The following is a 56,687-nucleotide window of genomic DNA, read 5'->3' as shown; positions in this document are numbered from 1 at the left end:
TTAATAAGGCTAAAGATCTTTTAATACAGGCTATTGAACTTAGTCCTAAAGCATTAGATGGTGCAGCATTCGTAACTTTAGGCACGCTATATTATATGGTTCCCGCATGGCCTGTTGCTTATGGTGATAATAATAAGGCGCAGCAGTTATTAGAGAAAGCTTTAGCTATCAATGCTAATGCTATTGATGCTAATTATTATTATGCGGATTTTTTGGTAACACAAGGGCAGTTACAGCTAGCACTTAAGTATTTTAATCGCGCCCTAACTGTTCCGGTTAGGGCGACTCAGGTCTTTGCTGATACACAATTGCAAGTGCAGGCACAATTAGCGATTGATAAGTACGGACAAGAAGAAAGTAAGCCAGGGCTTTCTTTGGCTGCAAATTAGTTTTATCTCTTAAATACAGTAGTAGCATTAGGGTGGTTTATTGCGTTTAAATAGCATGCTGACGTAGTACTTAGTTTGTTATTGCTTTTATCTCGATTTCTTAGCGCTTTCACCTAGTCTCGATTTAAGGGATAATGGGGAGTTTTTTCAAACTCACCCCTACAAGCTAAACGCATGAAACAAAAGTTAGAGTCTCTCTTATTAGACGCTGTTACAGCATTAAAAACACAGGGTCTTTTAGCACAAGAGCTAAATCCAACAATCAATATTGAGCGTGCGCGAGACCAGTTACATGGTGACTTTGCGTCTAATTTATCGTTAATGTTGGCTAAATCAGCCAAAATGAATCCGCGCCAATTAGCGGAAAAAATCGTCGATCTGTTGCCCGCCGATCCAGCTGTTATTAAAGTTGAAATCGCTGGCCCTGGGTTTATCAATTTTTTTATTGATCCAAAAGCACAATATCAAATTATCAGTAAAATTCATGAACAAGGCGAGCAATTTGGCTTAAGTCAGGTAGGGGCAGGTAAAAAAGTTCAGGTTGAATTTGTTTCTGCTAACCCAACAGGGCCATTACATGTAGGACATGGTCGTGGTGCGGCATACGGGTCAGCTGTCGCCGATCTACTTGCTGCTGTTGGTTTTGATGTGCACCGTGAGTATTACGTCAATGATGCTGGCCGTCAAATGGACATTTTAGCCGTAAGTATTTGGTTGCGTTACCTTGAAGAATGCGGTGAAGTCCTTACTTTTCCGAGTAATGCTTATCGTGGCGATTATATTCGCGATATAGCGGCCAACTTACATCGCCAAGCGGGTAATGAATACCGTCACCCCATTGATCTGGTGTTCGAAGATATCCCCGCCGATGAGCCGGAAGGAGGGAATAAAGATGAGCATATTGATGCCTTGATAGAGCGTGCAAAAACTTTGCTAGGCGCCAAGGAGTATCGATCTATTTTTCAATCAGGGTTAAATGAGATTTTAGCAGATATTCGCCAAGATTTAGGTGAATTCGGTATTAATTATCAAGAGTGGTTTTCTGAGCGACAATTAATGGATGATGGCTCTATAGATGAAGCGCTTAAGCGTTTAGATGCAGAGGGGCATTTATACGTAAAAGAGGGGGCAACTTGGTTTGCTTCTAGTCAATTAGGTGATGAGAAAGACCGTGTTGTTGTCCGTGATAACGGCCAAGGCACTTATTTTGCTTCGGATATTGCTTATCATATGAATAAACTGGATCGAGGATTTGATCAGATTATTAATATCTGGGGGGCAGATCACCATGGCTATATTCCGCGTGTTAGAGCGGCAATGCAGGCTTTAGGTGCTGATACTGAGAAGTTAAACGTTTTATTGGTTCAATTTGCTGTGCTGTACCGCGGTGATGAGCAAGTACAAATGTCCACCCGTTCTGGCTCTTTTGTGACTTTGCGCCAGTTACGTAACGAAGTGGGACAAGATGCAGCGCGTTTTTTCTATGTGATGCGTAAATCTGAGCAACATATGGATTTTGACTTAAAGCTGGCGACTTCTAAAACGAATGAAAACCCCGTTTTTTATGTGCAGTATGCGCATGCACGGGTTTGTAGTGTGTTAAGACAACTTGATGAAAAAGGCTTGACGCGTGATATCGCTTTAGGTGATGAGAGTTTAGGTTTATTGCTTGAGCCTCAAGAAATTAACTTAGTGAGCAGCTTAATTCGTTATCCTGAAATTTTAGAAAAGGCTGCCTTACAATATGAACCACACTTGTTGGTCAACTATTTGCGTGAGTTAGCAGCAGAATTTCATAGCTATTATAATGCGCATCAATTTATTGTTGATGATGAGGCCATGCGTAATGCGCGGTTAAATTTAAGTTGTGCGGTGAAACAAGTTTTAGCTAATGGGCTAAACTTACTGAGGATTAATACGCCGGAAGCAATGTAATGGCTCAGGACTATAAGAATCGTGCAGGTTTACCCAGAAAGGGAGGTAAGGCTGTTCCTAAAAAATCAGGCCAGCGTAAGCCGTCAGCTAAAGCCAATAAGCCTAGAGTCAGCACAAGGAAGTCTGTGCCGGTTGGTAAGAGTGAAAAAGTACCGGCGTGGCGTTGGTTTTTAGTTGTCGTACTGGTTGGTATCTTTGCTTATTTTTTATATCTCATTTCTTCAAGTACAGCGCCAGCGCCTAGTGACTCAAGTAAGGTAGTTAAACCGGTCAGGCAGGAAGTTAAAAAAATAGAAGTGCAACGTAAACCGTTAAAAGTGATAGCGCCAGTCGCTAAGAAACCGGTACCCAAGCCTGAAGTTCAGTTTGATTTTTATAAGGTTTTGCCGGAAGCAGAGTTTGTTGTACCAAATTATGAAGTGAAAACCCGAAAAAGAGAGGAGCGAGTTGGTAAAGTAAAGAAAGGCGTGCTGTATTCCGTGCAAGTCGGTTCATTTCGCCGTTATACAGATGCCGATAGCTTAAAAGCTAAACTACTCTTAATGGGATTCTCGCCGCAGATTGAAAAAGCACCTGTTAAGTCAGTTATTTGGTATCGAGTGAAAATGGGGCCTTATAAGCGAATGGCATCAGTGGATGCTATTAAATCTCGTTTAACAGATAATGACATGGATGCTTTAGTCATTGAGGTGAAGGAATAAATAGAGCTTGAGCGTGTATGCGAGAAGAAAGATTGGTGATTAGAAGCATTCTCTGCTAACGAAAGTTAACAGAGAATGCTTTATTTTGAGTTATTCAAAGTTATTGTCGTATTTTTTTATACCTTCAAATAATTGAGCTTCTTGCTGTACTGTTGTATTGTCCTGATAATTTAAGTGCTCTGTTTCCCTGCTTTTTAAGATTGTAACAAGTCCAATCGCAAGAAATGCACATACAGCAACAATTATAATATAAGTATTATCTTTCTTTTGTTCTTCAGCCATTTTAAAAATCCTATTGTTATTATTGTGAAGTAACCATGTAAAAACTATTTAAGATTTTCATGGTAAGCTTTTATTTCAGATTTAATGTTAAGAGTTGAAAGCTAATCAACTTGTAATGTCGAATTTTGTGTTAGTTTTTACTCGACACAGTATTTATAGCATGAAAAAAGTTTTTGTAAAACAAAAGAATAGGATTTTTTGATTAAAAATGAATTATTTTCGCTCCATTCAATTTAATAAATCAATCAATAGTCCACTTAAATTCTGCTGTTGATACTCTATAGTTAAGCGATTGGCTAGAATAATAGATTTTAGCTCAGTGAGTGCATGACTAAAATCATCATTAACGACTAGATAATTATATTCTGCATAATGGCTCATTTCAGTGACAGCATCTTGCATACGTCGATCAATTACTGCTTTGCTATCTTGACCGCGACCTTGTAAGCGTTCACGTAAAACCTCTGTTGAAGGTGGAAGAATAAAAATAGAAATAGTATCTGGTAAGGTACGTCTGATTTGTTCTGCACCTTGCCAGTCTATTTCTAAAATAACATCATTACCTTGTTTTAGGCTGTCTTCTACGGACTTTTGTGACGTGCCATAATAATTATCAAATACTTGAGCATATTCAAGGAAAGCTTGTTTCTCAATCAGTGTTTTAAACTGTTCTTCTGAAGAAAAGAAATAATCAATACCATTGACCTCGCCTGGGCGTTGTGCACGAGTGGTGTGAGATACCGATACCATAAGTTTATCGGTAATAGGGATTAGCTTTTTAATTAAGCTGGTTTTTCCAGCGCCAGAGGGCGCTGAGATAATATATAGTTTGCCTTTTTTCATGCTAGGATCCTTACTCTATGTTCTGGACTTTAATATTTAGTGAGCTATTAAGTTAATGTTTTATAAGATATTTAATTATTGGTTGCAAAATAGTGTGCCCGCCTGTGTGCCCTTTTTTTGTGTGCGTACCCTTGGCGCTCACTGACACGGTATGACACAAGAAAATTAAATAAATGCAATGATAGCCTTTACCAGCGCATAAGGTAACCTAATTAAACATAAAAATACCGTTCAACCTTTATTAGTCACATAAGAAACCGCACCAGCAACGCTAACTTCTCTACCTGCTTTTTTCTCTGCTAATTGGTAAGCATTGGCGGCGGCTATGATTGTTTTAGTTTCGTTAATTACTGGGTTAGGTTCTTTGCTTTTGCCTTTAGTCACATAAGAAACCGCACCAGCAACGCTAACTTCTCTACCTGCTTTTTTCTCTGCTAATTGGTAAGCATTGGCGGCGGCTATGATTGTTTTAGTGTAGACGCGCTAAGAATATAAATAAGTTTTCCTGTTTTTGAATAGTTCTTTTGGAATATCATGCCCCATATTTTCAGCTTGATTGATTTCCCTTGTAATGTTACCGGCTTCCCTGTTTAACTCTGTATGCTCTCTGTATTTTAAATCTATTAAGCTGGTGTTCTTTATGTAAGAGCTTGTTAATTCTGCAATTTTATTTTTTAAGTCTTGGTTTTTTTCTTATATCTTTTGCGGTTATCATTATTTTTTACTCGCTTCTGTTTTTACTGTTTTATAGATTGATTGCACACTAACTTTATATTTGCGGGCTAAGTCAATATGATTACTACCGTTAAAATCATGCCGTATATTTTGTTTTTTGTTTTTGGTATCCAGTGCATCGCCTTTAGGAATATAGACAAGAATACCACCCCATCTATGACGTGTACTTTGTGCTATATCAAGGGCAATATTAGCCGCGTCTTTATCGCTTATTGCTGGGTTGTTTTTTATGGATTCCAAGCTATAGGCGTAAATATCTTGGATGATTTCGGGTAGTTCTTGTATTATTTCGGGTATGTGTTCGATTACTTCTGGTAGTTCTTGAGTAGCCATTAATCACCTTTTTTAATCGTGGCGTAAAACTTGATTAAACTTGATTTATGGCTATCTGTATTTTAATGCGCATTAAAGAAAGACAATAAAAAGCCGCCTTGATATTATCGCGGCGGCTTGGGTATTGGTTGCTTGCTTGTTCGGTTTTTAACCGTTACTTAATTCTTTGTAAATTGCATTTACATCTTCATTTATCGGTATATCAAGCTTTTTTAAGTATCGGTCTATAAAATAACTGGTTGGTACGTGTGCTAATTTACACGCCTCTAAGCCGCGTTCAATAATCTTAATATTGTAATTAAACTCCTCAGCAAGGCTTATTGCCATACTCCAAGTATCGGTGGTTATGTGCTGTATTTTGATGTTTTTGGCGGTGTAGTTATCGGTCATTGTTTTTGTCCTGTCTTGTCACTATTTCGGTTTTTTCTAAATAAAAAAAGTGAAAACGCGGGGGGTAGGCTACCCTCAAAACCCTCATAAGGTAATTTTGTAGATTTATTTCCCAATAAAAAAGCAATATTACTAACTAATTAACTGTGTTTACTTTTTTCATTAAGTATTTGAGTTGGTTATATTTTTTTGATTACAGATAAGGTGGCTTTTTAAAGTCTTTCATTTATGGCTTGCTGGTGGCGTGTTATATAGCGGTTGCATTATTTAGCCCCTCATGACTTTAAAACCTTGCTGCTGGTAAATGGTGACGCGTTTATTCCATGCCGACACACCGAAGCCGCACTTATCAATAATATCTAATACAAAGGCTTTGCTTTTGTTTGGATAAGGTCGCCTACAACGTCCTATGCTTTGTATTAATCTGGTGGCGGCTGGGGTTTCGCGATCTACTGAAGCTGATACAGGTGCGCCAAAAATTAAGGCTGATAAGTGGGGTAAGTCGATACCTTCGGATAATAAGGATAATGTACCTATAATTAATTGTGCATCGGGTGCTTGTGCCATGCGTTCTGCCCGTACCTTTGCGGGTAACTGTCCATGCAATACCAATGCTTTTGCATCTCGATCATGACATAGTGAAGCCAATAACTCACAATGCCTAATCTGAGCGCATAAGATAACCGTACCCATTGCCTTTGATGCTTTTATAGCATGCCCAACAATAATAAGGTTTCGGCTTTCATCATCCACCAATACATTTAAAAAATCTGTCCAGCTTTCCACGTCTGCATTAAATTCATGCTGTATTTTCTGTACGCACACGGGTAAGACTTTACCCTGTAACTGGTCTTGGTTAATTTCCGCGCATACATCACCCAATGCCCCGTGAATCATAAATTCCATGTTATCGCGCCGTTGTGGTGTTGCTGATAATCCATATTTATATTTAGCATTTAAACCATTAATCACGGTAAAAGCTTGGCAGGCGGGTAGGTTATGACATTCATCCGCTATCACTAAGCCATAGTTAAGCTGTGAACAATCGCGCTTACAAAGTGATTGCGTCAAGCCAATGGTAAACTGCTCACCCTCTGAATTTTTACCACCACCAATTAAGCCAGCGTCCAGCCCTGTAAACTGCTTTATGGCATCCATCCATTGTTTAGCAAGGTCTTTGCTTTTAACTAATATCAAGGTGCGCTGTTGAAGTCGTGAAGCCAGTGCAATACCTGAAACGGTTTTCCCTGCACCTGTCGCAGCGATCATTAACCCACCCTTAGCAATAAGGGCATCGTTAACGAATTTAAGCTGATACGGTCTTAATGCTCCTGTGAATGGAATGCTTACCTTTATTGTGCAGCGTTCGTCGTTTACTTCTGGGCTAAAGGTTTGTAGCAAATAATCAAGTATGCCTATTGGGGCAATTAATCGCGCCATAGGTCTGTTTACCTCACGATCAATTAAACAAAGATTACGATCAATATCACGTGTGCTTCTGCCAAAACTTATAGCATCCTGATACTTAGGGTTAGCAAAAGTGAATTGTTTAATAATCTGTTGCTCGTTGTCGGGCGTGGTTCTTATTTTGATGCGGCTGGATAGTGTAATTTTCATAATATTCTTTAAATAAAAAAAGTAAAAACGCGGGGGTAGGCTACCCTCAAAACCCTCAAAAGTGGGTTATGAGGGTTTTGAGGGTTCATAGGTTAGCCGTTTTCAGGTTTTTTTTATGAATTCAGGATTGATTGAATATTTAAAAGTCTGCCTATTTGCGCCTGTTGTTTTTATTCCAACGATATAGTTAAAATCTTCAAGCAACTGCAACGCATCCTTGACGGTATCGTTATCTGTTAATCCTGACCATCCGCTTTGTTTTATATCTCTAGCAGTAAACCCACTAGATAACTTGCCTTGCTCTATCTTCGTTAAAATTAAACGCGCGGCTGTGCGTTCTGAGTTTAAGCCTATGCCGTAAATTCTTTCCGCATGGGTTCGCAGGTACTCGCCCCACTGAATAGCCTTAATAAGTGATTTTTTACTGACTGGCTCAATGGTGTTTTTTTGTTCTGCTGCTAGTTCTGCAATGTGAATGATTAAAGCTAAGCTTGGGATAAGTGAACGGTATTTAGTTAGGTGTGATTCCATAACAGGATGCAAGCTCCCCTCTCGTAGCTCAATCTCAAGCTCGGTTAGCCATTCAATGAATAAAGACTGAGCATCCTCACTAAATCGAATATAAGGTATTTCCTCGTCTTCTGGCTCTGGGAATTCAATCTTGTTGGCAATCGCATCATAAACATTAAAAGCTTCGTCTTTAGCGTCCTTGTTTGGGTAACGGTCTATGTATTTCCATCTTCCGTTTTGCTCTGGATAAACCGCTAACTGTAACCGCTGTATGAAGCCGTCATCATAAGAGCCACCAGCCATATTATTTATAATATAAGGCTGTAATTTTGCTGGCTGAATACCGCCTAATACGCTTGTTGTTATTGCTTGTATATCAATCGTACCCCTACCTATACGGTCATAAGTGTATGAGCCTAAGCCGCCAAATGATTCAATCCAAAACTCCTTATCATTGGCTCGGTCTTCGCGGTCTAAAGTCTTTAACCAGCCGCTAATCTCATCCCTAAAGAGAAGTAAGCCGTTAGGGTTTTCATTCAATAGCTCTCCTAATTTCTCAATAGTGGCATCATAAACAATGTATCTTTTCCTTGTTGGTGCTGGTGTATCTTCATCGGCTGACATGGCTAACATTTCCCTTGCTTTTGCATTTTCTCCTTTTTTAATCGCGCTCTTTGCATCCTTGGTTATTTGTTCCGCTGTTAGCTTTAACATTTCAGCATCAATCTTATACTCGTCTAATTGCTCATTATGTCGGTTGCGTGCTTCGACCTCTAAGCGTTTAAGTGGCTTTAATGCCTCTGATAATGCTGGCGTTTTCATTGCGCTGGGTCTACCTACTGCAAAACCCCATAAATTACCCACCACAAGCCAATCATCATAAGCTTTAGGTTTTATGCCGACCGACCTACCAATGACTGCCGATAAAGTTACCATTGCACCGATAGCAGGGTAGTCAGGTGGGCATTGCATCCGCTCTGATATATCCTGAATCCACATTCTTAATGAGTCAGGTAATAAATTAAAGTTAAATGGCTGTACCGCTTTTAAAGCGTCTGGAATAGGCTTTAATTCTCCCCACTCAATAGGTGGCTGTGTTTCCAGTGCAATAACTCCATTGTCTATAATTTCATCGTTAGGGCTCATGCTCATGCTGTCGCCTCCTTGCTAATAAACTTCATTAGTCGCTTAAACTTTGGAATACACCATAAAACCTTTAGCGCGCCATGTTTTAGCAGTGACCTTGATAGCTCGGTTAGTCGATCATAAGTTTCCAGTGTTCCATTAGAAAATAAAATAACTTCCTTGCAGTAAACAAAGTCCCATCTATAAGCATTTATAGCATCACCTAAAGGTAATAATGTTTTAACAACCTCATTCATCCAGCTAATAGACTGCGCTCTGCTCCAAGCCTCTGAGCCTGTGCAAATGATTATATATTCTTGGTTATTAGGTATATTTTTAGCGTATGGGGGCAATTTAGGCATTAGAGCCCCACTTTATTTTCTAAGCGATACTCCGCAAAACAAACCATTCCAAACCTGCCTTGCTTGGCAATTCGTTTAGTGCTGATCTGATAACCTTGCTTTCTTAATTGGTGAATTCGTGCCGATAGTCGATAACAACCCAATTCATTTAGGGCGGTCATTGGGGTAATGATGGAATTTTCTTTTAGCCATTCAAGCACGACTAAATCTTGTGTTATTTTTTTCATGTCCTAACCTTTTTTTGTTAGGGCAAAAACCTAGAATATTGCTATAATTAACACCGCTGGTTGGTGGTAAAAAATCTTATCCTAGATATAAGCCCTTGTTAATCGTTAGTTAATAGGGGCTTTTTTATGCCTGCTCTAAAGTGTAACTAAGGTCTTTTCCGTAAATATCCTTAAACGCTTCAAGGGATTCTATAGCTTCCTGTTCAGAAGAAAACTCACCCGTCATAAAAGGTCGGTCTTTTAGGCTTAGCTCTAATATGTATCGGCTCATAACTCACCCCCTGATTTAATCTCATCATCCAAAGCCATAGCCAATAGCGTAAAAAATGCGTTCTTTACTAGGTCGTTAGGGAAGACTAACGCGCCACTGTCGGCAAAATCACAAAGAGTCATGATTGACTCGGCTTTCAATTGCTTATCATCCTTTGGAATTTGTTCACTCATCCCCTGAATAGTGCGAAAGGTTGCGCTATTAAGTAAAGTATTTAATTCTTCTGTGTCGGTCTTGTTAAAGGGGCTTTCTATTTCTATATTAATCATGCCGCACCCCCAACCATGCAAGAAAATTTCACGATTGCATCGGGGTATTGTTTGGCTTGATTAAAGCTAACTTGTTTGGCTATTAGCTGCCTTGTGTCTTTTGCCAATACGTTAAACCGACTGGTTAAAGTGTCTTTAGGTGGGTGTGGTGTTCTTAATGCCTTATTACAGGCATTGATTAGATATTCGGCATCACGCTTTAAGCTTTCAATCTCAACGCGGCTTAATTCTCCGTATTCAAGCGCATTTTTCTCGGCAAATTGACAAGTGCCTACTGTTCTGAATATCTCATTAATGATGTTATCTAATGTTTCAGGGTCTTTAATGGGGCTAACGTGAATTGTTAGCGGTTTTTGGGTATGGTTGTGCATCTGGCTTGCTCCGTTATTTAAGGATAAGCCACCGCTAAAGGGTTCAATCTTTGGGCGGTGGGAGTTCATGTTGGCTTGAACCGCAGCATAACGGAGCTGCTCCAACAATCGCTCCCACCATAAAGTAGGGTTCTTGAGCGTACTCAAGAGGGATTTAGGGCATAAAAAAAGCGATCTACACAAGGTGTAATCGCCTACACCGTTATTCTTGCGGGGTTCAAACCGCCCCATGCTTAACATGAGTATTTCAGTAACTTGTGTCACTGACTTGCTGCATAGGGTAGCGCTGCTTTGTGTTGCTGTCAATAACATTTATGCTACTCCTTGTTGTTTCGATTCTATCCACTCGCGCACCTCTTCCACTTTAAAGGCTGATATGCCCTCCGATAGTTTTACGGGTGCTGGAAAATCGCCTGATTTAACTTTTCTCGATAACGTGGATGCGGAAAACGGTACAAATTGCAGCAATGTTTTTGTTCTTACAAAGCCTATGTTGGGCAGTTGTTTGGGTTCTTGGTGTTGATTTTTCTTGGTAGTCATATTCTCGGTATGCGTTGTTATTGGGTCGGGTGATAGCTTATGCCTAAGCATGAAAAAAAGATTTTAAAGCGCATTAAAGTTTTGGTTTAAAAAGTGTAATAAAGTTACAAAACACTTATAAAGTAAGCGCATAAATTCACACTAAGCCCTTTAAATATAAGGCGTGTAAAGGCTTTAAACTTTGTGGTTTCTTTTTTTTCAGTTGATAATGACTAAATCCATTTAAGCTGCCCCTTTAGGTAAGAGGTTATTATGTGTTTGCTCAGCTTGTACCTGCGCTTCAATCCAAGCCGTTACCGCATCTTGTCGATACAGTTTTTTGTTAAAAATAAATTCTGCTTTTGGAAAAGTGGGGTCTGTTTTTGATTTACGCCAAAGCGTAGTCTTGGATTGTTTCGATTGATTACAAAATTCTTGTGTGGTGATTCGTTCTATTTGCTTCATTTAAAATACCTCGATTGCTGTTAGGTTCGAGGTAATTTTAATTGCTTAAAAAACTTTGAGAAGTCGCTTAGCTTAGTATGGCGTACAGTCTGCTTAGTAGGGGGTACAGTCTGCTTAGAAAAATGTAGGTTTTTTATACGTTAATAAGCCATGTGCGTATAGTTCTTGTTGCGTAGCTTAAATTTAGTTCTGATTTTATTTTCTCTGCTGCTTGTTCTTTGCTTTTGAAATTATTGGATAAGTAGTGGTTAATCACTGTTTCTTTATATGCACTTGATACTTTATGCTTGGCTTTAGATGCTTTTTTTGCTATTTCTTTCCTTTCCTGTGAGTAATTTTCTATTTCTCTAGTTACCCCTAAATATTCTCCAAAACTAATAGCCGCGTCATTCATATAGTTTATAGCCTCGGTAACTTCCCCCTCCTGCTCTAAAGCAATATAAGATACCCTCATAAAAAAATAAGCAATTGATAAGTTAACTAGGCTAGCATCAATCGCCTTTAAATGTTTGTCTTCACTCCAGTTAATGCCTAATTCAATTTTAATTTTAGGTATTAGTTTGTAGTAATATTCACTATTATCCATTAGTATCAATGCTGCGAACTTCTTAATATAAGTCCTCTTTATCTCGCATTTTGTGGATTCCTCTATAGCAATTACAATTTCATCATTAAGAGACCTCATGTTTAATTCAATTGCGCTTACAATATCAGTTTTATGTATCTCATTTATCATAAATATAACACTCCATTCAAAGCATATCATTCCAGAAAGGTATCACCCAAAGCGGGGAATGAGTCCGCTCTTTCAGCCGCTAAGCCTAGGGTGATGTTTGATTATAAACTAATTCTTATAAATCTCTTTACGGTGTCCGATCTTAATAACATCTATTGTTAGTACGTCATCAAAGATGGAATAAACCACGCGATAATCCCCCGTCCTGATTCGATAGGTATTAGTTGAGCCTGTTAATTTTTTGCACCCGTTTGGGCGTGGTTCATGTACAAGCCCTTGTAGCAAGTAAATTACCTTTGCGATAACAGGTTTAGGTAATTTGAGTAGACTTTTTTCTGCTGATTTTTTTAGCTCTACCTTATAGCAGGTCATTGGCTTTAAGCTTTTTGATTACACTATCAAGCGATACGGTAGGCTCGTTTTTTAATTCTGCAACGGTAGCAAGGTCTCTTAAATCCTCTAATAATTCATCATATTCATGTATTGGCAAAATGACGGATATTTTTTGCCCTGATTTATCGGTTATAAATTGCTCATTCATGGTTGTTCCTCTTTTAAGGGTGGCTATTGTTTTATTATAGCTTTCTGTATCACTCGTTATCATTTTAATACAGTCAGTGACATGTAATTTTTATATATCAGGTTGTTAGTGTTACCCTGCTTTTTTTTTAAAGGGGATAATATTAAAATCTTGATTACCCTCACACTCATTCAGAAAGTTAGCCAATGCTTGTAAGGCTTTCTTACGCTCATCAAAATAATCATATCGGTTGTACACTCCCTCAACGCCCTTTATTTTGTGATTAATGCAACGCTCCCCTATATGGGGAGGAAAACCTAATGACTCTATATGTGTTCTTGCCGTTCGTCTAAAGTCGTGAATGGTAAACGGCTCTATGTCGTCTGGTAGGGTATTAAGGACTTTTTTAAGGGCTACATTCAGGGTTGATTCGCTTATGTAAGGTAATCGCCTATCCTGTGCTTTTCTGGCTGGTAATAGCCAATCATTACTATCTGATAGGGCTATCAGTTCGTTTATTGAGTCGATAGCCTGACTTGGTAATGGGATAATAATAGCGGCTTTAGTCTTGGTGCTTTCCTTGGCAAGTGTCCAAGTGCCATTATCTAGGTCAAAATCCTTTATTTTTGATTCGATAAGCTCGCGCTTTCTTACTCCTAGCATTAAGAGTAAGCGCATTGTTACAAGGTTCACATGAGAAAACCCTTTAGCCTGTCGCATTGCTTTAAAAAATAATACTAACTCATTACGGCTTAAAAACCTTTCCCGCGCGCTTTCCTTGCCCCCTGCATCTGATAGATCAAAAGCTGACGCTGGGTTATATTCGACAATATGCCGCTTAATAGCATAATCAAAGATATGCTTAAGTATTCTCAATACATCATTAGCCACGGTTGGCGCGCCTCGATCAACAACTTTCCTTAGTATCGCGTCTATGTGTAACGGTTTAACATCTGCTGCTGGCATATTGCCTATATAAGGCTTAATATCCTTTTCAATTTTGGAGCGTACTATATTGGGGTGTTTCCAGTTGCCCAATATGGTGTCTGTAAAATATTTATCTGCTAATTGTCCAGCCGTTAAAGCGTTTTTCTTTGCCTCGTTTTTTTCTATGCTATCTAGCTTTCTATTCTGCTTTTCTGTGGCTACGTCATAGCCAAGCGTCACCCTCGCTCTTAACTCTTTCGCCTGCTTTCTTGCATTGGATAAAGACAAGTTAGCATAGCTACCAAGTGTGATTACTTTCCTCATTCCTGATAGGCGGTATCTAAACCGCCATGAAGGAGTGGCTGTATTTTTTCTATAACTTAAAAATAAGCCTTTCACTAAATCATCACCTCTTTGCTCGAATCGCTCGTTGTTGCGTATCCAAGCTTGTATTTGTTTATCATTTAATAGCATTTTGTAACCTATTTTAGAATTTGTCGGTTTGTCAGTACCTAACCCCAGCGTTTTTACTTTTTTTATTCGGTAAATAAATATACAAAACCACCTTATGAGGGTTTTGAGGGTAGCTTACCCCCGCGTTTTTACTTTTTTTTATTCGGTAAATAAATATACAAAACCACCTTATGAGGGTTTTGAGGGTAGCTTACCCCCGCGTTTTCACTTTTTTTTATTCGGTAAATAAATATACAAAACCACCTTAGGAATGAGCACAAATTAATTTAGGCAAGTTCAATTTAAGAATTGGCAATGGAATTATACTGCCATTCCTGACGCAACAACTTTATAAGTTGCCTAAGTTATTTCATGCACATTCCTTATGAGGGTTTTGAGGGTAGCTTACCCCCGCGTTTTTACTTTTTTTTATTCGGTAAAATAGCAAATGTGAGTAGGTGGGCATACGTAAGTTACCCCCTATTTGTAGGTGTGTGCCCTCGCGTGTGCCCTTTTATTGTAGGTCAGTATGAATATATATGATAGCGTAAGACACAAAAAAGCCGCTTAGATAGCGGCTTATATGGGGTTGTGGTGATGTATGGTGATGTATGGTTAGTTACTCTATGTTCTGGACTTGTTCGCGCATTTGCTCAATGAGTACTTTCATCTCTATAGAAAATGCAGTCATTTCTTTGTCAGCTGATTTTGAACCTAAAGTATTCGCTTCACGATTCATTTCTTGCATAAGAAAATCTAAACGACGACCCACAGGCCCATCTTGCTCTAAAACACGTAAGACTTCGATGATATGTGTATCTAAGCGATCTAATTCTTCATCAACATCTAATTTTTGCGTTAATAAAACCATTTCCTGTTCAATACGCTCATTAGATTCAGCAACTAATTCAGCAATATGTGATTTAAATTTTGTGCGTAATAGCTCTAAAACAATAGGCATACGCGCGTGAGCTTGGCCGACAAATTTTTGTAATTTGATACAACGAGTACGGATAAGGTGGCTCAGTTGTGCCCCTTCCCGCTGGCGCGCGGCTAATAAATTATCAATGGCTATTTGTAGTAGCTGTTGTAGTGCTTGTTGCAGCGCTACTTTATCGCCTTCTTTTTCGACTTGTATACCAGGGAATGCAAGCACCTCTAGTGCTGAGAATGAGCGCGATGTGCCCATAAGTTGCTCTATGCTCTTTGTGGTGGCTAATAACGCTTTAACAGCCTGCATATCAACCGATACAGTGTGTTGCATTAAGTTATGTTTTTTATAGCTCAGGCTGCATTCTATTTTGCCGCGTTTTAATTTGTCGCTGATGGCGCTACGTATATCGGCCTCAGCAAAGCGAAAGCGCTCGGGAATTTTTAAGCTAATATCACAGTAACGGTGGTTTACTGAACGTAATTCACAGTTTAAGGTCAAGTTTTCAAATTCTACTTCACTATTGGCAAAAGCCGTCATACTATTAGTCATATTTTTTCCTTGGTTAAGGGGATGGCCCGCAATAAATACCGAGCTATCTTGCTGATTTTTTTATCCGTATTCAACACTGCAGAAATAATTGTATGGCTTGTTATACAAGGAGTTTACACTTTTAAGAAAAGCAACAGTCCTGCACAATATAGGGGGGGTTATTTATTGTGTGTTACTTAATAAAAAATGGCGTAATAATTGTTCGGTATCGGCCATCCCTTGCTCTAAATTTTTGATAATTTCTGACAGGGTGATTTCACCGGTTATTTTTCCTGCAGCCCAATTGGCAATAACCGAACAGTTAGCATAGGGTATTTCCAGTTCTCTAGCGAGTGCAGCTTCTGGCATGCCTGTCATGCCAACCAAGTCACAACCATCATGTTCCATGCGTGAAATTTCAGCAGCAGTTTCTAGGCGTGGCCCCTGAGTACAACCATAGACGCCTCTAGGTTGTATGTCTAGCTTAAGGGTTTTTGCGCTAGCAATTAATTGTTCTCTTAAGCTTTCATTATAGGGGTAGCTAAAATCAATATGCTGCACGGGGTTATTATCTTCCGCTAAAAAGCTGTGTTCACGGCCATAGCTATAGTCAATAATTTGCGCAGGAATGGCGATGCGTGCGGGGGACATTTCTGGGGTAATGCCGCCCACAGCGGTCACCGCAATAATTTGTTCTGCACCGGCTTCTTTTAATGCCCAAATATTGGCGCGGTAGTTGATTTTATGAGGTGCAACAGTATGTGGATTACCGTGGCGTGCGAGGAAAATAATTTTCTGTTCACCAAGCTCACCGATAATACATGCAGCAGATGGATCGCCATAAGGTGTTATATAAAGTTGCTCATCAATAACGTTAATAGATTCTATTTGAGTTAGGCCTGAACCGCCAATAATTGCCGTTGTTTTCATCGTAGTATGTATTTTTTGGATATCGCTATTGATGTTGTTATTTAAGCGCAAGCGTAGATGCCTGTCGCATTGCGCAAGTAGCCTTTGTAATCCATGCCATAACCATATAAATAATGATCGGCAACTGAAAGACCTATAAAGTCCGCTTGTACAGGTTTAGCTTTATTGATTTGTTTGTCGACTAACACAGCACTATAAACCTGCTTTGCACCTTGTTCTTGGCAATATTGATAAATAGCCTCAAGGGTAATACCTTCATCAAGAATATCGTCAATAATCAGTATGGCTCGATTTTTAAGGTCGCTGGTGGGTTTTTGTAGCCAATTAATAGCCCTATTCCCGCTGGTTTCGTTACCATAGCGGCTGACATTAATTGCATCCAGTGTTAAAGGAAAATTAAGTTTAGTCATTAATTTTCCAGCAATCACTATGCCGCCATTCATAACGCATAAGATAACCGGATTTAGCATTGCTAATGAGGCATTGATTTTTTTTGCCATCGCATCGATGGCTGCTTCTACTTCTGCTTCTGAATACAGTAATTGAGCATTTCTTTGCACTTGTTCAATTTCATTAAGCATAAGTTTCTGCCAGTTTGCTAATTTGTTGGCTAATAGTTTGCCATTTTGAACTGCTTTTAAGGGGGGGCTGGACTAACTCTGGTTGTCCAAGCATTGCTAGTAAACGTTGTTCGCGCAGAGGAATATATTCTATCGGTGTGGCATCTAAAACCTGCTCCGCAGCAAGTGGATTATTACAGACTAAAATCATATCGCAACCTGCTTGGCGGGCGAGTTTTGCGCGCTCAGGAAAATCACCTACGATCGCTGCGCCTTCCATACTTAAGTCATCACTAAAGACGGTGCCATTAAAGCCTAATTGTTTACGTAAGATTTCTGTTATCCAAATAGTTGAGAACCCAGCCGGCAGTTCATCAACTGCAGGGTATACAACGTGAGCTGGCATAATGCCTTCTAAGCCTTCGTTAATTAGCCGTTTGAACGGTAGAATATCTTTATTATAAATACTGTCAAAATCGCGCTCATCAATTGGCAATGTTAGGTGCGAATCTAAAGCGACTGCGCCATGCCCTGGGAAATGTTTACCAATAGCTGCCATGCCTGCGTTACGCATACCTTTTCTAAAGTTACTCGCAAGTTGACAGGCTTGTTCTGTGTCTTGGGAAAATGAGCGATTGCCAATAATTTCGCTGACACCACAATCAATGTCTAAAACAGGTGCAAAGCTAAAATCAACTCCGAGACTTAGTAATTCGGCAGCCATTAGCCAGCCTGCATCGCTGGTTAATTCTGGTTGATCGGCATAAGCGGCAGCTGGCGGGAGGCGAGTGAAACCAGTTTGAAAGCGTTGTACGCGTCCACCCTCTTGATCAACGGCAATAAGTATAGGGCCTTTTCTCGCGGCTTTTATTTGTTGGTTTAATTCAGCAACTTGCTCAGGGGCTTCGTAATTGCGGGCAAATAATATAACTGCCCCTGTATTGGGGTGAGCAATTTTTTCTTTATCATATTGACTAAGCTTTGTACCCTCAATATCAATCATAACGGGGCCGATAGGCAGCAGTTTTTTCATTTTCAATGTGTTTGTGGTCTCAGGAATATAAATAAGCCATGAGCTAAGATTTTAATAGGCTAGAGAAGGTTAAATATTATAAACAAACTTTGTGCTTGGCGGCAGGATATTGCACTTTTCAGGATAGTGTCAGTATGACTGGTATCGGTGTTATGTCCGTCTCTAACTCAATAATTGCACAATCTTGAAATAAACGTGTATTAGCGCAAAGCTTAATAAGTAGGAAATGTTTCTGATTGCAGGGATAATGGCGGATTAATATTGAGTAGATTAATTGATAATGGTGGGTTACAAAGGAAATTTACAGGTAGCTCGACATTTTAATGAGATAAAATAGAAAAGAGAATGATAAAAAAATTACTGTTGTTGATAGCGACTGCTGTCTTATTAAGTGCTTGTAGTGAAAGCGATCCAGTGATGAAGGATATTCGTAAGCAAGGCAAGTTAATTGTTTTGACGCGTAATGCTCCAACAACTTACTATCTTGATGCTAATGATCGGCCTGCTGGTTTTGAATATGATTTAAGTAAGGCATTAGCTGATTCTTTAAATGTTGACGTGGAGTATAAGCTCTATGACAATATTGAAGAGATTATGGCAGCAATTAACAAAGGCGAGGGACATATTGTTGCGGCAGGCTTAACGCAAACAGATAGCCGAGCCCTGAATCAAAACTTTGGCCCAGGATATAAGACAGTACAGCAGCAAGTAGTTTGTCATCGCAAAGTTAATATGCCTAAAGAGGTAAGCGATTTACTCGGACGTTCACTATTAATTATTGCCGAAAGTAGTTATCAAGAGTCGTTACTTGAACTAAAAGTAAATTATCCTGAATTAAAGTGGGAAGCGACCAGCGACTTATCCACAGAGCAAGTACTAGAAAAAGTGGAAAATCGTGAGGTAGACTGTACGGTAATTGATTCTAATATTATGTCGCTTAATCGCCGTTATTATCCTAATTTAATGGTTGCTTTCCCTCTTTCTGAGGAGCAGGAATTAGCTTGGATGCTACCTATTGATGTAGGTTATTTTAAACAGTATGTGGAAGATTGGTTTGCTCAGATTGAGCAAAACTCAACACTTAATATTATTAATGAGCGCTATTATGGCTATGTCGATATTTTTGATTTTTATAATAACCATGTCTACCTGAAACGAATTACCAGTAGATTGCCAAAATATAAGGCAGCTTTTAAAGCAGTTGCCAAGCAATATCAGTTGCCGTGGACTTTATTGGCTGCTCAATCTTATCAAGAGTCTGGGTGGAATGCAGCAGCACGGAGCCCTACAGGTGTTAGAGGGCTGATGATGCTAACTCAAAATACCGCTAAAGCAATGGGGGTTGCTCAGCGTACTGATCCAATGCAAAGCATTAAAGGTGGCGCTAAATACTTGGATAAAATGCTAAAAAGAATTCCTGAAGATGTGGCTAATGCTGATCGTGTCTGGTTTGCTTTAGCCGCATATAATGTCGGCTTTGCGCATTTACTTGATGCTCGCGCCTTAGCTAGGCAGTTGGGTAAAAGTCCTAGTACCTGGCATGATTTGAAAGAAGTGCTACCTTTATTAAGTCAAAAAAAATATTACAAGAACTTGAAATACGGCTATGCACGAGGTGCTGAGCCAGTTAAATATATAGATCGAATACGCTATTATCAAGATGTATTAGTAAATACTTTAAGCCGCGAGGGTTGAGATATATTTTTATGCAGGGGCAAGGTCACTGCCATTAAGTTAAGGAATTAGCTCATTGGGGTGCAGTGCTTTAGCCTGCTTTCATGGCTGAAAATAGCAGGCTAAAGCACTGCACCCCATATTCTTTGCTCTTAACTTAATGGCAGTGAGGGGCAAGGTATATTCGAATCTCTAGCCGTTTATATGCGGCGGCTTAGGTTGTTTATAATCCAGCCCTAAGATTTTAGTGAATCGTTAGCAGGTTATTGTATTTACTTGTGATTTTACTATATCAAGGCCCTGTAGAATAATGATAAGTTATAAAAAATAGTATACTGTATTGTTTGTAAATTATTACTGGCCTCATAGCTGTAAGGCTTATTTTGGGGCTACTGTATTAGGATTGTTTTTTTAAAGTGGAGAATTATTGTGCGTATTTTTTTATTATTATTAAGTTTGTGGTGCTTACCTAGTTATGTGTCTGCGGGAGAAGATGAAGCGGCAGAGCCTGTAGTAGAATATCTAGAAATGAAGCCTAAGTTTACAGTTAATTTGGCAGAGCCGAAAAAGTATTTACGGGTAGATGTACAGTTAATGGTTGAAGGTGCTAAGGCGATAGAAAAAGTTAAAAAGCATTTTCCAGCAATACGGCATGGTTTGATTATGCTCTTTAGTGGTAAAGCTGCTGCTAATTTACAAACGATGGAGCAGCGTGAAGCGTTACGAGAAGACGCATTAAAAGTGGTTGAAGATACGCTGGAAAAACATGCAAAAAACAAAGATGGCTTAAGAGATCTATTTTTTACTGAGTTCTTAGTACAATAATTTAGTTTAGTGCTTTTATAAGCTGTTTTGATGATGTCCTCCTAATTTACTTAAGCAGAAGCCTAATTATTCTGTGGAGCTAAGTACTGTTGTGAATAAATTAAATTCAGTGGTAAAAGGCTAAAGCCTTACTTTTTGAGCTGTTTATACTACAATTAAGAGATTGGTAAATGTTTTAGGAAGGAGAAGGGAATGGCGAGTAAAGAAGTAAAGAAGTAAAGAAGAAAAGTATAGAGAAAAAAATAGACAGTAAAAATGAGGGTAAGGTACAGGTCTGGATCAAAAAAGAAACGATAGAGTATGAACAAGAGTTACATAGGCTTCAAGTTGAATTACTAAAATTTCAGAATCACGTTAAAGAAAATGGCCTGAAAGTGCTGATGCTGTTTGAAGGTCGTGATGCTGCTGGTAAGGGTGGGACGATTAAAAGAATTACTGAGCATTTAAACCCGCGTGGGGCAAAAGTGGTCGCTTTGGAAAAACCATCTGATACAGAAAGAACGCAGTGGTATTTTCAGCGCTATATTCAGAACCTACCTTCTGCGGGTGAAATGGTTTTATTTGACCGCTCTTGGTATAACCGAGCAGGTGTTGAGCCGGTAATGGGGTTTTGCTCTGAAGTTGAACATAAAGAGTTTCTAAGAGAGGTACCTGAATTTGAAAAAATGTTGGTTAATTCCGGTATTATTTTTATTAAATTTTATTTCTCAGTAAGCAAAAGAGAGCAAGCCAGACGTTTTGAAAAAAGAATCACAGACCCTCTAAAGCAATACAAAATTTCTCCTGTAGACCAAGAAGCGCAAAGGCTTTGGGATAAGTACACGATTGCTAAGTATTCGATGCTGTTATCGACGAATACCCCTTACGCGGAATGGACGGTTATAAAATCGGATAATAAGAAAAAAGCACGTATTAATTGCATTAAACATATTTTGTCTCACGTGGAGTACCCGAATAAAATTTCAGATGATTATTTGCAGGAAGACCACGAGATTTTAGTTAATGGTGCTGATGAAATAAAAAGAATGGAAATTAATATGAACAAAGCGGTTTAGGTCGCTTGTTGTCACATTATGTTATTTTTGCAGTGTCATTAAAATTGTGTAATGGTCAAGTAAAATAGGCCACTTGCTTAGGTCTATTTCTTGTGGAGCTTACACTCAAATTCTAAGAAGCTTTGTTGGTATAGTTTTTACGCTCTACACATGATAATGCTATAGCTGAGGCGCGTTTGTTACGAGCCTTACGGCTTAATTGATCTAAAACTAGCTCCCTACGCTACTCTTGCTCCAACGGCTAAAATGATTATAAACGGTTTGCTAGGGTTGGCATTTATGCGCCAACCCCATAGCTTCTGATAAACTTACAGCTTATCGTGTTCGCGTTTAAACAAATCATTATCTGTTATCGGCTGCACATCCGTAAAATCTTCTTTAATAAATTTCGTACCTAAGGCATAACTACGGAATTGACGAGGCTTATCAATTAACCAGCTTTTATACGCTTGAATTAGGTTGGTCTTATCAATCATTTTAACGGCGGCGGCAATGCGTTCTTGCGTGTCAAAATTGTCGTTTTCACGGTCAATTTCTAGCCAGTTTCTATAGCTGCGTTTTTGTAGGTTTTTATCCTTTTCGAGAAGGCGGGTGATTAAACCTGCTTTATAGGTTTCTAATTCTTCTGTAGGTAGGTTTTCTAAATCCTGTAAAAAAGAAATAATAAAGGTTTTAATTCGACTCTCTATTTCAGGCGCAGAAATAACTGGTGATTGTAAAATAAAAATTAAGCCAGGCACGTCTTTCATTGATAATGCTGCTGCGCCAAGGTTATAGCCTAATTGTTGGCGCGTGCGTAAATCAGCAAAGAAAGCAGAAGCAATAATACGCCCTAATAATTGCATTTTTGCTTGGGCTGCTATTGATTTGTCTGGTGCTTGGAAATATAACGCTAAAGCGGCATCTTGATTGTCGATGGGTAGGTGGTGTGCATTTAAAGAACTTTCTTTAAGCTGAATCACTCTAGCTGCAGGGACTTTAATGACTTTTGTAGATAATGCTAACTGAGTATGAATAAAATCAGCAATCTGCTGAGTTTCTTGCGCGTCTGTATTACCTTGAATGAATAAGGTTGGCTGTAATTGCTGTAAAAAACGTGCGGAGAACTCCTGTAAATCCTGCTTGCTTAGTGTGCTTAGTGCGGCTAATTTTTGCTCATTAGTCCAATGATTTTCTACTAGTGTGCGCTTAATATCAGCAAGAATTTGCTGAAAGGGCTGCTGTTTTTGCGCATTGCTTAAGCTTTGTTGGTAGCGATTTTTTAAGATGCTAAAGCGCTGTTCTGTTATTTCAGGGTTTTTGAGTGCTGCGATAATACGTTCAAGGAGTATCGGTTGTTTTTGGTCATACCCTGATAGGGATAGGCTTAAACCCCGCTCGGTTGCATAAATAGAGTATTGTAATCCCGCTAATCTAGCTGGATAAGCATAGCTATTTAACTGTTTGGTAATAATAGAGGCTAAAAGGGAACTTAGCAGTGCATCGCGTGGAGATTTATTGGCAATAGGTGAGTGTAAGGCAAGAAAAAGATTGCTGCGAGGTACATTAAAGCTAGTATCTAATTGATGCCAAACTTGCATGCCATAGCTTTGCGGGATCAGTTGTGGGCGTGTTACTTCTGTCGTTGCTTTTTTTAGTTGCAGTTGGTCTGGAATAAAAGGGTTGGGGAGGGGCAGTTTTAATGCGGGATTGATAGCTGAATTTGACCAGCGTGCTATTTGTTCTGAAGGGATTGGCATTATTGCATAATCCACATGGTAGTTCTTTTCCGTTTGATTGGTACTGACATCTTGGTTATTTAAGGCAATAAGCACGCGCTCAGGGCTTAATAATTGCAATAAAGACTGTGTTAGTTCTGGTTCGCTATGTTCCATAAGATAAGCACCGCGTAGCACATCTTGAGGCGCATAATACTGTAAGTTGCGGGCAAGCCCCGTCACAGTATGGCTAGCATCGCGTTTTTCTTGGTAACGGAATTTTAATTGAGCTTGTTTCTGTTGCTCTTGATACAGCCATTGCTGCATTTCAGACTGTTGTAAAAGCCGAATATACTGGAAAACAATATCACTAATATCATCAACATGCTGTAGTCCTGCATGAGTTAGATTAATGCCAAGGTAGAGACTAGATTCTTGGGCATTATTGCTGAAACCGGTAGAAGCACTCATCTCATCTGCCCAGCCTTTTTCTTTTAAGAGCGCTAAAATACTGCCTTCGCCCTCGTGACCGAGTAAGGATTGAAAGTAGGCGCTAGGTTTAGTGCGGTAGTGCGATTGTACTTCCGGTAGGGGGAACGTAAAGGTTAATTCACGCTTTTCCTGCAAGGATTTAATATTGATTTTGTGCGCCATTTGTTCGGCATTGAGTAATGGCTCAGTAAAAATTGCTTTGTTGCTATGGTGGTTAGGAATGGCTGAGAACTTAGTCGTTACCCATTTTTTTAAGACGGGCAAAGGTTCGTTAGCTAATACGACTAGGCGCATCAAATTAGCTGAGTAATGTTGCTTATAAAAGCGTAGTAAATCATCGCGTATAGCTTGCTGAGGTCTATCGGCTAAGGTTGTTAGATTACCGACACTGAATTTTGCATAGGGGCTTTTAGGGTTAAACGCTTGTTGCATGGCAGCATAAAAGCGACGATTTTCAGTTTTTATTTTGCCTAAATATTCTGAGTGTACAGCATTTTTTTCGCGTTCAACAAACTCAGGATTAAATAAAGGCGCAGTAAAAAACTGGCTAAAACGATCCAGCATTGGCTCTAAAGAGGCGTTTTCTATATCGAAAAAGTAGTTAGTATGTTCTTTGGCCGTAAAGGCGTTTCTGGAGCCGCCATGTTGAGCAATAAACGTTTGGTATTCGTCAGGATCAGGATATTTCTCTGTTCCTAAAAATAACATATGTTCTAAGAAATGAGCGAGTCCCGCGCGGTCTTCTGGGTCGCTAGCGCTGCCGATAAAAACATCTAAAGAAGCTGCGGCTTTATCGCTATCTGGGTCAGAGATAATAAGAGCTTGTAGCTCATTATCCAAGGTAAAGACTTGATATTTCCGGTTATCATTTTGGCTTTGAATAATAGGGGGTAACTCCATTTGTTGGGTATTTTTTAGAGGCGAGGAGGTTAAGCTACAGGCGCTACTAAGTAAGGCTGGTACAAAAATAAAAGGTTTTAAAAAAGTATACATATTATATTAAATTGCTTAATTTAAGCTGGCTAAAGCCACCATTAGGGGTGCGTAAATTGGTTACTTGGCCTTGATAAATTCGGGCGCAAGCGGTGAGAACCGTATGTCGATAAACAAACAGCCGAAAATCGACTTTAAATTGTGTGCCGTCGTTTGTTCTGATAATAGAGGGTTTAATGCGTTCTTGCACTAATGTTGTCTGCGGGTCGAAACCATTAAATTTACCTTTGGTTAATTTTTCACCTATATACACACCTCGGCTGGCATAACTCGTCGTTGGTTTAAAGACTAATTTTTTACGCTCAGACCATAAAGTATCTCGGTCTAGTGTATGTAAAAGCTGTGTTTTAGGGATCGCTTGTTGTAGGCGTTGGGCTACTTTTGGCTTGAGTAAATCATTTAAAAGTGTTGATTGTGACCAGTCGGCCATACGTTGTTTATCAGCTAATAGACCATAAACACGAGGGTTGGGCGTTAAGCACACGGACTGTCGTTGCCATGCTTGCGCAACGATTTGCATTTCTGGCGTTGTTAAGTAAAAGTCACAATGACGATTATAAATGAGGTCTATGCGTTGCTCTTGATAATAGAGTTTTGAGTTGCTGGTATTGATTTCACTAGGGTCAATAATCACGCACTCAATCCCTGCTAGTTTAAACAATTGCGCAAAGGCTTGCATTTCTGGATAAAGAAACTGCTGTTCGGGCACTTGATCAATAATAGCAATCAACTTAGGTCTAGCCTGTAAATCTTGAGTGAACAGCTGATATTCTTGAATAAAAGTGTCGAGTAATTGTCGGGCTAATTTATCAGGAAGCGCTTGATTAAGTGGGTCTTCAATGCCACAAGCAAACCATAAACCGCCAGCATTAGTATTGACCTCAATTAATTTGACCTCTTGATTTTCAGTGGTATGAAAATCATAGCCCATTAATACTGAATAATTTTGTACCTTAATTTGAGCTGAGTTAGCCAGTTTAGGCAGTTTGTTAGGGTAGTAAGGGTTTTCGCTGAGCTCTTGTAAGTCATGTATGACGCGAAGCATCTGTTTAAGAGCGTGGCGCGATAAATTGACTGTATGCGGGCTGATGCCATGTTGTATATTGTCCATATTGCTTGGTATTTTTACATGGAAATGTCTTAAATAAAATATCTGATTGGCATCCTAGGTTTTTCTTTTTAGAGGCGCTGTAAATACTATACAATAGACAACATTTAATTTTAGCGCTTTATATTGATATTACTCATGACTCATCCGAATCAGAACAGCTCAAAAGTACGTAGTCGTGGCATTTACTTATTGCCTAATTTATTTACTACTGCGGCATTGTTTTCAGGCTTTTATGCGATTGCTTCCGCGATTAGTGGCCGCTATGAAACTGCTGCTATCTTGATTTTTGTGTCTTTGGTACTCGATGGCTTGGATGGCCGTGTCGCAAGGATGACCAATACTCAAAGTGACTTTGGTGCCGAATACGATAGCATGGCAGATATGATTTCTTTTGGCGCAGCACCTGCTATTGTCATGTATTTATGGTCCTTATCCTCTTTAGGGCAAGTAGGTTTAATTGGTGCTTTTGTGCACTTAGCGGGCGGCGCTTTACGCTTAGCGCGTTTTAATACGCAACTTGCGACGCAAGATAAAAATTATTTCCAAGGCTTACCCAGTCCTGCTGCCGCTTCTCTTTTGGCGGGTTTCGTCTGGGTCAGTGAAAAATATCAATACGGTGCGGAAAATTTACCTTGGCTCGTACTTATTTTAACGGTTACGACAGGTTTATTAATGGTCAGTAACTTTCGTTACCATAGCTTTAAAGATATTAACTTTAAAGGAAAAGTACCTTTTGTGGTGATGATTTTTGTAATGTTAGGTTTTGCTATTACCTTGTCTAATCCTGCGACTATTTTATGTTTGTTTTTCTTTGCTTATGCTTTGTCAGGCCCTATTGTTACGATTGTCTTAATGCGTCGTAAGCGCCAGCAATCGCGTCGCAATCAGCCGTAATCGCTTTAAAAGGTTATATTATGAACTCTATAATAGTTTTAAAGCATACAGGGGTACTCAGTAATCACTTTGTTTGTGTCTCGGTAGGCGTGCAGATAAACAATCTGCCCTAGTGGGCATATTCCTCTTATATTTTCTAATTTTTGCATTTCTTCAATTTTATACCGTTGACCTATAAGGTCAGTGGCTTCCATGAATGGAACTTGTTATGAAAGATAAATTAATCATTTTTGATACTACTTTGCGTGATGGTGAGCAAAGCCCTGGTGCGTCAATGACGCGTGATGAAAAAGTAAGAATTTCTCGTGCCCTAGAGCGCTTGAAAGTCGATATTATTGAAGCAGGGTTTCCTGCCGCGAGTGAGGGTGATTTTACTGCGGTGCAAGCCGTTGCTGAAACAGTAAAGAACAGTACTGTATGTGGTCTTGCGCGTGCGTTAGATAGGGATATTGATCGTGCAGGTGAGGCTTTAAAAGGCGCGGAACGTTCGCGTATTCATACCTTCATTGCAACATCTCCTATCCATATGCAGATGAAGTTAAAAATGGAGCCTGAGCAGGTTATTGAATATGCGGTGCGTGCAGTTAAGCGTGCGCGGCAATATACTGATGATGTCGAGTTCTCTGCTGAAGATGCAGGACGCTCTGATGAGGATTTTTTATGTCGTATTTTAGAGGCTGTGATTGATGCGGGAGCGAGCACTTTAAATATCCCTGATACGGTGGGTTATAGTATTCCTTCTGAATTTGGTGCGACGATTGCGAGTTTAATGCAGCGTATTCCTAATGCAGATAAAGCGATTTTTTCTGTGCATTGTCACAATGATTTAGGTATGGCAGTTGCCAATTCTTTATCTGCGGTAATGAATGGTGCGCGTCAAGTTGAATGTACGATTAATGGCTTGGGTGAGCGTGCGGGTAATGCCTCGTTGGAGGAGGTGGTGATGGCGATTAAAACACGTCATGATGCTTTTAACTGTGAAACTCGCTTAGATACTCGTGAAATTTTGACCTGTTCAAAATTGGTGTCTAGTATTACTGGATTTCCTGTACAGCCAAACAAAGCTATTGTTGGCGCGAATGCTTTTGCGCATGAGTCGGGTATACATCAAGATGGTGTATTAAAGAATCGTGAAACTTATGAAATTATGCGTGCTGAAGATGTAGGCTGGTCCGCTAATCGTATGGTTTTAGGTAAGCACTCAGGACGTAATGCGTTTAAGAGTCGGATGACTGAACTAGGTTTTGAATTTCATACTGAATCAGAATTAAATGATGCGTTTTATCGTTTTAAGCAATTAGCCGATAAAAAGCATGAAATTTTTGATGAAGATTTACAAGCCTTAATTACCGAGGTAAGTGCTGACGCTGAAGATCATTTTAAGTTAATTGCCTTAAAAGTATGTTCAGAAACAGGCGAAACACCTCAAGCATCAGTTACTGTTAATGTGGATAAGAATGAGTTAACAGGGGGTGCGGCAGGCAGCGGAGCTGTCGATGCAAGCTTGAAAGCTATCGAGTCTATTGTTCAGTCGGGAGCAGTACTGGAGCTTTATTCGGTTAATAATATTACTAATGGCACTGATGCTCAAGGGGATGTCACCATCAGGTTAGCTAAGGGTGGGCGTGTTGTTAATGGTTTGGGTGCTGATACCGATATTGTGATTGCATCTGCAAAAGCTTATATTAGTGCTTTAAATAAGCTAGAGGATAAGGGCGTTAAGAAGCATCCGCAGGTTTAATGTAATTTGGAGTAACTTATTTATGTACCCCCATTTTTATAAGGGTCTGCGGACTGTTACATAATAAGTGCCAATCTTTTATGGATAATACAACGCGATTACAGTATTTAGCGGCTATGGGTATTGATGTTTGGGTGCCTCGTTATGTTGATGAAGGTGCTGCAGCGCAAGAGGATAGCTGGGAGGTCTTAAATGCAGAAATGCAAGCTTGCCAGCTATGTGCTCTTAGTCACACGCGGCAACAAGTTGTTATCGGCTCAGGTAATCAGCAGGCGGATTGGTTTTGGGTAACTGAAGCACCTAGTTTGGAGGATGAGCAGCAGGGAGAGCCTTTTGCTGATAATACGAGTGAGTTATTTATTGAAATGCTCCGTGCTATACAATTAAACAGGGATGAGATATTTATGACTCATATTGTAAAATGCAGGCCAGTTGACGATCATGATCCAAAAGTAGCTGAATTAAATGCTTGCGCACCGTTCCTGGCGCGACAGATCAGCTTAGTCCAACCTAAGATAATTATTGCTGTAGGGCGTATTGCTGCACACCAATTATTGCAGAGTAAAGCAAGCTTGGGTGAGTTACGTGAAACAAGCTATGAATTCTCAGGTATTCCATTAGTTGTGATGTACCATCCCGCTTATTTGTTACGTAGTCTGACGAAGAAACGTGAGGCATGGCAAGATATGCAGCGGGCTTTAAGTTTTTTTTCCAAACAATAATAACAAAAGTAATAATGATAAAGCGTGTGTTTAATATAGTAAAAGGCCTTGTAACTTATGATGCCGATCGTGAATTTTATGCCAAAGTATTTCCTGATACACTAAATAGAGTGGATCTTATGCGTTTTCGTAAAATGTCCAAGACTGACTTGCCTGAGGTGTTGGAAATAGAGCGTGCTGGATATAATTATCCTTGGGCAGAGGGGGTATTTCATGACTGCTTAAAGGCGGCTCATTATGATTGCTGGGTGTGTGAAGATGCAGAAAATAAAATGGTTGCTTTTTGCATTGTTTCCACCGCAGTGGGCGAGGCCACTGTGCTTAATTTGTGTATTTCTCCTGATGAGCGCAAGCAAGGGTTAGGGGGAAAATTTATGCGCCATATTATTGAAACTGCACAAGATAGAAAAGCGGAAAGTGTGTTTTTAGAAGTACGCCCATCAAATACAGCGGCTGTCGCTTTGTATGAAAGCCTAGGTTTTAACGAAATTGGTATGCGTCCGGGTTATTATAAAACAGAAAATGGCGAGCGCGAAGATGCGCTGATGATGGCTTATACACTGCTTCCAAGTGAGTAATAAGATTTGGATGCAAATGTGGCAGGGGCTTTTAGTCGCGACTTGTATGACACTTGCGGCTAACAGTCCCTCCCACAGACATTCCTTAATGTTTTGTTTCTGAGCCTTTTATAACAGGATTTTGGGCAAAAATCCTTTCTACATCGGCCTTGTTAAAACTATATTTTGCACTGCAAAATTCACAATCGGCAACAATCGTATCTTGCTCGACTAATAGCTCATTAACTGCCTCACGGCCTAAAGAAAGCAAAGTCGATTCGACTTGCTCGGGTGAGCAATGACATTTAAAACTGACGGCTTCTGGTGCAAATAAACGCACTTGTTCCTCGTGGAATAGGCGATGTAGCATGTCTTCGCAAGAAAGCGTTAATAATTCCTCTTCTGAGATCGTGTTGCTTAAAGCCTCAATACGCGCCCAGTCTTCCTGGTCTTGTTCACCTTTTTCAGAAGGCAGTTCTTGGATTAAAAAACCAGCAGCTTGGTGCTCATTAGCGCATAACCAGAGACGTGTTTTTAATTGTTCTGATTGCGCGAAGTAGTTTTCAACTGCACCAGCAAGGTGTTCGCCTGTTAGTGGTACAATGCCTTGGTAAGGTTCGCCTTCTTTAGGCTCAATAGTCAGTGCAATATAACCTTCGCCTAAGAGGTTCTGTAAACTGTCGTCAGGTACCGTGTCTGCACAACGAATCCAACCGCGAATTTCATGATTATTGGTGCTTTGTGCGACCATAGATTTTATTATACCCTCGCCTTGTACCTGTAAAATAAGCGTACCACCAAATTTAATGGTAGCCGAAAGTAAGGCGGCAGCAGCGAGTGCTTCACCTAATTTTTGCATGGCTGCTTCAGGGTATTGGTGGTGTTGTTTTGCCGCTTGCCAGCTTGCGGTTAAGTTTAACCATTCACCACGTACGGCTAAGTCATCAAATAAAAAGCGGCGTAAAACGTCTGTTTCTTTCATAAGTTATATCGAGATCTATTTGCATAATGACCGCATTATACGCTTAATTCATTCCCTCTACTAAGCCCATATCAGTATAATAAGGTGGATAGAAACAATTTATTATTTTGAGTTATATGACAAAAAAAGCAATTATTTTATTATCCGGTGGTTTGGATTCGGTGACCGTCTTAGCGATGGCTAAACAGCAAGGTTATTCTATTTATGCATTGAGTTTTGATTATGGTCAAAAACATAATGCAGAGCTAGCATCTGCACAGAGAATAGCGCAGCACTATCAAGTACTGGAGCATAAAGTGATTACTTTAGGTTTAGGTTCAATTAGTGGTTCGGCCTTAACAGATGCGGCCTTGACTGTCCCCATTACACCGCAAGAAGGTATTCCGGTAACTTATGTACCCGCTAGAAATACAATTTTTCTTTCCTTTGCACTAGGTTGGGCAGAAGTGATTGATGCACATGATATTTTTATTGGTGTGAATGCCGTGGATTATTCAGGTTATCCTGACTGTCGTCCAAAATTTATCGAGGCATTTCAAGCACTAGCTAATTTAGCGACTAAGGCAGGTGTTGAAGGGCATGAAATTAAAGTTCATGCGCCCCTTATTAATATGAGTAAAGGCGACATTATTCAACAAGGGACTCAGCTTGGTGTTGATTATGCTAAAACAGTTTCTTGTTATGCATCAAGTCCTGAAGGTTTTGCCTGTGGTAAATGTGATGCTTGTCGCTTAAGGAAAATAGGTTTTGAGCAAGCAGGTATAGCTGATCCAACACCTTATATAAAAGCTTAGTAAACACAAGAGATAACACTCAACTCTAAATGTTGTGCCACTGAGCATCATTACCATTACACTAAGGGTATATAACTAGCGCGCGATAAATCTACAAATTACGCAATGGTATAATAAATAAATCAGTTGCTTGCTTGGGAAGAATTATATGAATGAAGAATTTGATGTTTTGATTGTTGGTGGCGGCATGGTGGGAGCGACAGTTGCTTGTGCTTTAGGGGGGAGTGAGCTAAAAGTCGGGTTGGTCGAGCAGTCTATGCCTGAAGCATTTTTAGCTGAACAGCCCTATGACATGCGCGTTTCTGCACTTAGCATTGCCTCTAAAACAATTTTAGAATCAGTGGGTGCATGGAAGACTGTGATTAATATGCGCAGTTGCCCTTTTAAACGCATGCGCGTCTGGGAAACAGCGGGTGATACCGAATTTAATAGTGATGCGATTGGTTATGACGCACTGGGGTATATTGTTGAAAATCGAGTCACGCAACTGGCTTTATTGCACAGAGCAAAAGAATTTTCCAATGTACAATTATTGTGTCCAGCAAGTATCAAAAGAATTCATTATGCAGCCGGTAAGGGCAGTGTTGAACTAGACGATGGCCGCAGCCTTTCAGCGAAAGTGATGGTGGGTGCAGATGGCGGGCAATCTCGTGTGAGACAAACTGTCGGCTTAGGTGTGACGAGTTGGGATTACCAGCAGCATGCAATGGTGATTAATGTGGAAACTGATTATGAGCAGCAAGATATTACTTGGCAGCGTTTTGTGCCTACGGGACCTCAGGCTTTCTTACCTTTAGCAGGGCATTATGGCTCTATTGTTTGGTATAACACGCCAGATGATGTGCAGCGTTTGAAAGCTTTGCCAGAAGCAGATTTACTGGCTGAATTAACGGTGACTTTTCCTGAGTGTTTAGGAAAAATCAATAAAATCCTAGGTGTTGCGAGTTTTCCATTAAAACGGCAACATGCACAAGAATATGTCAGGCAAGGTGTCGCTTTAGTAGGTGATGCGGCGCATATGATTAACCCTTTAGCGGGGCAAGGTGTCAATATAGGTTTATTAGATGCGGCAATGCTGGCTGAAGTTTTACTTGAGGCGAATGATAAAGGAAAAAATATTGCTGATTTAGCTGTGCTGAAACGCTACGAGCGCTTGCGCCGTAATGAAAATTTAAAAATGATGACGGTAATGGATTTATTTTATCGTGTCTTTAGCAATAAGGTACTACCCGTTAAAATTTTCAGAAACTTAGGCTTAGGCTTAGCTGAGCGTATTACCCCATTAAAAAACAAAGTAATGCGTGGAGCGATGGGCTTGGAAGGACGTTTGCCTAAATTAGCGAAAGGTGAAACGATTATTTCATGAACAATTCAGTTGCTTTAAGAACACTTTTATTCAAAGAAATACGTCGTTTTGCACGCATTTGGCCACAAACTTTATTGCCTCCTGCGATCACTACGTCCTTATATTTTTTGATTTTTGGTAAGTTAATAGGTGAGCGTATTGGTGTGGTTAATGGTGTAAGCTATATGAATTATATTGTTCCTGGTGTGATTTTAATGTCGGTCATTAGTCATTCATACTCTAATGTCGTCTCGTCTTTTTATTCGACAAAATTTCAGCGGCATATTGAGGAACTGTTGGTTGCCCCAGTTTCCAATTGGGTTATTCTGGCAGGCTATATTGGTGGCGGAATAGCACGAGGGGTATTAGTGGGCTGTGTAGTGACTGCAATCTCCCTAATGTTTACAGAGATTACAGTGGTCAACTGGTGGGTCGCTGTCAGTGTGTTTGTCTTAACTGCGACTTTATTTTCTTTGGCTGGGTTTATTAATGCAATTTTTGCTGATAGTTTTGATGATATTGCTATTATTCCTAATTTTGTATTAACACCACTAAGTTATTTAGGTGGTGTTTTTTATTCAGTTTCAATGTTACCTGATATTTGGCAAAAAATAGCGATGGTTAATCCTATTCTATATATGATTAATGCTTTTCGTTATGGCTTAATTGGTGTATCCGATGTAGATGTTTATCTGGCCGTGATGATGACGGTTGGTTTTATTGTATTACTGATTGTTTTTTGCTTAATTTTATTGGCGAAAGGGGTCGGTATTAAGAATTGACTGAGGGTAAGTGTTTGGCGATTCTATAAAATTCGGATAGAATTGAAAGCTTTTACACTATATTTATCCTTAATTTTTAATTAATTTGGAGAGTGAGATTATGTTCACAAAAAAAAGTACCGTGATACTGCTTAAAGCGGCCACTTTAGGTGTTTCTGTTTCTATTTTAAGCGCATGCGGTATTGCTGCCCCTAAAACTGAAATTGCTTATGCAGAAGCTGCGCTACAATCAGCTCGAAATACCGACTTGGAGGGCAATGCAGGTGCTCAATTAGAGAGTGCAGCAAGTAAATTACAGAAAGCTAAAGAAGAAATGAAAGGTGGTGATAATGCGACAGCTTTACGCTTAGCAAATGAGGCTATTGCGGATGCCAACCTTGCTCAAGCAAAAGCACTAGCAGGAATTGCGCGGAGTTCTGAGACTGATATGCAAAAAAGCCTTGAAATGCTGAAAACGCAGCTAAAATAAGCCACTCTGACTTGAATCTATTACTTTGGACTGAACCTATGAAAATATTAACGGTAAAAAAATTGCTTATTCCAGCAATCTTGGCAACTTTAGCTTCTGGCTGTGCGGAGCTGCAAAAGCCACAATCATTATTGGATGCTGAGAAAGCTTATAGCCAAGCTGCTAATAGCGCCAGTGTTTTAAAATATGCGACACCTGAGTTAAATACAGCAAAAAAGACATTAATGAGTGCAGAAGCATCAGAAAATAAAGAAGATATGGCTTCTTTAGCTTATATAGCCAATGCGCAAATTGAGACTGCACTCTCTAAAGCAGAGGCTCAGCAAGCACATCAACATACGAAAGACTTAATGGCGCAAAAAGAGCAGCTTATCGTCTCTGCTATTGATGCTAAAAAAGCCCGTGCACAGAATAAATTAGCAACTATGCAGCAGCGTGTTGTTTCTATGGAGGAAAGTAGAGCAGAGGAAGAAATTTTATTGGCATTCGGTAACATTGAATTTGTTACTGGGACTGCTGATTTAGTACCAGGCGCAGTTTCTGGGATTGATTTGTTAGCGGAGTACATGATTGCACACCCGACTAAAACCATTGTACTTTCTGGGCACACTGATAATTCAGGTAGCGCTGAACTTAATATGGAATTATCACAGCGACGCGCTGATTTTATTCGTGATGTTTTGGTTAGTAAAGGTATCGCGGCAGAGCGTATTACTGCGATTGGATATGGTCAAAGCCAGCCAATTGTTCCTAATAATACACGTGAAGGACGCCAGAGAAATCGTCGTATCGAAATCAAATTTGCTAATTAATTTCAGCTTATATGTTGGAGGCTTGTTATGCGGCTTTATCGTGTAATAGGTTTTAAATATCTGCATCATAAACCAGCTTAAAGTATTAAATACTTTAAGTTGGTTTTTATTTATCTATTGAATTATTTAATAAGCGTAATTAACTATGAAACGTGTAATTTTAAGTTCTGTGCTTAGCGTCATTTTTTTGCTGCCTACCTCCGTGTTTGCAGCAGATACTAGCTGTTCGATTACCTATAATTTAAGTGGCTGGTCTGCTTTGTATCAAACCTACAAAGGAACGGGTATTGTCACTTGTACTAATGGGCAGAGCGCTCATGTCTCATTGACGCAGTATGGTGGTGGCTTGACTTTTGGTGTTCTCGATATTGAGCAAGCGAAAGGTAAGTTCGCTGGGGTGAAGGATATTCAGGATATTTATGGAACTTATTTTTCTATGGATGTTCATGCTGGCTTTGCAAGAGCTGGAGATGCTCGAGCGCTATTTAAAGGTTATATTGCTTTTGGCGGCGTAGGCACGGGTGGTGGGTATACATTAGGAACTGCTTTAGGCGGATTAACTATCCGATAAGTTTAATGATAATTAGAATATATAGCTTGAATATTTTAAATGCATAAAAAATGCTCAGCCTGCGGTGCAGCATTTAGTTGCGGTGCGGCGCAAGACGGAGAATCATGCTGGTGCCTTGGCTTTCCTGCTATTATGTCGGTAGAATTCGACCAAGATTGTCGCTGTAAAACTTGCCTTAGTAAAGTGATGGCTGAAAAAATTGAGCTGACAATACAAGAGAGTCCGCTTGAAAATATGTTGGAGCTTGCTAGTCAATATAACAATAAAAATGGGCTGATTGAATACATTGACTACACCATAGAATACGGGGAATTCGTTTATAGCAAGTGGTATCACTTAAAACGTGGCACCTGTTGTGGTAATAGTTGTCGACAGTGCCCTTATTGAGAGTATTGTTAACTGACTATTGGTTACAAAAATAGGACCGATAGGAGTGCTGAGGGGCGGAGTGCATCAATAGCTGCTGATGCGCCCCTAGGTCAGTACACCTATAAACTGAATTATCTATAAACCAGGAAAAGAGCATGTATGAAGCGGCTACTTTCGATAACCTAGCGCCGACCACCAAATAATGACCCCATAATACCACGCATAATCTGTCTGCCAATTTGACTGCCTATGCTACGTGCGGCACTTTTTAATAAGGCTTCGCCAGCTGATTGACGGCCTCCACTGCGCCGAGCCTTTGGCTTTTCTTGTTGTATGGCCATTTGTTCCGCTTTTTGTTTAAGCATTTCATAAGCTGATTCCCGGTCTATACTCTGGTCGTAACGGTCTTTATAAGGTGATCTGGTTATTGTTTCCGTGCGTTCAATTGCACTTAAAGCACCTATACGTGATTCCGGTGGGCGAATGAGAACTCTTTCAACGGGAGTAGGGCTGCCATCTGCATTTAAAATAGAAACTAAAGCCTCCCCTGTCTTGAGTTCTTTTATGATGGTTTCGGTATCGAGTTTTGGATTACTACGAAAAGTTTCAGCCACTGCTTTAATCGTTTTTCGGTCTTTGGGCGTGTAGGCTCTTAAGGCATGTTGGATTTTTAGTCCTAGCTGGCCCAGAATATCCTCAGGAATATCTAAGGGACTTTGGCTAATAAAATAAATACCGACACCTTTGGAGCGTATCAAGCGCACAATTTGTTCGATTTTATCAATGAGTACACGAGGAGCACGATCAAACAGTAAATGTGCTTCATCAAAAAATAACACAAGTTTAGGGCGGTCAGCATCGCCCACTTCAGGGAGTGTTTCAAATAAGTCAGAGAGCAGCCATAATAAAAAAGCAGCATATAAACGTGGAGATTTTGATGTTAAATCCGTTGCATCGAGAATGCTGATTACACCATTACCTGAGAAATCAGTCCGACAAAAATCATCAATTTGTATCGCAGGTTCACCAAAGAAGTGATCGGCTCCTTGTTCTTCTAAGACTAATAAACGGCGTTGTATAGCACCGACACTAGCTGAGGAAATATTGCCATAATCAGATTTAAGTGCTTTGGCATTGTCCGCCATCCAGCTGAGCATAGAGCGTAAATCTTTAAGGTCTAGCAAAAGCATACCTTGGTCATCTGCTATTTTAAAACAACTGTATAGAATACCTGATTGCGTATCGTTTAATTCAAGTAGGTGACTCAGTAATAAGGGCCCCATGTCTGAAATAGTGGTGCGCACTGGATGGCCATTTTGGGCGAAAATATCCCAAAAAACAGTAGGATTGGCACGAAATTGAAAATCATTAATTTTAATACTTGCTATACGTTCGGTAATTTTTTCATGTGCTTTGCCTTGTTTGGCGATACCTGATAAATCACCTTTAATATCAGCCATAAAAACGGGAACGCCTAAGCGAGAGTATCCTTCTGCTAAAATTTGTAAGGTTACTGTTTTTCCAGTTCCTGTAGCACCTGAAATCATGCCATGGCGGTTGCCCATGGCGGCATTCATTATGATTTGTGCTTCTTCGTTGCCGCCAATCAATATTTCCTGCATTTGGAATCCTTTGTGTTGTTCTGTTGATCTTATGTTTAAGTCGTTTGGTTTAGTATTTTATCGTAGCTGTAAATTTAAGGTTGGACAAAAACGCTTAAAATAACCGTATAGGAGTACGAGTTTTAGCTACTGCTCGTACGCCTGTTTTATGTCCCATTTTAAGTGATTATTATGTTTGGTTCTGCTGCTTTCTAAAGTGATTAAATGCATGGTTTTTTTTGAATTCAGCTAACTTATTGATCAGGTATAAAAACTTAAAAGCCCGCAGAGGCAGGCGAATTTTAGTATTGTTATAAGCATCGCCGGCTAATACGGAAATAACCGCTGATTTGAGTTTTTGCTTAATAGGGTGTTGAGCCGCCTCATCGGAGGACATTAATAATTTATGTAAAGCAGGGCTGTTAAAGCGATAAATAAACCAACAAAAAGCGTTGATTTCTTCTGCGACTGAGCTTTCGAATTGGCTAATTAAAGACTTGTGTGGCGTATTGTTTTCGAGTAATTGGTCAACTAAGTCTGCGCCTTTCGTAGCACTTTGCATAGCGAGATAAACGCCGCTAGAAAACACAGGATCAACAAAAGCATAAGCATCACCGATCAATAAAAAACCATCGCCCGACATAGTGTTGGATTGATAAGAATAATTACCCGTTGCCTGTGCTTTGCCTTCTAATTGGGCATGCCTTATGCGTTCACGTACTTCAGGAATAAGCTCTAAAGTTTGTTGTAAAAATTCAGCTAAAGGCATGGTGCGTGATTTTAAATAATCTGGCCAACAAACACAGCCGATACTGGTTATGCCGTCTTTTAATGGGATTAACCATATCCAGCCATGTTTAAACCAATAAATACTAATATTGCCCGCATCTTTACCTGTTCTACGTTCAACATTATTGAAATGACCGTAAATAGCGGCCATTTTATGTTTTGGGTTCTTATGTTTGCTGTTGAGTTGTTGTGCTAGAACAGTATCTCGGCCTGATGCGTCAATAAGGTAACGAGCACTAAACTCATGCCGTTTGCCTTGTTCATCTTGTGCGTGAATCTTTTTTACTGAATCTTTAAGGTCAGTACCTATGACCGTCATACCTTCGATGGCTACTACGCCTTTTTTTTTGCAATTTTTAAATAAAATTTCATCAAATTCAGAGCGCCTGACTTGATAGGCAAAAGGGTGGCCAGGGGTGGTGGCTTTAGCAAAGTAGAACGTATCTTGTGCTAGTAATGTGTCGGTAGAGTTGAACTCAGCGGCGTATTTCTTAATACCAATAGCGTCAACTTGATCGAGTACGCCGAGTTTTTTTAAAATAGGTAAATTCATTGGCAGTAAGGATTCACCAATATGAAAACGTGGGTGATGTGCTTTTTCCAATAAACAAACGCTACGTCCTTTTTCGGCTAGTAAACTAGCAATCGTTGTTCCGGCTGGGCCACCACCGATAACTAATACGTCATAGTGGTTTTGTTGTACAGGGTTCATATTGCTATGCTCATGCTATATTTTTGTAGTGATGATTAACATAAGAAGTGAGAGTGTTTCGTGAGAGCGGTTTTAGCCGCGATAGTTCATGCCACTATCGTGGCTAAAAAGTCGCTCCCATTTAACGTGTAAACTGAAGAATAAAGAGTACCGCTTATTTATTGGTATTACTTCTAGGTCTACGATTCCTAGTGCTTGCGGTTTGTTTCTTCTGGCCATTTTTATTTCTGTGCTGACGCTGGTTTTGCCGTGGCTGAGCTTTGGGCTTATTGATAACATCGAGTGAGACCGTTGCATAGCCCGTATCAGCGACTCTAGGAATTTTCTTACCGAGTAATTTTTCTACAGCAGCCAATAAATAAGCTTCTTCAGCATCGACTAAAGAAATTGCTTCACCGCTTGTGCCTGCTCTACCTGTTCGTCCTATACGATGCACATAATCTTCTGCTTGTGCAGGTAGGTCAAAATTAATCACATGCGGTAATTGGTCTATATCTAAGCCGCGTGCAGCAATATCCGTGGCAATTAAGACACTAATTTTTCCTGATTTAAAGTTTTCCAGCGCTCGGCTTCTAGCGCCTTGGCTTTTATCGCCATGTAGGGCATCGCAACGTAATCCGTCTTTTATTAGTTGTTTGGCTAAACGATCTGCCCCATGTTTAGTACGGACAAAAATTAACACTTGCTGCCAGTTATTATGACCGATTAACCAAGAGACTAACTCACGTTTATTTTCTTTTTTAATGGCATAAACCGATTGCGTGACTGTATCTGCAGCGACATTTTCTCGGGCGATAGCGACTTCAACAGGATCATTTAATAGTTGTCCTGCTAGGATTTTAATTTCTTGTGAGTAAGTCGCGGAAAATAGTAAATTTTGGCGTTGTTTGGGTAACACGCTCATCAACTTGCGTATGTCTAAAATAAAGCCCATATCTAGCATACGGTCGGCTTCATCTAAAACAAAAAATTGTACCTGAGATAAATCGACTTGTTTTTGATTGAGTAAGTCTAATAAACGACCCGGTGTAGCGACTAAAATATCCGCGCCTTGCTGTAGACGTTTAATTTGTGCATGGGTACTGACGCCACCGAAGATGACCTCAGAAAATAAAGGTAAATGTTTGCCATATATTTTAAAGCTTTCATACACCTGCATAGCTAATTCACGTGTGGGCGTTAGAATTAAGGCTCTTACAGGGTGTGGTTTTGCTGGACGTTCTTGGTTATGTAAAAGTTGTAATATTGGCAGAGCAAAACCCGCTGTTTTACCTGTTCCTGTTTGCGCACCGGCAAGAATATCTCGGCCTTGCAAAATCACTGGAATTGATTGTTCTTGTACAGGTGTTGCCTGCTCATAGCCTTGTTCAGTAATGGCTAGCAGCAAAGGCGCGCATAAATCTAATTGCTTAAATGACATATTAATGTTTTTATGGGTTTTCGTTGGTGACATAGTAGCAGAATTAGAGAATGAATAAGCAATCGAAAGTAACAGGCGTGATTTTAGCCGGCGGCTTGGCGCGACGTATGAATAAACAAGATAAAGGTTTGGTGAAATTTAAGGGACAGCCAATGATTCGTTATGCCGTGCAAGCGATGGCACCAGTGGTTGATGAATTATTGATTAATGCAAATCGTAATATTGAGCAATATCAGGTCTTTTCTTATCCCGTTATTAGTGATGCAACGAGTGATTTTGATGGGCCTTTAGCGGGAATTTATGCGGCTTTAAATACTTGCCAAAATGAAGTTTTATTGGTCATGCCCTGTGATTCACCCTTTATAACGGCTGAAGGTTTAACGGCTTTACTGAATGAGCGTGCGAGTAGCGATGCGGATATTGCTGTCGCTTTTGATGGTGAGCGTTTGCATCCGGTTTTTTTAGCGCTTAAAACCTCGTTAAAAGATAGTTTGCAAAAATATTTGGCGCAAGGCGAACGTAAAATTGACCGCTGGATTGAACAGCATCATTGGGTAAAAGTTGATTTCAGCGCTTCACCTGAGTTTTTTGAGAATATTAATACGCTGGAGCAGTTGCATGAATTATCTGCTAAGGGGGAACTATGAAACCGCAAATGACAGATGCTGGGTTAAGTGTATCTACTACGGTAATCGGTGTTGATGAAACGGGGCAAGAGCGTGAACTACAGTTAGTCGGCGAGCGAGCGATGACGATTTATGTTGATAAACAAGAAATTGTCACCTTAATGACGATTGGTTCACATCCTGAATTATTAACTTTAGGCTATTTAAAAAACCAAGGATTTTTTGAGTGCCTTGGTGAAATTAAAATTGTTCAAGTGGATTGGCAAACCGAGTCGGTTGCTGTGGTGACCGCAGGCGAATCCAGTGATTTTTCTGAGCAAATGCAACGTCGTACCGTGACCACAGGCTGTGGGCAAGGCACCGTTTTTGGTCGTTTAATGGATAAATTGCAAGAAATCCGTGTACCTGAAAATCGTGTACGTCAATCGACTTTATATGCTGTTCTGGATTCTGTCAGAGCGCATAATGAGGTGTATAAAAAAGCCGGAGCGGTACATGGCTGTGCATTATATAGTGGCGATCAGTTAGAATTATTTGTCGAAGATGTTGGCAGGCATAATGCTGTTGATGCGATTGCTGGGCATATGTGGCTCAATAATATTTCGGGTAATAAGAAGATTTTTTATACCACGGGACGTTTAACATCAGAGATGGTGATTAAAGTTTCGCAAATGGGTATTCCGGTTTTATTGTCCCGCTCAGGTGCCACGCAAATGGGCTTAGAAATGGCACAATTATCGGGAGTGACTTTAATTTCTCGCTCAAAGGGTAAGCATTTTATGGTGCTGAATGGCGTGGGGAATATAGATTTTGATGCTGTCAATTGATATGTGAGTGACTCTATATATGATAAAGCTGGTAGCAGTGTTTTTTTTGCTTCTGCTGGGCTGTTGTACAAATTGAGAGCAAAAACAATTAGGACACAAAATGTAACTTTATTAAAAGATAAATCTCTATAGAGTATGACTGAAATATTCCTAAGTTATACAGAACCAAACCCGCGATCTATTTTTTTGATCGAAACAAACTTATTTTCAGCAGTCAGTTCCATTTCAAAATGACCGTAAATTCCATCGTGAGTCAGAAACTGTTTAATATTTTGTGCGGGGAACGCAATGCGCCGACCATCATCAGCTTGAGTCGTAATATTTTTGGCAATACCTTGATAGACTTTTAAGTATTGATCAGCAGATAAGTTGAGTTGAAAGCGAATATAGTAGTGTGTATTCATGGAGCGAAGGTATGAGAGTATGGAGGCGGGAGGCAGAATCTCCCGCCCACTTTAGACTTATAGTCTAACGTTGATTTTGCAATGCCGCAATACGTTCTTCTAATGGGGGGTGGCTCATAAATAATTTATGTACAGCACCTCCATTAATGGCCAATGCCGCAAATTGATCCGGTAATTCTCGAGGTTCATGAGCACGCGCTAAGGCTCTTAAGGCATTGATCATTTTCTCTCTACCGGCTAGTTTTGCACCGCCTGCATCTGCTTTGAATTCGCGGTAACGAGAGAACCACATAACCAACATAGAAGCCAAAAAGGATAGGGCAATTTGTGCAATCATTTGCGTGACGAAATAGGCTATGCCATGACCTTCTTCATTTTTGAAGATAACGCGGTCTACAGTATGGCCAATAATTGTAGCGAAGAAATACACAAAAGTATTTACCACGCCCTGCATTAGCGCCATAGTGACCATATCGCCATTGGCAACATGAGTCATTTCATGGCCGATAACGGCTTCTACTTCATCAGGTGACATGTTTTGTAACAAGCCAGTACTGACAGCGACTAATGAACTGTTTTTAGTCATGCCGGTGGCAAAGGCATTGGGATCGACTGATTGGAATATCCCGACTTCAGGTGTATCAATGTCGACGATACGTGCTTGACGGGTAACAACATCCATTAGCCATTGTTCTGTTTGGTTTTGCGGGTGTTCGATAATTTGTACGCCCATCCCTCTTTTCGCTGACCATTTAGACATAGCTAAAGAAATAAACGAACCAGTCATACCGATAACGGCGGATAGAATTAGTAAGGAGTTAAGGTCAAGGTCTACCCCATTAGACGCTAAAATACCATTTAGACCGAAAAGGCTAAAAATAATACTAACGACTACCATAATGGCAATGTTAGTGGCTAAGAAAAGAAATATTCGCATCATGGTTTTATGCTCCGAAAAATAAATAATGACTTAATCTATATATTGGTGGTATGAAAACTAAATTGCAACAGTTAAGTAGGGTGTTATGAAAAAAGAATTTAAAGTGATTTCTCAAGAGCCTATGTATCAAGGTTTTTTTAGTTTAAATCGTTATCAAGTACGGCATCGTTTATTTGCCGGTGGCTGGAGTGATGTTTTGACGCGAGAATTATTTCAGCGAGGTAATTGCGTAGCCGTACTCCTTTATGACCCTGATGCGGATAAAGTCGTGATTATTGAGCAGTTTCGTATGGGGCCTATGGGACAGCAAGATGTGGGAGAGAAAGCCTGGTTACTGGAGATTGTTGCAGGTGCGATAGAGGAGGGGGAAACTGCAGAAGAAGTTGCTTATAGAGAATCGAAAGAAGAGGCAGGCTGTATGGTACAAGAAATGCGTTTAATTAATGAGTTTTATACTTCGCCAGGCGGCACGTCGGAGAAAATTTCTTTATTTTATGGGCGTATTGATGCGACAGAGGTAGGTGGAATTCATGGCTTGGATCATGAGCATGAGGATATTCTCGTTTCTACCGTCAGTTTTGCAGCGGCTTATGCCATGATTGAAGATGGGTGTATAGAGTCAGCAATTCCCATTATTGCTATTCAATGGTTGGCATTGAATAAACATAAACTATAAATTTAAAACTGGTAAAATGTTTTAGAATAAAGTCTGTAGGGTGCGGTTTTGGTCTGCTATATACAAGGTGGACTAAAACCGCACCCTATATAAATATTGGAAATATGAGAATAATTTTTACCTACAGGAGTTTAGAGTTTTGACACACGTTCAGGATATAACGAGTCCCATGTCGTCAGTGGAACGACGCGCCACCCTTTCTTTATCAAGTATTTATGCTTTGCGTATGCTTGGTTTATTTATGATTTTTCCTGTTTTATCTTTATTTGCTGAGACGCTGGAAGGTTCAACACCCTTATTAATTGGTTTGGCAATCAGTGTTTATGGCTTAACTCAAGCGGTACTACAAATCCCTTTTGGCTTAATGTCTGACCGGTTTGGGCGCAAGAAAATCATTGTTATTGGTTTATTGTTATTTGCTTCAGGAAGTATTGTTGCAGCCCTATCAACGACAATTTACGGTGTATTAATTGGTCGTGCTTTACAAGGTAGCGGAGCGATTGCCGCTGCTATCATGGCCTTAGTCGCTGATTTAACAAGAGAAGTGCACCGCACCAAAGCAATGGCTTTGATTGGTGCGAGTATTGGTATTTCATTCGGGGTAGCGATGACCCTAGGGCCTGTTATTTCTGGCTTTTCAGGTATCCAAGGGATTTTTTGGGTCACGGCAGTTTTATCTTTTTTGGCTATCTTCGTGGTTCTTTTTGTAGTGCCTAACCCAGTACAAACTAAAACTCATGGTGATGCGGAGTTAATTCCAGCCAAATTTAGTACCGTATTGAAAGATAAAAATTTATTACGCTTGGATTACGGAATTTTTACTTTACACCTGATTTTAACCGCCAGTTTTGTTATTGTGCCTTTATTGCTACGTGATGCAGGTCTTATACCTGAAGACCATTGGCAGGTCTATTTACCATTATTAACAACGTCAATGGCAATGATTATTCCGTTTGTAATTATCGCTGAAAAAAAGCGCAAGATGAAGGCTGTATTTGTCGGTGCAGTGGCTACTTTAGTGCTTGCCGACCTGAGCTTGTTTTATTTTAATGACAGTTTATATACGTTAATTGCGGGGTTATGGGTGTTTTTTTGTGGTTTTAATTTATTAGAAGCGACATTACCTTCATTAATCTCTAAAACCGCACCGGGTAATTTAAAAGGAACTGCCATGGGCGCGTATTCTAGTGCGCAATTTTTCGGCGCTTTTTTAGGAGGGACTACAGGTGGCTGGATTTATGGTGAATATGGTGCAAATTATGTTTTTTTGTTTTGTGCGGTAGCAGCAGGTCTATGGTTAATCGTTGCTCTCTTTATGAATGCTCCACAATATTTAGCTAATTTATTGGTGTCTACAGATGATATTGCTGCGGATAAATTGGCAGATTTTTTAGCTGATATTTTAACGGTAACAGGCGTGGCGAGTGCTGATTTTCAGAGCAGTGAAAATGTGGTTTATTTAAAAGTTGATAATGCTCAGCTAGATAAAGATAAATTGCAGTATTTATTGACGCAGTGGTCTGGATCAGTATAAATCAATCGGATCGACATCCAATGACCAGCGAATTTTTCGTGCTAGCTTAAGTTTGGCTATGTCGGGTAATAGGCGATTTAATAATAGATGTAATTGTTTGCGTTGCGTATCTTGCAGTAATAATTGATAGCGAAATTGTCCGGCCCTTTTGGCCATAGGCGCGGCAACAGGGCCTAATACCCAAGTACTATGAGTGGGGTAACTGTTAACTAGTTCACTGACTGCAAGTAAAAACTCAAGTGCTGTGTCTTTTTCTAAGGATACGGCGCGCAGTAAAGCTTGATAGCTATATGGCGGCAATGCAGCGGCTTTGCGCTCTGCTAAAGCCGCCTGTGCAAAGGCTTGGTAGCCGTGATGAATTAAGGTATTTAATAAAGGGTGCTCAGGCTGTCGCGTTTGCATAATAACACGGCCTTTCTTTTCTGCGCGTCCTGCGCGACCTGAAACTTGTACAATTAATTGTGCGAGTCTTTCGGGCGCATGAAAATCGATACTAAATAAACCGCTGTCCACATCCAATAACACCACTAAAGTCACATTAGGGAAATGATGGCCCTTAGCGAGCATTTGCGTGCCTAAGATAATATCAACTTTACCTTGATTGATGGCATCTAAATGCTGTTCTAAAACACCTTTTTTCTGTGTCGTATCGCGATCTAAACGAACACTTTTATGTTCTGGAAATATGACCTTTAAGGCGTTTTCTACGCGCTCTGTGCCTAAGCCCAATGGTTTCAGTTCTTCTGACTGACAGCCAGGGCATGAGCGTGGCAGAGGCTGTTCGCCAGCGCAATGATGGCAACGTATTTTTCCTTGTCGATAATGCACGACTAAGTTGGCATCGCAACGCTTGCATTGAGCGACCCAGCCGCAACTATGACAAATTAACGTCGGCGCAAAGCCTCGGCGGTTTAAAAATAATAAAACCTGCTCTTTTTTAGCTAATGTTTTTTTAATTTCTCTAATTAACGGGGGCGATAAGCCTTCTTGTAATTGCTGATTTCGAATATCAAGCAAAGCTAACTTGGGGGGGAGGGCATTGCCAGCGCGATTAGGCAGGCGTAGTAACTGATAAAGCTGTTTGTCTACATTATATAGACTTTCTAAAGACGGTGTAGCTGAGCCTAAAATAATTGGAATATGAAGCATTTTGGCGCGCACGATAGCCACGTCTCGCGCAGAAAAACGAAAACCTTCTTGTTGCTTAAAAGATGCATCATGCTCTTCATCTAAAATAATTAAACCTAAGCGTGGCGCGGGTGTAAATAAAGCAGAACGCGTACCGAGCAAAATAGAGCTATGGCCTTTTTGCATAGCTAGCCAAGCAGATTGGCGTTGCCTTTCTGTGTGCTGCGAGTGATAGGTTTCGATTGGTACCGCAAAGCGTTGCTTAAAACGCGCTTCAAGTTGCGGTGTTAAGGTAATTTCAGGTAGTAATACGAGAACTTGTAAATTGCGTGCTAATACTTGCTCGATAACTTGTAAGTAGACCTCGGTTTTGCCGCTGCCAGTCACACCCTCAAGTAAAAATACCGAAAATTTATCTAATTTGGTATTAATGCTATCGATAGCTGCTTGCTGCTGTTCATTTGCTGCGAGTGGCGTTTGCTGGGTGATACAAATATTTTTAGTGGGCAATGCAATAAAGTTACTTTCGTAGACCAATTCTTTTTTTAGTAAAGCGTTTAATGAGGGTCGCCAAAGCTTGAAATGCTGGCTGATGACTGCAATATTGATGGCTTTACTTTGTGTTTGAAATAACTTAAATAGCGCCTGTTGTTTGGGTGCTTTTTTTAAGGTGCTTGCATCGGTTGCTTGGCCGGCTTCTGTTAATGAAAAATAAGGTGTAGGCTTGAGTTCGCTAGATTTTCCTTTGCGCAATGCGCTAGGAAAAGCGCTGATAAATACATCACCGATAGCGTGGTGATAATAAAGCTGTGTCCAGTGTAATAATTGTAAGTCTTTAGCGGAGAGTAGTGGTTCGACATCTAACAATTCTTCAGCTTGCTTTAGCTTGCTGGTATTGATATCTGAGCTGCTATTGATGGCAAGTATTACACCGATTTTGCTTTGTTTACCAAAGGGAATTTTGATGCGCAGGCCAGGCTTGAGTTGTTCAGGATTGCAGCCATCAGGTGGTAAGTAGTCAAATGAGAAGTGCAGTGGAATGGGGACGGCTACACTTAAAATTATTTTTTTTGAGCTATTCACTGACTGCCTTTTTGCTAATGAAAATTCGATATAAGAACGCTAAGTCTTTATGCTGAAAAGAAAAATAAAGTTACCCACAAAACCTGTGGATAACTTTGTGTATAAGGTCAGGAAAAGTAAGTGAAAGCCTCGGTTTTATTGCTTGTTTGTTAAATTGTACAAATTTATGACATTTATATTAATATTTTATTAATCAATAGCTTATCTAAGTCAAATGTTATTTTTCTCACGCTTGTAGGCTCTTATCAGCGACTTAACGATTAGAAAAAAAGTCTGTGTGTAAAGTGAAAAAATAATAATAAATTAGTTGACATGATATTTTGAGAGTCCCTATTTTTATCAAAAAACTGGGAGCTAATAAGTTACGGAAGCATTATGCCGCGAATCGTAAAATACAACATAGCCGCTAATAGAGCGGATAATGGCACGGTAATAATCCAGGCAGCCGCAATTTTATAGACATGAGAACGTTTGACTAGTTGTTCTTGGTAAACTTTCTTAAGCGCTTTTCTTTCCCGTTTAGTAAAGTCGGTTTGGCTTTTTTTAGCTTGCTTTTTAAGCTCGGCTAATAGGGTTGATTTTTTAGCGACACTGGCTTTTCTAAAATCTTCTAAAAAGGCTTCGGTTTTTTCTGGGTCTAAGGTTTCGTGGTGGGCTCTAATTTCTTCTAAGCGTTTGGCATTAGTGCGCTTTAAATATTCACGTAAGAAACCGACACCAAAAATGGCACCAACTGCGATATGCGTGGAACTAACGGGTAAGCCTAATTGACTCGCGATAATCACGGTAATGGCTGCCGCCATAGACACGCAAAAGGCACGCATTTTATCGAGCTCTGTAATTTCAGTACCAACAGTTTTTATGAGTTTTGCACCATATAAAGCAAGGCCAAGCGATAGACCCAAAGCACCTATTAGCATAACCCATATTGGAATAGCGGCTTTTTTAGCAATCTCACCACCGTGGCTTAAAGCATCGTTAATGGCTGCTAACGGACCAACTGCATTAGCAACGTCATTCGCACCATGAGCAAAACTTAGCAAGGCCGCAGCGAAAATAAGAGGGATAGTAAAGAGTTTATTAACGCTAAATTTATTATTTTCTAAAGACTTAGCTGCTTTGTTAATGAAAGGGCGTACTGCAAAATAAAGTATTAAAGCAAAGGCGAAGCCAACAGATCCAGCCGTTAAGAAGTCGACTTTCCATATTTTTTTCAAGCCTTTTAGAATTAAATAGGTAGAAAATGCCCAAGCCATGATAGCAATTAACAGAGGGACGACTTTTTTTGCCGCAGTCAACATATCCTCTTGGTAGGTCATGCTACGCTTTATAAAATATAAGAAAGCCGCTGCAATCAAGCCACCGAGCATCGGCGAAATAACCCAACTAGCAGCAATTTTGCCAAAAACGACCCAGTTAGCAATATTCCACCCGCCAGCGGCTATTCCAGCGCCTAATACACCACCAACAATCGAGTGCGTCGTTGACACAGGAGCACCCAAAAAGGTAGCGGCATTTAACCAAATAGCCGCAGCGAGTAACGCGGCTAGCATTAACCAAACGAAGGTGTCCGTATTATTAATAAGAGAAGGGTCAATAATTCCTTTCTTAATTGTACTGACGACTTCGCCACCTGCAATAAGAGCACCGGCGGATTCGAAAATCATGGCAATTAGGATTGCGCTAGTTAAAGTTAAGGCTTGTGATCCAACCGCTGGGCCTACATTATTAGCAACATCGTTGGCACCGATATTAAGAGCCATGTAGCCGCCAATGATGGCAGAAACGATCAGAAAAGTTTGGTTAGGCGTATGTTCAGTCGTCATGCCAATAAATAACATAATACCGACTAAGAACAGGATTGCACAGCCAAATCTAAGCAGTTCGCTGCGCATCCCCGCCCCTTTATGTTCGATTTGATTAAGATTTTCTAATTCCATGCTTCCCCCAAGGGCTGGTTATTTATTTTTATGGTGCGGATTTTAGCGCAATTCAGAGAATTACCTGAGTAGATTTTTAAATAGAGCAAAGCTTGCGTATTAAATTTGCAATATCTCGCATTATCTATTACTTTGTACTATTAACCGAAAGGCTAGGGGTGCTTCGTTGTAAGAAGCTGAGATAAAACCCTTTGAACCTGAGACCAGCTAATACTGGCGTAGGAAAGCCCACAAGCTCTTGCCTGCGCTTTAAGATTTTTTAAATTGGAGATACGATCATGAGCGCAGTCCCTAAAGATATTACCGCAACTAATGAGGGCGGTGTAAAAATTGACTCTTACCCTGCGTCAGAGAAAGTTTATATCCAGGGAAGTCGTCCTGATATACGCGTACCTATGCGTAAAATCACCTTATCAGATACACCAGCTCATTTTGGTGCTGAAAAAAATACCCCCTTATTTGTGTATGATACTTCTGGCGTGTATACCGATCCTGATGTTGCCGTCGACCTACAAAAAGGTTTAGCGGGTATTCGTGATGCATGGATTGCGGAACGCGATGATACTGAAGAGTTGGATGGACCAACATCTGATTTTGGTAAAGAGCGCCTACATGATCCTGAAACAGCAAATATGCGTTTTGAGCATATACGTAAGCCGCGTAGAGCAAAAGCCGGTAAAAATGTCTCACAAATGCATTATGCGCGTCAGGGTATTATTACCCCAGAAATGGAATATATCGCCATTCGTGAAAATCAAAATATGTCCGAAATGCGTGATTTGTATAAAGGTCAGCATAAAGGTCAGTCTTATGGCGCATCAATTCCTGATGAAATTACGCCAGAATTTGTGCGCGATGAAGTGGCGCGAGGACGAGCGATTATTCCGCTAAATATCAATCACCCTGAAGTTGAGCCAATGATTATTGGGCGTAATTTCTTAGTAAAAATTAATGGTAACTTAGGTAATTCAGCTGTTACCTCATCAATTGAAGATGAAGTTGAAAAAATGATGTGGGGTATCCGTTGGGGTGGTGATACCATTATGGATTTATCAACTGGTAAAAATATTCATGAAACGCGTGAATGGATTTTACGTAATTCACCGGTACCCATTGGTACGGTGCCAATTTATCAGGCTTTAGAAAAGGTAAACGGTAAAGCAGAAGATTTAACGTGGGAAATTTTCCGCGATACGCTGATTGAACAAGCCGAGCAAGGTGTGGATTATTTTACTATCCATGCAGGGGTACGTTTACATCATGTGCCCATGACGGCTAAACGCATGACCGGTATCGTGTCACGTGGTGGTTCGATCATGGCGAAATGGTGTTTAGCACATCATACAGAAAGCTTTTTATACACGCATTTTGAAGATATTTGTGAAATCATGAAAGCTTATGATGTTTCGTTTTCACTAGGCGATGGCTTACGCCCTGGTTCAATTTATGATGCCAATGATGAAGCGCAATTTGCTGAACTAGAAACCTTAGGAGAGTTGACCAAAATCGCTTGGAAACATGACATACAAACCATGATTGAAGGCCCAGGTCATGTGCCATTGCATATGATTGAAGTGAATATGACTAAGCAACTGGAAGATTGTGATGAAGCACCTTTTTACACATTAGGGCCCTTGACTACCGATATTGCACCAGGGTATGACCATATTACATCTGTAATTGGTGCTGCAAATATTGGTTGGTACGGTTGTGCGATGTTATGTTATGTGACCCAAAAAGAGCATTTAGGCCTACCGAACAAAGAAGATGTTCGTGAAGGTATCGTGACTTATAAAATCGCAGCCCATGCGGCAGATTTGGCTAAAGGCCATCCTGGTGCGCAAGCGCGTGATAATGCTATGTCTAAGGCGCGGTTTGAATTTCGTTGGGAAGATCAATTCAATATTGCTTTAGATCCAGAAAAAGCACGTTCATTCCATGATGAAACTTTGCCGAAGGATTCAGCGAAAATCGCGCATTTCTGTTCCATGTGTGGCCCACATTTTTGCTCGATGAAAATTTCGCAAGATGTGCGTGAATATGCCGCTGAAAAAGGCATTAAAGATGCAGCAGAGGCTTTGCAAAAAGGTATGGATGAAAAATCACAACAGTTTCTTGAAGAAGGTGCTGAGGTTTACCATAAGGTTTAATGTAGAGCGGACTTCAGTCTGCTAATACGAGAATAGCCTGTACAAAAAGCCCTTTTACTTCGGTTAAAGGGCTTTTTTGTTTTTATAGAAGTGAAACAATGCAAGAAGTAGATGTGGTAATTATTGGTGCTGGCGCATCAGGTTTAATGTGTGCAATAGAAGCGGGTAAGCGCAAGCGCAGGGTTCTAGTTTTAGATCATGCTAATAAAGCGGGTAAAAAAATTCTCATGTCAGGTGGTGGGCGTTGTAATTTTACCAATTACACGGTTGAGGCGGAAAATTTCCTGTCTGAAAATGCACACTTTTGTAAATCAGCCTTAAGCCGGTTTACCCAGTGGGATTTTTTAGCAATGATTCACGCGCATAATATTCCTTACCATGAGCGTGAGCATGGACAGTTGTTCTGTAATGAAAGTGCGCGCGATATTTTAAATATGCTGCTTGCTGAATGTGCTAAGGCGGGTGCAGAAATACGTTTAAATTCTGAGCTTAAGACGGTTATACAAACTGCAGGTTCCGGCTATCTCCTTTCGCTAGGGAAAGAAAAAATTAAGTGTCAGTCTTTAGTCATCGCCACGGGTGGTTTATCTATTCCTAAAATGGGCGCGACACCTTTTGGATATAAAATTGCCGAACAATTTGGTATTCATGTGCAGGCCACTCGAGCAGGCTTAGTGCCATTCACTTTGCAATTAGCAGAAAAAGAAAAATTCGCAGCTTTATCGGGTTTGGCATTGCCTTGTACGATAAGTAATGCGCGGCAAAGTTTTACTGAAAACCTATTATTTACGCATCGTGGCTTAAGTGGCCCCGTCGTTTTGCAAATGTCATCATATTGGCATAAAGGTGAGCTCATCAATATTGATTTATTGCCTGCTGTGGATTTACAGCAAGCTTTATTAACCGCACAAAAAGATAAAACAAAAGTTAAATTAAAAAATTATTTATTGCAGTTTTTTGCCAAGCGTCTAACTCCCTTATTTATAGCTAATGATTTATTGGAGTGCTCTTTACTCGACTTATCACATAAACAAATTCAATTGATCGCTGAGCAATTTCATCATTGGCAAATTAAACCTAATGGAACCGAAGGCTATCGCACTGCCGAAGTGACTTTGGGCGGTGTGGATTGTCACTGCATCTCATCTAAAACCTTAGAGGCTAAACAAGTGCAAGGGTTGTATTTTGTTGGTGAAGTATTGGATGTTTCTGGTTGGTTAGGAGGCTATAATTTTCAGTGGGCATGGGCATCTGGCTGGTGTGCAGGGCAGTATGTTTGACTACGTCATTAGAACTTGAAGGAATTAGGTATTTAAGTGATGTAAAAAATTGTCAGATGGTTTAATTGCTTTATTATGTAAGTATATGTTTACAAAAGCATAAAGTAGTGAGTATAATGGCGAGTTCTAACTGAAAAGCATTGCATCGGCAGTGCTTTTTTATTTTATAAACTAGAGAAAGATAGAATGCCTGTAATTACCTTGCCTGATGGCTCTAAACGAGAGTTTGATAATGCTGTAACTGTCATGGAGGTTGCACAATCTATTGGTTCCGGTTTAGCAAAAGCAACCTTGGCGGGTCGGGTAAATGATGAACTGGTTGATGCCAGTACGCTGATTGAAAATGATGCAACCTTACAGATTATTACCGCAAAAGACGCTGAGGGTTTAGAGGTTATTCGTCACTCGGCGGCGCATTTATTGGCTCAGGCAGTTAAAAGAGTATTTCCTGAAGCACAGGTAACGATAGGGCCGGTGATTGATAATGGTTTTTATTATGACTTCTCCTATGAACGTGCATTTACGCCAGACGATATTAAAAAAATAGAAAAGGAAATGTCACGTCTAGTTGCGGCTAATTTAAAAATTACCCGCTCTGTTGTATCACGCGATGAAGCGATAAAGTTTTTCCGTGATTTAGGTGAAGAGTATAAAGCTGAAATTATTGAATCAATTCCTGCGGATCAAGACTTATCTTTGTATACGCAAGGCGATTTTACTGATCTTTGTCGTGGGCCGCATGTACCTAGTACCAGTAAAATAAAAGCTTTTAAATTAATGAAAATTGCTGGCGCTTATTGGCGTGGTGATTCAAATAATGAAATGTTGCAGCGTATTTATGGCACAGCATGGAATGATAAAAAAGACTTAGCAGATTATTTGCACCGTTTAGAAGAAGCTGAAAAACGCGATCATAGAAAAATTGGTAAGGCACTTAGCTTATTTCATACTCAAGAAGAAGCGCCTGGCATGGTGTTTTGGCATGAAAAAGGCTGGACGGTTTACCAGCAGGTTGAGCAATATATTCGCAATAAATTACGTGCACATGGCTATGGTGAAGTAAGAACGCCACAAGTTGTAGATCGCAGTTTATGGGAAAAATCAGGTCATTGGGATAAGTTCGGTGATATGATTTTTACCACGCAGTCAGATAATCGTGATTATGCGATTAAACCGATGAATTGCCCGTGCCATGTGCAGATTTATAATCAAGGTTTAAAAAGCTATAAAGATTTGCCGTTGCGTCTAGCTGAATTTGGTTCATGTCATCGCAATGAGCCGTCAGGTACTTTGCATGGTTTGATGCGCGTAAGAAATTTTGTGCAAGATGATGCGCATATTTTTTGTACTGAAGACAGTATTCAAGCTGAAGTTTCGGACTTTATTGATTTATTATTTGAAGTTTATAAAGACTTTGGTTTTAATGAGGTTATTATTAAATTGTCTACACGCCCAGAAAAGCGTGTTGGCTCTGATGCAGACTGGGACAAGGCTGAAAAAGCTTTAGAACTCGCGTTAGATAATAAACAACTTGTTTGGGACTTGCAGCCTGGTGAAGGTGCATTTTATGGGCCTAAAATTGAATTTTCATTGAAAGATTGTTTAGAGCGCGTTTGGCAGTGTGGTACGATTCAAGTCGATTTCTCTATGCCAGGGCGTTTAGATGCGAGCTATATTGCTGAAGATGGCTCCAAACATGTGCCAGTGATGTTGCATCGTGCAATATTAGGCTCTTTAGAGCGCTTTATTGGTATTTTAATTGAGCAGCATGCAGGGAATTTGCCGCTTTGGTTAGCGCCAGAGCAGTTAGTCGTACTTAATATTGCTAGTCGACATGATGAATATGCACAGCAAGTTGTTGCAGAATTACAAAAACAAGGCTTTAGAGCAAAAATTGACTTGAGAAATGAGAAGATAGGCTTTAAAATTCGCGAACACTCTATGCAACGAGTGCCTTATCTTTTAATTATCGGTGATAAAGAGTTAGATAAGCAAACGTTAACAGTACGTACGCAGAAAGGCGAAGATTTAGGTAGCTTTTCACTTAATGAATTTACACAGAGATTAAATAACGAAATTGAACAAAAAAAATAAAATAGAAACTGGAGGATCAGGGTATCGCTTCTAAAAAAGATGCAACACGACTAAATGACGCAATTACAGCAAGGCGCATTAGGCTAACAGGTTTGCCAGAAGGGCAGGGTGGCATTATGTCACTTATGGACGCAAAGCGCTTAGCGGCTGAAGCAAATATGGATTTGGTAGAAGTTTCACCAAATGCTGATCCTCCGGTTTGTAAGATCATGGATTACGGCAAGTTTATATTCGAACAGAATAAAAAAATGCAGGTAGCCAAGAAAAAACAAAAACAAATTCAGGTTAAGGAAATTAAGTTTCGCCCAGGTACTGATATTGGTGATTACAATGTCAAATTGCGCAACCTAATAAAATTTCTTGAAGAAGGCAATAAAACCAAAATCACAGTGCGTTTTCGCGGCCGCGAAATGGCACACAGAGAAATTGGTATGGCGTTATTAAAGCGAGTAGAAAAAGACCTAGAGGAAATAGCCGTCGTTGAGCAGTTTCCTAAAATGGAAGGGCGCCAGATGATTATGGTTTTAGGACCAAAAAAGAAAAAATAACAACTTGTTAGTTGATATTCTTATCGAGGTATTCGATAAGTTTCGCTGCTGTAGGAATAGTAGCTTACTAATTCAGCCGGGCCCGTGCATTTTGCCTTGCTGAGTTCTTATATCAGGGACGTGATATTTTTAATACTATTGGAGAAAATAAATGCCAAAAATTAAAAGCCATAGTGGTGCTGCAAAACGCTTTACGCGTACAGCTAGCGGCCATTTTAAATGTGGACAATCTCATCGTAGTCATATCTTGACTAAAAAATCGACTAAAAGAAAAAGACAGTTGCGTAAAGCTGCAACTATTCATGCAAATGATGTGCGTATGACTGCACGTATGCTGCCTTACAGTTAATTTTAGGAAAAGAAAATGGCTAGAGTAAAACGGGGTGTAACAGCCCGAGCAAGACATAAAAAAGTTTTAAAGCAAGCAAAAGGGTATTACGGCGCGCGTAGCCGTGTTTATCGTGTTGCTAAGCAAGCAGTTATTAAAGCTGGACAATATGCTTATCGTGACCGTAAAGTTAAAAAACGTACTTTCCGTGCTTTATGGATTGTTCGTATTAATGCGGCAGCGCGTATGTGCGATATATCTTATAGCCGATTAATCAACGGCTTAACAAAAGCAAACGTTGCGATTGACCGTAAAGTATTAGCTGATATCGCAGTACGCGATATGGAAGCTTTTGCTGCGATTGCAGAAATTGCCAAAGTAAATAGAAGCCCACTTTAAAGAAAATTAGCATAGTTAAGCTATGCTGATTTTTAATAATCGCTCAGATACTCCCTAGAAAACATCAAAATATTTTGTCATTTCTGCATGCTTTTAGCAGGAACCTATATCAGAAAACAGACGCTGCCAGCCATGGAGAGCGAATGCGAGGGCTGGTAGTCCGCGATAGCCGTAGGGCCGTTGTTTTGTCGGAGTCTGAGCGGTAGCGAAGGTGGAGACAAAATAAAAGGTCATCCGACACGGCGTCAAGTCATTTGGAGCCTATGTTCCGACCCCTTGTTGGGTCGGGACGAGGTGACGAGGACGAATCGGGGCGCCGAAGGCATTAGCAGTCGCGTTAAGTTTTTGCTGCTTGCTT

At 40.1% G+C, this 56,687-nt stretch carries 59 protein-coding genes and 1 riboswitch (1 of these 60 running past the window's edge); of the genes, 27 read left to right on the top strand and 32 right to left on the bottom strand.

What is annotated here, in order from left to right; genetic code table 11:
- The 3 genes from BQ7314_RS00815 to BQ7314_RS00805 form a co-directional block, all read left to right on the top strand.
- Window positions 1–389, top strand: the 3' portion of a protein-coding gene (locus BQ7314_RS00815; RefSeq protein WP_174481809.1) for a tetratricopeptide repeat protein. Its footprint begins 286 nt before the window's first position; the window shows 389 of its 675 coding nt (coding positions 287–675); its start codon lies beyond the left edge, outside the window; its stop codon occupies window positions 387–389.
- Between the two features lie 174 nt (window positions 390–563).
- A complete protein-coding gene (gene argS, locus BQ7314_RS00810; RefSeq protein WP_174481808.1) occupies window positions 564–2,324 on the top strand; it encodes an arginine--tRNA ligase in 1,761 nt (586 codons plus the stop codon).
- Window positions 2,324–3,025, top strand: coding sequence for an SPOR domain-containing protein (locus tag BQ7314_RS00805; protein WP_174481807.1), 702 nt, complete (start codon window positions 2,324–2,326; stop codon window positions 3,023–3,025). Before argS ends, BQ7314_RS00805 begins: the two co-directional genes overlap by 1 nt.
- Window positions 3,026–3,115: 90 nt before the next feature.
- Here BQ7314_RS00805 and BQ7314_RS00800 read toward each other — a convergent pair whose 3' ends face one another.
- From BQ7314_RS00800 to nagZ, 22 genes are all read right to left on the bottom strand, one after another.
- Window positions 3,116–3,307, bottom strand: a complete 192-nt coding sequence (locus BQ7314_RS00800; RefSeq protein ID WP_174481806.1) for a hypothetical protein — start codon at window positions 3,305–3,307, stop codon at window positions 3,116–3,118.
- 228 nt (window positions 3,308–3,535) lie between these two features.
- Complete coding sequence (gmk, locus tag BQ7314_RS00795; RefSeq protein WP_174481805.1) at window positions 3,536–4,150, bottom strand: guanylate kinase; 615 nt, start codon at window positions 4,148–4,150, stop codon at window positions 3,536–3,538.
- A 231-nt stretch (window positions 4,151–4,381) separates the two neighbouring features.
- Window positions 4,382–4,534, bottom strand: coding sequence for a hypothetical protein (locus BQ7314_RS00790; RefSeq protein ID WP_174481804.1), 153 nt, complete (start codon window positions 4,532–4,534; stop codon window positions 4,382–4,384).
- 330 nt (window positions 4,535–4,864) lie between these two features.
- The gene (locus BQ7314_RS00785; protein WP_174481803.1) at window positions 4,865–5,218 is read right to left on the bottom strand and encodes a Mor transcription activator family protein; all 354 of its coding nucleotides are present in this window, start codon (window positions 5,216–5,218) and stop codon (window positions 4,865–4,867) included.
- 147 nt (window positions 5,219–5,365) lie between these two features.
- Window positions 5,366–5,608, bottom strand: coding sequence for a hypothetical protein (locus BQ7314_RS00780; protein ID WP_174481802.1), 243 nt, complete (start codon window positions 5,606–5,608; stop codon window positions 5,366–5,368).
- A gap of 267 nt (window positions 5,609–5,875) precedes the next feature.
- Complete coding sequence (locus BQ7314_RS00775) at window positions 5,876–7,225, bottom strand: DEAD/DEAH box helicase (RefSeq protein WP_174481801.1); 1,350 nt, start codon at window positions 7,223–7,225, stop codon at window positions 5,876–5,878.
- A gap of 102 nt (window positions 7,226–7,327) precedes the next feature.
- Entirely contained in the window at window positions 7,328–8,887 is a 1,560-nt protein-coding gene (locus tag BQ7314_RS00770) for a YfjI family protein (protein ID WP_174481800.1), read from the bottom strand.
- Entirely contained in the window at window positions 8,884–9,222 is a 339-nt protein-coding gene (locus BQ7314_RS00765; RefSeq protein ID WP_174481799.1) for a hypothetical protein, read from the bottom strand. Before BQ7314_RS00765 ends, BQ7314_RS00770 begins: the two co-directional genes overlap by 4 nt.
- Window positions 9,222–9,449, bottom strand: a complete 228-nt coding sequence (locus BQ7314_RS00760) for a helix-turn-helix domain-containing protein (RefSeq protein ID WP_174481798.1) — start codon at window positions 9,447–9,449, stop codon at window positions 9,222–9,224. Before BQ7314_RS00760 ends, BQ7314_RS00765 begins: the two co-directional genes overlap by 1 nt.
- A 124-nt stretch (window positions 9,450–9,573) precedes the next feature.
- On the bottom strand, window positions 9,574–9,720 hold the full coding sequence (locus tag BQ7314_RS00755) for a hypothetical protein (protein ID WP_174481797.1): 147 nt from the start codon (window positions 9,718–9,720) through the stop codon (window positions 9,574–9,576).
- Complete coding sequence (locus tag BQ7314_RS00750) at window positions 9,717–9,989, bottom strand: hypothetical protein (protein ID WP_174481796.1); 273 nt, start codon at window positions 9,987–9,989, stop codon at window positions 9,717–9,719. Before BQ7314_RS00750 ends, BQ7314_RS00755 begins: the two co-directional genes overlap by 4 nt.
- On the bottom strand, window positions 9,986–10,672 hold the full coding sequence (locus BQ7314_RS00745; RefSeq protein WP_174481795.1) for a hypothetical protein: 687 nt from the start codon (window positions 10,670–10,672) through the stop codon (window positions 9,986–9,988). Before BQ7314_RS00745 ends, BQ7314_RS00750 begins: the two co-directional genes overlap by 4 nt.
- Window positions 10,673–10,951, bottom strand: a complete 279-nt coding sequence (locus BQ7314_RS00740) for a helix-turn-helix transcriptional regulator (RefSeq protein WP_245394865.1) — start codon at window positions 10,949–10,951, stop codon at window positions 10,673–10,675.
- A gap of 171 nt (window positions 10,952–11,122) precedes the next feature.
- Window positions 11,123–11,344: a hypothetical protein gene (locus BQ7314_RS00735; RefSeq protein ID WP_174481794.1), complete on the bottom strand. Its 222-nt coding sequence runs from the start codon at window positions 11,342–11,344 to the stop codon at window positions 11,123–11,125.
- Between the two features lie 133 nt (window positions 11,345–11,477).
- Window positions 11,478–11,930 carry a hypothetical protein gene (locus BQ7314_RS00730; protein ID WP_174481793.1) on the bottom strand — a complete coding sequence of 151 codons (453 nt, stop codon included), beginning with the start codon at window positions 11,928–11,930 and terminating at the stop codon, window positions 11,478–11,480.
- A gap of 258 nt (window positions 11,931–12,188) precedes the next feature.
- Entirely contained in the window at window positions 12,189–12,452 is a 264-nt protein-coding gene (locus BQ7314_RS00725) for a type II toxin-antitoxin system RelE family toxin (RefSeq protein WP_174481792.1), read from the bottom strand.
- Entirely contained in the window at window positions 12,439–12,621 is a 183-nt protein-coding gene (locus BQ7314_RS00720; protein WP_174481791.1) for a hypothetical protein, read from the bottom strand. Before BQ7314_RS00720 ends, BQ7314_RS00725 begins: the two co-directional genes overlap by 14 nt.
- A 111-nt stretch (window positions 12,622–12,732) precedes the next feature.
- Window positions 12,733–14,001 carry a tyrosine-type recombinase/integrase gene (locus tag BQ7314_RS00715; RefSeq protein WP_174481790.1) on the bottom strand — a complete coding sequence of 423 codons (1,269 nt, stop codon included), beginning with the start codon at window positions 13,999–14,001 and terminating at the stop codon, window positions 12,733–12,735.
- Between the two features lie 598 nt (window positions 14,002–14,599).
- The gene (locus BQ7314_RS00710; protein ID WP_174481789.1) at window positions 14,600–15,463 is read right to left on the bottom strand and encodes a YicC/YloC family endoribonuclease; all 864 of its coding nucleotides are present in this window, start codon (window positions 15,461–15,463) and stop codon (window positions 14,600–14,602) included.
- A 162-nt stretch (window positions 15,464–15,625) separates the two neighbouring features.
- Window positions 15,626–16,372 carry an S-methyl-5'-thioinosine phosphorylase gene (locus tag BQ7314_RS00705; protein ID WP_174481788.1) on the bottom strand — a complete coding sequence of 249 codons (747 nt, stop codon included), beginning with the start codon at window positions 16,370–16,372 and terminating at the stop codon, window positions 15,626–15,628.
- 41 nt (window positions 16,373–16,413) lie between these two features.
- Window positions 16,414–16,953: a hypoxanthine-guanine phosphoribosyltransferase gene (locus tag BQ7314_RS00700; protein ID WP_174481787.1), complete on the bottom strand. Its 540-nt coding sequence runs from the start codon at window positions 16,951–16,953 to the stop codon at window positions 16,414–16,416.
- On the bottom strand, window positions 16,946–17,965 hold the full coding sequence (nagZ, locus tag BQ7314_RS00695) for a beta-N-acetylhexosaminidase (RefSeq protein ID WP_174481786.1): 1,020 nt from the start codon (window positions 17,963–17,965) through the stop codon (window positions 16,946–16,948). Before nagZ ends, BQ7314_RS00700 begins: the two co-directional genes overlap by 8 nt.
- A gap of 345 nt (window positions 17,966–18,310) precedes the next feature.
- Here nagZ and mltF point away from each other — a divergent pair, with 345 nt between their 5' ends.
- The 3 genes from mltF to ppk2 all read left to right on the top strand — a co-directional run bounded on the left by mltF (window position 18,311) and on the right by ppk2 (window position 21,519).
- Complete coding sequence (mltF, locus tag BQ7314_RS00690) at window positions 18,311–19,660, top strand: membrane-bound lytic murein transglycosylase MltF (RefSeq protein WP_174481785.1); 1,350 nt, start codon at window positions 18,311–18,313, stop codon at window positions 19,658–19,660.
- Window positions 19,661–20,068: 408 nt separating this feature from the next.
- Window positions 20,069–20,464, top strand: coding sequence for a flagellar basal body-associated FliL family protein (locus tag BQ7314_RS00685; RefSeq protein ID WP_174481784.1), 396 nt, complete (start codon window positions 20,069–20,071; stop codon window positions 20,462–20,464).
- 230 nt (window positions 20,465–20,694) lie between these two features.
- Complete coding sequence (ppk2, locus tag BQ7314_RS00680) at window positions 20,695–21,519, top strand: polyphosphate kinase 2 (RefSeq protein ID WP_174481821.1); 825 nt, start codon at window positions 20,695–20,697, stop codon at window positions 21,517–21,519.
- A 308-nt stretch (window positions 21,520–21,827) separates the two neighbouring features.
- Here the strand turns inward: ppk2 and BQ7314_RS00675 are convergent, their stop codons facing one another.
- Both BQ7314_RS00675 and BQ7314_RS00670 read right to left on the bottom strand, forming a co-directional pair.
- Complete coding sequence (locus tag BQ7314_RS00675) at window positions 21,828–24,701, bottom strand: insulinase family protein (protein WP_174481783.1); 2,874 nt, start codon at window positions 24,699–24,701, stop codon at window positions 21,828–21,830.
- 1 nt (window position 24,702) lies between these two features.
- Complete coding sequence (locus BQ7314_RS00670; protein ID WP_174481782.1) at window positions 24,703–25,812, bottom strand: ATP-grasp domain-containing protein; 1,110 nt, start codon at window positions 25,810–25,812, stop codon at window positions 24,703–24,705.
- A gap of 135 nt (window positions 25,813–25,947) precedes the next feature.
- On the opposite strand from BQ7314_RS00670, the gene pssA reads away from it, so the two are divergent.
- The 4 genes from pssA to rimI all read left to right on the top strand — a co-directional run bounded on the left by pssA (window position 25,948) and on the right by rimI (window position 29,747).
- Window positions 25,948–26,706 (top strand): CDP-diacylglycerol--serine O-phosphatidyltransferase, encoded by a 759-nt coding sequence (pssA, locus tag BQ7314_RS00665; protein WP_174481781.1) that lies wholly within the window; start codon window positions 25,948–25,950, stop codon window positions 26,704–26,706.
- A gap of 208 nt (window positions 26,707–26,914) precedes the next feature.
- On the top strand, window positions 26,915–28,447 hold the full coding sequence (locus BQ7314_RS00660; protein ID WP_174481780.1) for a 2-isopropylmalate synthase: 1,533 nt from the start codon (window positions 26,915–26,917) through the stop codon (window positions 28,445–28,447).
- An 80-nt stretch (window positions 28,448–28,527) separates the two neighbouring features.
- Window positions 28,528–29,169, top strand: a complete 642-nt coding sequence (locus BQ7314_RS00655; RefSeq protein ID WP_174481779.1) for a uracil-DNA glycosylase — start codon at window positions 28,528–28,530, stop codon at window positions 29,167–29,169.
- 14 nt (window positions 29,170–29,183) lie between these two features.
- Window positions 29,184–29,747, top strand: a complete 564-nt coding sequence (gene rimI / locus BQ7314_RS00650; protein WP_090715243.1) for a ribosomal protein S18-alanine N-acetyltransferase — start codon at window positions 29,184–29,186, stop codon at window positions 29,745–29,747.
- A gap of 85 nt (window positions 29,748–29,832) precedes the next feature.
- Here the strand turns inward: rimI and hslO are convergent, their stop codons facing one another.
- Entirely contained in the window at window positions 29,833–30,708 is an 876-nt protein-coding gene (hslO, locus tag BQ7314_RS00645) for an Hsp33 family molecular chaperone HslO (RefSeq protein WP_174481778.1), read from the bottom strand.
- A gap of 116 nt (window positions 30,709–30,824) precedes the next feature.
- Here hslO and queC point away from each other — a divergent pair, with 116 nt between their 5' ends.
- The 7 genes from queC (at window position 30,825) to BQ7314_RS00610 (ending at window position 35,868) form a co-directional block, all read left to right on the top strand.
- Window positions 30,825–31,502: a 7-cyano-7-deazaguanine synthase QueC gene (gene queC, locus BQ7314_RS00640; RefSeq protein WP_174481777.1), complete on the top strand. Its 678-nt coding sequence runs from the start codon at window positions 30,825–30,827 to the stop codon at window positions 31,500–31,502.
- A gap of 148 nt (window positions 31,503–31,650) precedes the next feature.
- The gene (locus BQ7314_RS00635) at window positions 31,651–32,868 is read left to right on the top strand and encodes an FAD-dependent monooxygenase (RefSeq protein ID WP_174481776.1); all 1,218 of its coding nucleotides are present in this window, start codon (window positions 31,651–31,653) and stop codon (window positions 32,866–32,868) included.
- Complete coding sequence (locus BQ7314_RS00630) at window positions 32,865–33,629, top strand: ABC transporter permease (protein ID WP_174481775.1); 765 nt, start codon at window positions 32,865–32,867, stop codon at window positions 33,627–33,629. The genes BQ7314_RS00635 and BQ7314_RS00630 overlap by 4 nt, the downstream gene beginning before the upstream one ends.
- A 100-nt stretch (window positions 33,630–33,729) precedes the next feature.
- The gene (locus BQ7314_RS00625; RefSeq protein WP_174481774.1) at window positions 33,730–34,098 is read left to right on the top strand and encodes a DUF4398 domain-containing protein; all 369 of its coding nucleotides are present in this window, start codon (window positions 33,730–33,732) and stop codon (window positions 34,096–34,098) included.
- Window positions 34,099–34,136: 38 nt separating this feature from the next.
- Window positions 34,137–34,910: an OmpA family protein gene (locus tag BQ7314_RS00620; protein WP_174481773.1), complete on the top strand. Its 774-nt coding sequence runs from the start codon at window positions 34,137–34,139 to the stop codon at window positions 34,908–34,910.
- Window positions 34,911–35,055: 145 nt separating this feature from the next.
- The gene (locus BQ7314_RS00615; protein WP_174481772.1) at window positions 35,056–35,481 is read left to right on the top strand and encodes a hypothetical protein; all 426 of its coding nucleotides are present in this window, start codon (window positions 35,056–35,058) and stop codon (window positions 35,479–35,481) included.
- A gap of 39 nt (window positions 35,482–35,520) precedes the next feature.
- Window positions 35,521–35,868 (top strand): DUF5522 domain-containing protein, encoded by a 348-nt coding sequence (locus BQ7314_RS00610; protein WP_174481771.1) that lies wholly within the window; start codon window positions 35,521–35,523, stop codon window positions 35,866–35,868.
- Window positions 35,869–36,032: 164 nt separating this feature from the next.
- Here BQ7314_RS00610 and BQ7314_RS00605 read toward each other — a convergent pair whose 3' ends face one another.
- The 3 genes from BQ7314_RS00605 to BQ7314_RS00595 all read right to left on the bottom strand — a co-directional run bounded on the left by BQ7314_RS00605 (window position 36,033) and on the right by BQ7314_RS00595 (window position 40,372).
- The gene (locus BQ7314_RS00605) at window positions 36,033–37,472 is read right to left on the bottom strand and encodes a helicase HerA-like domain-containing protein (protein ID WP_174481770.1); all 1,440 of its coding nucleotides are present in this window, start codon (window positions 37,470–37,472) and stop codon (window positions 36,033–36,035) included.
- 169 nt (window positions 37,473–37,641) lie between these two features.
- Entirely contained in the window at window positions 37,642–38,952 is a 1,311-nt protein-coding gene (locus BQ7314_RS00600) for an NAD(P)/FAD-dependent oxidoreductase (RefSeq protein ID WP_174481769.1), read from the bottom strand.
- A 154-nt stretch (window positions 38,953–39,106) separates the two neighbouring features.
- The gene (locus BQ7314_RS00595) at window positions 39,107–40,372 is read right to left on the bottom strand and encodes a DEAD/DEAH box helicase (protein WP_174481820.1); all 1,266 of its coding nucleotides are present in this window, start codon (window positions 40,370–40,372) and stop codon (window positions 39,107–39,109) included.
- 50 nt (window positions 40,373–40,422) lie between these two features.
- Between BQ7314_RS00595 and mobA the strand changes: the two genes are divergently transcribed.
- Window positions 40,423–41,019, top strand: a complete 597-nt coding sequence (gene mobA / locus BQ7314_RS00590; RefSeq protein ID WP_174481768.1) for a molybdenum cofactor guanylyltransferase MobA — start codon at window positions 40,423–40,425, stop codon at window positions 41,017–41,019.
- The gene (locus BQ7314_RS00585) at window positions 41,016–41,825 is read left to right on the top strand and encodes a formate dehydrogenase accessory sulfurtransferase FdhD (RefSeq protein WP_174481767.1); all 810 of its coding nucleotides are present in this window, start codon (window positions 41,016–41,018) and stop codon (window positions 41,823–41,825) included. The genes mobA and BQ7314_RS00585 overlap by 4 nt, the downstream gene beginning before the upstream one ends.
- A gap of 155 nt (window positions 41,826–41,980) precedes the next feature.
- On the opposite strand, the gene BQ7314_RS00580 is transcribed toward BQ7314_RS00585, so the two are convergent.
- Both BQ7314_RS00580 and htpX read right to left on the bottom strand, forming a co-directional pair.
- A complete protein-coding gene (locus BQ7314_RS00580; RefSeq protein ID WP_174481766.1) occupies window positions 41,981–42,229 on the bottom strand; it encodes a DUF2835 domain-containing protein in 249 nt (82 codons plus the stop codon).
- 64 nt (window positions 42,230–42,293) lie between these two features.
- Entirely contained in the window at window positions 42,294–43,169 is an 876-nt protein-coding gene (gene htpX, locus BQ7314_RS00575) for a protease HtpX (protein ID WP_174481765.1), read from the bottom strand.
- 85 nt (window positions 43,170–43,254) lie between these two features.
- Between htpX and BQ7314_RS00570 the strand changes: the two genes are divergently transcribed.
- Entirely contained in the window at window positions 43,255–43,845 is a 591-nt protein-coding gene (locus tag BQ7314_RS00570) for an NUDIX domain-containing protein (RefSeq protein WP_174481764.1), read from the top strand.
- Window positions 43,846–44,014: 169 nt separating this feature from the next.
- Window positions 44,015–45,379 (top strand): MFS transporter, encoded by a 1,365-nt coding sequence (locus BQ7314_RS00565; protein ID WP_174481763.1) that lies wholly within the window; start codon window positions 44,015–44,017, stop codon window positions 45,377–45,379.
- Here BQ7314_RS00565 and BQ7314_RS00560 read toward each other — a convergent pair.
- Window positions 45,371–47,590, bottom strand: a complete 2,220-nt coding sequence (locus BQ7314_RS00560) for a primosomal protein N' (RefSeq protein ID WP_174481762.1) — start codon at window positions 47,588–47,590, stop codon at window positions 45,371–45,373. The two genes, BQ7314_RS00565 and BQ7314_RS00560, sit on opposite strands and share 9 nt — an antisense overlap.
- Window positions 47,591–47,952: 362 nt before the next feature.
- The gene (locus tag BQ7314_RS00555; protein WP_174481761.1) at window positions 47,953–49,530 is read right to left on the bottom strand and encodes an inorganic phosphate transporter; all 1,578 of its coding nucleotides are present in this window, start codon (window positions 49,528–49,530) and stop codon (window positions 47,953–47,955) included.
- Window positions 49,531–49,674: 144 nt separating this feature from the next.
- Window positions 49,675–49,772, top strand: a riboswitch (TPP riboswitch).
- A gap of 36 nt (window positions 49,773–49,808) precedes the next feature.
- Here BQ7314_RS00555 and thiC point away from each other — a divergent pair.
- The 6 genes from thiC to rplT all read left to right on the top strand — a co-directional run bounded on the left by thiC (window position 49,809) and on the right by rplT (window position 56,329).
- On the top strand, window positions 49,809–51,680 hold the full coding sequence (gene thiC, locus BQ7314_RS00550; protein ID WP_174481760.1) for a phosphomethylpyrimidine synthase ThiC: 1,872 nt from the start codon (window positions 49,809–49,811) through the stop codon (window positions 51,678–51,680).
- Window positions 51,681–51,778: 98 nt separating this feature from the next.
- Window positions 51,779–52,960 carry a BaiN/RdsA family NAD(P)/FAD-dependent oxidoreductase gene (locus BQ7314_RS00545; protein ID WP_174481759.1) on the top strand — a complete coding sequence of 394 codons (1,182 nt, stop codon included), beginning with the start codon at window positions 51,779–51,781 and terminating at the stop codon, window positions 52,958–52,960.
- A gap of 186 nt (window positions 52,961–53,146) precedes the next feature.
- Window positions 53,147–55,054 (top strand): threonine--tRNA ligase, encoded by a 1,908-nt coding sequence (thrS, locus tag BQ7314_RS00540; protein ID WP_174481758.1) that lies wholly within the window; start codon window positions 53,147–53,149, stop codon window positions 55,052–55,054.
- A gap of 8 nt (window positions 55,055–55,062) precedes the next feature.
- Entirely contained in the window at window positions 55,063–55,602 is a 540-nt protein-coding gene (infC, locus tag BQ7314_RS00535) for a translation initiation factor IF-3 (protein WP_174481819.1), read from the top strand.
- Between the two features lie 151 nt (window positions 55,603–55,753).
- Complete coding sequence (gene rpmI, locus BQ7314_RS00530) at window positions 55,754–55,951, top strand: 50S ribosomal protein L35 (protein WP_174481757.1); 198 nt, start codon at window positions 55,754–55,756, stop codon at window positions 55,949–55,951.
- 15 nt (window positions 55,952–55,966) lie between these two features.
- Window positions 55,967–56,329 carry a 50S ribosomal protein L20 gene (gene rplT, locus BQ7314_RS00525; protein WP_174481756.1) on the top strand — a complete coding sequence of 121 codons (363 nt, stop codon included), beginning with the start codon at window positions 55,967–55,969 and terminating at the stop codon, window positions 56,327–56,329.
- Window positions 56,330–56,687: the final 358 nt, after the last annotated feature.

It is taken from the genome of methanotrophic endosymbiont of Bathymodiolus puteoserpentis (Logatchev) (genome assembly GCF_900128525.1).
Lineage (GTDB): Bacteria > Pseudomonadota > Gammaproteobacteria > Methylococcales > Methylomonadaceae > Methyloprofundus.
Note: the sequence above shows the minus strand (reverse complement) of the source record. Positions and strands in the feature narration are given on the sequence as shown.

Bases quoted from the DNA above. Each gene is read 5' to 3' on its own strand.
- argS (WP_174481808.1), top strand. From the start codon at position 564: ATGAAACAAAAGTTAGAGTCTCTCTTATTAGACGCTGTTACAGCATTA.
- BQ7314_RS00805 (WP_174481807.1), top strand. From the start codon at position 2,324: ATGGCTCAGGACTATAAGAATCGTGCAGGTTTACCCAGAAAGGGAGGT.
- BQ7314_RS00800 (WP_174481806.1), bottom strand. From the start codon at position 3,307: ATGGCTGAAGAACAAAAGAAAGATAATACTTATATTATAATTGTTGCT.
- gmk (WP_174481805.1), bottom strand. From the start codon at position 4,150: ATGAAAAAAGGCAAACTATATATTATCTCAGCGCCCTCTGGCGCTGGA.
- BQ7314_RS00785 (WP_174481803.1), bottom strand. From the start codon at position 5,218: ATGGCTACTCAAGAACTACCAGAAGTAATCGAACACATACCCGAAATA.
- BQ7314_RS00780 (WP_174481802.1), bottom strand. From the start codon at position 5,608: ATGACCGATAACTACACCGCCAAAAACATCAAAATACAGCACATAACC.
- BQ7314_RS00775 (WP_174481801.1), bottom strand. From the start codon at position 7,225: ATGAAAATTACACTATCCAGCCGCATCAAAATAAGAACCACGCCCGAC.
- BQ7314_RS00770 (WP_174481800.1), bottom strand. From the start codon at position 8,887: ATGAGCATGAGCCCTAACGATGAAATTATAGACAATGGAGTTATTGCA.
- BQ7314_RS00765 (WP_174481799.1), bottom strand. From the start codon at position 9,222: ATGCCTAAATTGCCCCCATACGCTAAAAATATACCTAATAACCAAGAA.
- BQ7314_RS00760 (WP_174481798.1), bottom strand. From the start codon at position 9,449: ATGAAAAAAATAACACAAGATTTAGTCGTGCTTGAATGGCTAAAAGAA.
- BQ7314_RS00755 (WP_174481797.1), bottom strand. From the start codon at position 9,720: ATGAGCCGATACATATTAGAGCTAAGCCTAAAAGACCGACCTTTTATG.
- BQ7314_RS00750 (WP_174481796.1), bottom strand. From the start codon at position 9,989: ATGATTAATATAGAAATAGAAAGCCCCTTTAACAAGACCGACACAGAA.
- BQ7314_RS00745 (WP_174481795.1), bottom strand. From the start codon at position 10,672: ATGTTATTGACAGCAACACAAAGCAGCGCTACCCTATGCAGCAAGTCA.
- BQ7314_RS00740 (WP_245394865.1), bottom strand. From the start codon at position 10,951: ATGCTTAGGCATAAGCTATCACCCGACCCAATAACAACGCATACCGAG.
- BQ7314_RS00735 (WP_174481794.1), bottom strand. From the start codon at position 11,344: ATGAAGCAAATAGAACGAATCACCACACAAGAATTTTGTAATCAATCG.
- BQ7314_RS00730 (WP_174481793.1), bottom strand. From the start codon at position 11,930: ATGGATAATAGTGAATATTACTACAAACTAATACCTAAAATTAAAATT.
- BQ7314_RS00725 (WP_174481792.1), bottom strand. From the start codon at position 12,452: ATGACCTGCTATAAGGTAGAGCTAAAAAAATCAGCAGAAAAAAGTCTA.
- BQ7314_RS00720 (WP_174481791.1), bottom strand. From the start codon at position 12,621: ATGAATGAGCAATTTATAACCGATAAATCAGGGCAAAAAATATCCGTC.
- BQ7314_RS00715 (WP_174481790.1), bottom strand. From the start codon at position 14,001: ATGCTATTAAATGATAAACAAATACAAGCTTGGATACGCAACAACGAG.
- BQ7314_RS00710 (WP_174481789.1), bottom strand. From the start codon at position 15,463: ATGACTAATAGTATGACGGCTTTTGCCAATAGTGAAGTAGAATTTGAA.
- BQ7314_RS00705 (WP_174481788.1), bottom strand. From the start codon at position 16,372: ATGAAAACAACGGCAATTATTGGCGGTTCAGGCCTAACTCAAATAGAA.
- BQ7314_RS00700 (WP_174481787.1), bottom strand. From the start codon at position 16,953: ATGCTTAATGAAATTGAACAAGTGCAAAGAAATGCTCAATTACTGTAT.
- nagZ (WP_174481786.1), bottom strand. From the start codon at position 17,965: ATGAAAAAACTGCTGCCTATCGGCCCCGTTATGATTGATATTGAGGGT.
- mltF (WP_174481785.1), top strand. From the start codon at position 18,311: ATGATAAAAAAATTACTGTTGTTGATAGCGACTGCTGTCTTATTAAGT.
- BQ7314_RS00675 (WP_174481783.1), bottom strand. From the start codon at position 24,701: ATGTATACTTTTTTAAAACCTTTTATTTTTGTACCAGCCTTACTTAGT.
- BQ7314_RS00670 (WP_174481782.1), bottom strand. From the start codon at position 25,812: ATGGACAATATACAACATGGCATCAGCCCGCATACAGTCAATTTATCG.
- pssA (WP_174481781.1), top strand. From the start codon at position 25,948: ATGACTCATCCGAATCAGAACAGCTCAAAAGTACGTAGTCGTGGCATT.
- BQ7314_RS00660 (WP_174481780.1), top strand. From the start codon at position 26,915: ATGAAAGATAAATTAATCATTTTTGATACTACTTTGCGTGATGGTGAG.
- BQ7314_RS00655 (WP_174481779.1), top strand. From the start codon at position 28,528: ATGGATAATACAACGCGATTACAGTATTTAGCGGCTATGGGTATTGAT.
- rimI (WP_090715243.1), top strand. From the start codon at position 29,184: ATGATAAAGCGTGTGTTTAATATAGTAAAAGGCCTTGTAACTTATGAT.
- hslO (WP_174481778.1), bottom strand. From the start codon at position 30,708: ATGAAAGAAACAGACGTTTTACGCCGCTTTTTATTTGATGACTTAGCC.
- queC (WP_174481777.1), top strand. From the start codon at position 30,825: ATGACAAAAAAAGCAATTATTTTATTATCCGGTGGTTTGGATTCGGTG.
- BQ7314_RS00635 (WP_174481776.1), top strand. From the start codon at position 31,651: ATGAATGAAGAATTTGATGTTTTGATTGTTGGTGGCGGCATGGTGGGA.
- BQ7314_RS00630 (WP_174481775.1), top strand. From the start codon at position 32,865: ATGAACAATTCAGTTGCTTTAAGAACACTTTTATTCAAAGAAATACGT.
- BQ7314_RS00625 (WP_174481774.1), top strand. From the start codon at position 33,730: ATGTTCACAAAAAAAAGTACCGTGATACTGCTTAAAGCGGCCACTTTA.
- BQ7314_RS00620 (WP_174481773.1), top strand. From the start codon at position 34,137: ATGAAAATATTAACGGTAAAAAAATTGCTTATTCCAGCAATCTTGGCA.
- BQ7314_RS00615 (WP_174481772.1), top strand. From the start codon at position 35,056: ATGAAACGTGTAATTTTAAGTTCTGTGCTTAGCGTCATTTTTTTGCTG.
- BQ7314_RS00610 (WP_174481771.1), top strand. From the start codon at position 35,521: ATGCATAAAAAATGCTCAGCCTGCGGTGCAGCATTTAGTTGCGGTGCG.
- BQ7314_RS00605 (WP_174481770.1), bottom strand. From the start codon at position 37,472: ATGCAGGAAATATTGATTGGCGGCAACGAAGAAGCACAAATCATAATG.
- BQ7314_RS00600 (WP_174481769.1), bottom strand. From the start codon at position 38,952: ATGAACCCTGTACAACAAAACCACTATGACGTATTAGTTATCGGTGGT.
- BQ7314_RS00595 (WP_174481820.1), bottom strand. From the start codon at position 40,372: ATGTCATTTAAGCAATTAGATTTATGCGCGCCTTTGCTGCTAGCCATT.
- mobA (WP_174481768.1), top strand. From the start codon at position 40,423: ATGAATAAGCAATCGAAAGTAACAGGCGTGATTTTAGCCGGCGGCTTG.
- BQ7314_RS00585 (WP_174481767.1), top strand. From the start codon at position 41,016: ATGAAACCGCAAATGACAGATGCTGGGTTAAGTGTATCTACTACGGTA.
- BQ7314_RS00580 (WP_174481766.1), bottom strand. From the start codon at position 42,229: ATGAATACACACTACTATATTCGCTTTCAACTCAACTTATCTGCTGAT.
- htpX (WP_174481765.1), bottom strand. From the start codon at position 43,169: ATGATGCGAATATTTCTTTTCTTAGCCACTAACATTGCCATTATGGTA.
- BQ7314_RS00570 (WP_174481764.1), top strand. From the start codon at position 43,255: ATGAAAAAAGAATTTAAAGTGATTTCTCAAGAGCCTATGTATCAAGGT.
- BQ7314_RS00565 (WP_174481763.1), top strand. From the start codon at position 44,015: ATGTCGTCAGTGGAACGACGCGCCACCCTTTCTTTATCAAGTATTTAT.
- BQ7314_RS00555 (WP_174481761.1), bottom strand. From the start codon at position 49,530: ATGGAATTAGAAAATCTTAATCAAATCGAACATAAAGGGGCGGGGATG.
- thiC (WP_174481760.1), top strand. From the start codon at position 49,809: ATGAGCGCAGTCCCTAAAGATATTACCGCAACTAATGAGGGCGGTGTA.
- BQ7314_RS00545 (WP_174481759.1), top strand. From the start codon at position 51,779: ATGCAAGAAGTAGATGTGGTAATTATTGGTGCTGGCGCATCAGGTTTA.
- thrS (WP_174481758.1), top strand. From the start codon at position 53,147: ATGCCTGTAATTACCTTGCCTGATGGCTCTAAACGAGAGTTTGATAAT.
- rpmI (WP_174481757.1), top strand. From the start codon at position 55,754: ATGCCAAAAATTAAAAGCCATAGTGGTGCTGCAAAACGCTTTACGCGT.
- rplT (WP_174481756.1), top strand. From the start codon at position 55,967: ATGGCTAGAGTAAAACGGGGTGTAACAGCCCGAGCAAGACATAAAAAA.